41 protein-coding genes and 2 pseudogenes (1 of these 43 running past the window's edge) are annotated in these 57,671 nt (G+C 70.6%); 20 read left to right on the forward strand and 23 right to left on the reverse strand.

Annotated features, from left to right (window positions below; genetic code table 11):
• Positions 1-252 precede the first annotated feature (252 nt).
• Positions 253-1,815 carry a P-loop NTPase family protein gene (locus tag ACX28W_RS35095; protein WP_459004051.1) on the reverse strand — a complete coding sequence of 521 codons (1,563 nt, stop codon included), beginning with the start codon at positions 1,813-1,815 and terminating at the stop codon, positions 253-255.
• A gap of 37 nt (positions 1,816-1,852) precedes the next feature.
• Positions 1,853-2,047 (reverse strand): hypothetical protein, encoded by a 195-nt coding sequence (locus tag ACX28W_RS35100; protein ID WP_362080017.1) that lies wholly within the window; start codon positions 2,045-2,047, stop codon positions 1,853-1,855.
• Positions 2,048-2,393: 346 nt separating this feature from the next.
• Between ACX28W_RS35100 and ACX28W_RS35105 the strand changes: the two genes are divergently transcribed.
• From ACX28W_RS35105 to ACX28W_RS35125, 5 genes are all read left to right on the forward strand, one after another.
• Entirely contained in the window at positions 2,394-2,786 is a 393-nt protein-coding gene (locus ACX28W_RS35105; RefSeq protein ID WP_459004052.1) for an ankyrin repeat domain-containing protein, read from the forward strand.
• A gap of 300 nt (positions 2,787-3,086) precedes the next feature.
• Positions 3,087-4,505, forward strand: coding sequence for a HEAT repeat domain-containing protein (locus ACX28W_RS35110; RefSeq protein ID WP_459004053.1), 1,419 nt, complete (start codon positions 3,087-3,089; stop codon positions 4,503-4,505).
• A 139-nt stretch (positions 4,506-4,644) separates the two neighbouring features.
• The gene (locus tag ACX28W_RS35115) at positions 4,645-5,769 is read left to right on the forward strand and encodes a glycosyltransferase family 4 protein (protein ID WP_459004054.1); all 1,125 of its coding nucleotides are present in this window, start codon (positions 4,645-4,647) and stop codon (positions 5,767-5,769) included.
• Positions 5,766-6,920, forward strand: coding sequence for a glycosyltransferase (locus ACX28W_RS35120; RefSeq protein WP_459004055.1), 1,155 nt, complete (start codon positions 5,766-5,768; stop codon positions 6,918-6,920). The genes ACX28W_RS35115 and ACX28W_RS35120 overlap by 4 nt, the downstream gene beginning before the upstream one ends.
• On the forward strand, positions 6,917-7,762 hold the full coding sequence (locus tag ACX28W_RS35125) for an SGNH/GDSL hydrolase family protein (RefSeq protein WP_459004056.1): 846 nt from the start codon (positions 6,917-6,919) through the stop codon (positions 7,760-7,762). The genes ACX28W_RS35120 and ACX28W_RS35125 overlap by 4 nt, the downstream gene beginning before the upstream one ends.
• A gap of 31 nt (positions 7,763-7,793) precedes the next feature.
• On the opposite strand, the gene ACX28W_RS35130 is transcribed toward ACX28W_RS35125, so the two are convergent.
• The 5 genes and pseudogenes from ACX28W_RS35130 to ACX28W_RS35150 all read right to left on the reverse strand — a co-directional run bounded on the left by ACX28W_RS35130 (position 7,794) and on the right by ACX28W_RS35150 (position 12,141).
• The gene (locus ACX28W_RS35130; protein ID WP_459004057.1) at positions 7,794-8,663 is read right to left on the reverse strand and encodes a 5-oxoprolinase subunit C family protein; all 870 of its coding nucleotides are present in this window, start codon (positions 8,661-8,663) and stop codon (positions 7,794-7,796) included.
• A complete protein-coding gene (gene pxpB, locus ACX28W_RS35135) occupies positions 8,660-9,277 on the reverse strand; it encodes a 5-oxoprolinase subunit PxpB (protein WP_459004058.1) in 618 nt (205 codons plus the stop codon). The genes ACX28W_RS35130 and pxpB overlap by 4 nt, the downstream gene beginning before the upstream one ends.
• On the reverse strand, positions 9,274-10,035 hold the full coding sequence (locus ACX28W_RS35140; protein WP_459004059.1) for a LamB/YcsF family protein: 762 nt from the start codon (positions 10,033-10,035) through the stop codon (positions 9,274-9,276). Before ACX28W_RS35140 ends, pxpB begins: the two co-directional genes overlap by 4 nt.
• Before the next feature lie 29 nt (positions 10,036-10,064).
• Entirely contained in the window at positions 10,065-10,892 is an 828-nt protein-coding gene (locus ACX28W_RS35145) for a putative hydro-lyase (protein WP_459004060.1), read from the reverse strand.
• A pseudogene (locus ACX28W_RS35150) lies at positions 10,889-12,141 on the reverse strand (MFS transporter). Before ACX28W_RS35150 ends, ACX28W_RS35145 begins: the two are co-directional and overlap by 4 nt.
• A gap of 184 nt (positions 12,142-12,325) precedes the next feature.
• Between ACX28W_RS35150 and ACX28W_RS35155 the strand changes: the two are divergent.
• The 4 genes from ACX28W_RS35155 to ACX28W_RS35170 all read left to right on the forward strand — a co-directional run bounded on the left by ACX28W_RS35155 (position 12,326) and on the right by ACX28W_RS35170 (position 20,572).
• Complete coding sequence (locus ACX28W_RS35155; protein ID WP_459004061.1) at positions 12,326-13,030, forward strand: GntR family transcriptional regulator; 705 nt, start codon at positions 12,326-12,328, stop codon at positions 13,028-13,030.
• Between the two features lie 124 nt (positions 13,031-13,154).
• Positions 13,155-14,672 carry a hypothetical protein gene (locus tag ACX28W_RS35160; protein ID WP_459004062.1) on the forward strand — a complete coding sequence of 506 codons (1,518 nt, stop codon included), beginning with the start codon at positions 13,155-13,157 and terminating at the stop codon, positions 14,670-14,672.
• A 160-nt stretch (positions 14,673-14,832) separates the two neighbouring features.
• Positions 14,833-15,711 carry a hypothetical protein gene (locus ACX28W_RS35165; protein WP_459004063.1) on the forward strand — a complete coding sequence of 293 codons (879 nt, stop codon included), beginning with the start codon at positions 14,833-14,835 and terminating at the stop codon, positions 15,709-15,711.
• 70 nt (positions 15,712-15,781) lie between these two features.
• Positions 15,782-20,572: a hypothetical protein gene (locus tag ACX28W_RS35170; RefSeq protein ID WP_459004064.1), complete on the forward strand. Its 4,791-nt coding sequence runs from the start codon at positions 15,782-15,784 to the stop codon at positions 20,570-20,572.
• A gap of 100 nt (positions 20,573-20,672) precedes the next feature.
• Here the strand turns inward: ACX28W_RS35170 and ACX28W_RS35175 are convergent, their stop codons facing one another.
• The 9 genes from ACX28W_RS35175 to ACX28W_RS35215 all read right to left on the reverse strand — a co-directional run bounded on the left by ACX28W_RS35175 (position 20,673) and on the right by ACX28W_RS35215 (position 32,695).
• On the reverse strand, positions 20,673-22,223 hold the full coding sequence (locus tag ACX28W_RS35175) for a GMC family oxidoreductase (RefSeq protein WP_459004065.1): 1,551 nt from the start codon (positions 22,221-22,223) through the stop codon (positions 20,673-20,675).
• Between the two features lie 49 nt (positions 22,224-22,272).
• Positions 22,273-23,835 carry an APC family permease gene (locus ACX28W_RS35180; RefSeq protein ID WP_459004066.1) on the reverse strand — a complete coding sequence of 521 codons (1,563 nt, stop codon included), beginning with the start codon at positions 23,833-23,835 and terminating at the stop codon, positions 22,273-22,275.
• A 101-nt stretch (positions 23,836-23,936) separates the two neighbouring features.
• A complete protein-coding gene (locus ACX28W_RS35185) occupies positions 23,937-25,397 on the reverse strand; it encodes an aldehyde dehydrogenase family protein (RefSeq protein WP_459004067.1) in 1,461 nt (486 codons plus the stop codon).
• Entirely contained in the window at positions 25,390-26,535 is a 1,146-nt protein-coding gene (locus tag ACX28W_RS35190) for an aromatic ring-hydroxylating oxygenase subunit alpha (protein WP_459004068.1), read from the reverse strand. The genes ACX28W_RS35185 and ACX28W_RS35190 overlap by 8 nt, the downstream gene beginning before the upstream one ends.
• Positions 26,536-26,546: 11 nt before the next feature.
• Positions 26,547-27,701: an N-methyl-L-tryptophan oxidase gene (solA, locus tag ACX28W_RS35195; protein WP_459004069.1), complete on the reverse strand. Its 1,155-nt coding sequence runs from the start codon at positions 27,699-27,701 to the stop codon at positions 26,547-26,549.
• Positions 27,702-27,748: 47 nt separating this feature from the next.
• Positions 27,749-30,202 carry a GcvT family protein gene (locus ACX28W_RS35200; RefSeq protein ID WP_459004070.1) on the reverse strand — a complete coding sequence of 818 codons (2,454 nt, stop codon included), beginning with the start codon at positions 30,200-30,202 and terminating at the stop codon, positions 27,749-27,751.
• Positions 30,203-30,235: 33 nt separating this feature from the next.
• Positions 30,236-30,409 (reverse strand): hypothetical protein, encoded by a 174-nt coding sequence (locus tag ACX28W_RS35205; protein ID WP_459004071.1) that lies wholly within the window; start codon positions 30,407-30,409, stop codon positions 30,236-30,238.
• A 106-nt stretch (positions 30,410-30,515) separates the two neighbouring features.
• Positions 30,516-31,601: an S-(hydroxymethyl)mycothiol dehydrogenase gene (locus ACX28W_RS35210; protein WP_459004072.1), complete on the reverse strand. Its 1,086-nt coding sequence runs from the start codon at positions 31,599-31,601 to the stop codon at positions 30,516-30,518.
• Between the two features lie 272 nt (positions 31,602-31,873).
• Positions 31,874-32,695 carry an IclR family transcriptional regulator gene (locus tag ACX28W_RS35215; RefSeq protein WP_459004073.1) on the reverse strand — a complete coding sequence of 274 codons (822 nt, stop codon included), beginning with the start codon at positions 32,693-32,695 and terminating at the stop codon, positions 31,874-31,876.
• Between the two features lie 214 nt (positions 32,696-32,909).
• Here ACX28W_RS35215 and ACX28W_RS35220 point away from each other — a divergent pair, with 214 nt between their 5' ends.
• Together ACX28W_RS35220 and ACX28W_RS35225 are read left to right on the forward strand one after the other, a co-directional pair.
• Positions 32,910-33,230, forward strand: coding sequence for a bifunctional 3-phenylpropionate/cinnamic acid dioxygenase ferredoxin subunit (locus ACX28W_RS35220; protein WP_362079948.1), 321 nt, complete (start codon positions 32,910-32,912; stop codon positions 33,228-33,230).
• 334 nt (positions 33,231-33,564) lie between these two features.
• Positions 33,565-34,875: an NAD(P)/FAD-dependent oxidoreductase gene (locus ACX28W_RS35225; protein WP_459004074.1), complete on the forward strand. Its 1,311-nt coding sequence runs from the start codon at positions 33,565-33,567 to the stop codon at positions 34,873-34,875.
• 131 nt (positions 34,876-35,006) lie between these two features.
• Here ACX28W_RS35225 and ACX28W_RS35230 read toward each other — a convergent pair whose 3' ends face one another.
• On the reverse strand, positions 35,007-35,741 hold the full coding sequence (locus tag ACX28W_RS35230; protein ID WP_459004090.1) for a hypothetical protein: 735 nt from the start codon (positions 35,739-35,741) through the stop codon (positions 35,007-35,009).
• Between the two features lie 428 nt (positions 35,742-36,169).
• Here ACX28W_RS35230 and ACX28W_RS35235 point away from each other — a divergent pair, with 428 nt between their 5' ends.
• From ACX28W_RS35235 to ACX28W_RS35255, 5 genes are read left to right on the forward strand one after another with little or no spacing between them, the layout of a single operon-like run.
• The gene (locus ACX28W_RS35235) at positions 36,170-39,088 is read left to right on the forward strand and encodes a sensor histidine kinase (protein WP_459004075.1); all 2,919 of its coding nucleotides are present in this window, start codon (positions 36,170-36,172) and stop codon (positions 39,086-39,088) included.
• The gene (locus ACX28W_RS35240) at positions 39,085-39,525 is read left to right on the forward strand and encodes a roadblock/LC7 domain-containing protein (RefSeq protein WP_459004076.1); all 441 of its coding nucleotides are present in this window, start codon (positions 39,085-39,087) and stop codon (positions 39,523-39,525) included. Before ACX28W_RS35235 ends, ACX28W_RS35240 begins: the two co-directional genes overlap by 4 nt.
• 9 nt (positions 39,526-39,534) lie before the next feature.
• Positions 39,535-39,930: a DUF742 domain-containing protein gene (locus ACX28W_RS35245; RefSeq protein ID WP_459004077.1), complete on the forward strand. Its 396-nt coding sequence runs from the start codon at positions 39,535-39,537 to the stop codon at positions 39,928-39,930.
• Between the two features lie 24 nt (positions 39,931-39,954).
• Entirely contained in the window at positions 39,955-43,602 is a 3,648-nt protein-coding gene (locus ACX28W_RS35250; protein WP_459004078.1) for a hydantoinase B/oxoprolinase family protein, read from the forward strand.
• Positions 43,583-44,188, forward strand: a complete 606-nt coding sequence (locus ACX28W_RS35255; protein WP_459004079.1) for a GTP-binding protein — start codon at positions 43,583-43,585, stop codon at positions 44,186-44,188. The genes ACX28W_RS35250 and ACX28W_RS35255 overlap by 20 nt, the downstream gene beginning before the upstream one ends.
• A gap of 124 nt (positions 44,189-44,312) precedes the next feature.
• Here ACX28W_RS35255 and glpK read toward each other — a convergent pair whose 3' ends face one another.
• The 5 genes and pseudogenes from glpK to ACX28W_RS35280 all read right to left on the reverse strand — a co-directional run bounded on the left by glpK (position 44,313) and on the right by ACX28W_RS35280 (position 50,366).
• Positions 44,313-45,833 carry a glycerol kinase GlpK gene (glpK, locus tag ACX28W_RS35260; protein WP_459004080.1) on the reverse strand — a complete coding sequence of 507 codons (1,521 nt, stop codon included), beginning with the start codon at positions 45,831-45,833 and terminating at the stop codon, positions 44,313-44,315.
• Between the two features lie 13 nt (positions 45,834-45,846).
• Positions 45,847-46,383: pseudogene (locus ACX28W_RS35265) on the reverse strand (MIP/aquaporin family protein).
• A 529-nt stretch (positions 46,384-46,912) separates the two neighbouring features.
• Positions 46,913-48,538, reverse strand: a complete 1,626-nt coding sequence (locus tag ACX28W_RS35270; protein ID WP_459004081.1) for an EAL domain-containing protein — start codon at positions 48,536-48,538, stop codon at positions 46,913-46,915.
• Positions 48,539-48,718: 180 nt separating this feature from the next.
• Positions 48,719-49,909: a lipid-transfer protein gene (locus ACX28W_RS35275; protein WP_459004082.1), complete on the reverse strand. Its 1,191-nt coding sequence runs from the start codon at positions 49,907-49,909 to the stop codon at positions 48,719-48,721.
• A 28-nt stretch (positions 49,910-49,937) separates the two neighbouring features.
• The gene (locus ACX28W_RS35280) at positions 49,938-50,366 is read right to left on the reverse strand and encodes a Zn-ribbon domain-containing OB-fold protein (protein ID WP_459004091.1); all 429 of its coding nucleotides are present in this window, start codon (positions 50,364-50,366) and stop codon (positions 49,938-49,940) included.
• A gap of 258 nt (positions 50,367-50,624) precedes the next feature.
• On the opposite strand from ACX28W_RS35280, the gene ACX28W_RS35285 reads away from it, so the two are divergent.
• Together ACX28W_RS35285 and ACX28W_RS35290 are read left to right on the forward strand one after the other, a co-directional pair.
• Positions 50,625-51,434: a M15 family metallopeptidase gene (locus ACX28W_RS35285; RefSeq protein ID WP_459004083.1), complete on the forward strand. Its 810-nt coding sequence runs from the start codon at positions 50,625-50,627 to the stop codon at positions 51,432-51,434.
• 100 nt (positions 51,435-51,534) lie between these two features.
• Positions 51,535-52,071 (forward strand): NUDIX domain-containing protein, encoded by a 537-nt coding sequence (locus tag ACX28W_RS35290; RefSeq protein ID WP_459004084.1) that lies wholly within the window; start codon positions 51,535-51,537, stop codon positions 52,069-52,071.
• A gap of 19 nt (positions 52,072-52,090) precedes the next feature.
• Here the strand turns inward: ACX28W_RS35290 and ACX28W_RS35295 are convergent, their stop codons facing one another.
• Positions 52,091-54,469, reverse strand: coding sequence for a glycoside hydrolase family 31 protein (locus tag ACX28W_RS35295; RefSeq protein WP_459004085.1), 2,379 nt, complete (start codon positions 54,467-54,469; stop codon positions 52,091-52,093).
• Positions 54,470-54,673: 204 nt separating this feature from the next.
• Between ACX28W_RS35295 and ACX28W_RS35300 the strand changes: the two genes are divergently transcribed.
• Both ACX28W_RS35300 and ACX28W_RS35305 read left to right on the forward strand, forming a co-directional pair.
• Positions 54,674-56,641 carry an acetoacetate--CoA ligase gene (locus ACX28W_RS35300; RefSeq protein ID WP_459004086.1) on the forward strand — a complete coding sequence of 656 codons (1,968 nt, stop codon included), beginning with the start codon at positions 54,674-54,676 and terminating at the stop codon, positions 56,639-56,641.
• A gap of 264 nt (positions 56,642-56,905) precedes the next feature.
• A protein-coding gene (locus ACX28W_RS35305) for a hypothetical protein (RefSeq protein ID WP_459004087.1) crosses the window boundary here: on the forward strand, positions 56,906-57,671 show its 5' portion. It continues 128 nt past the right edge of the window; 766 of the gene's 894 nt are visible here — the first part of the coding sequence; the start codon lies at positions 56,906-56,908; the stop codon falls past the right edge of the window.

A 57,671-nucleotide genomic window follows, 5' to 3' on the forward strand; every position in this document is an offset into this window, starting at 1 on the left:
CGACCACTTCCTCGCCTTCACCAGCATCGCCTGCACCCTCATCTGCTATCGCAGACTCACCAAATGAGATGACGTCTTAGCGGGTGGGTTCTCGCCATCCGTTCCTGGGGGGCTCCGCCCCCAGACCCCCGCCAGGGGCGCTGCGCCCCTGGACCCAGGCCAGGTATCCCAGCCTGTCCGGCGTTTGAGGACGAGGCCGTTCAGGCCGAACGGGTGTCTGGGGGCGGAGCCCCGGGGACGAACACGACCGGCTCAGCTCTCCGCAGGGACCGCCGCCTCCGCGGCCGGTGGCTGCGCGTCCGCCGGAGTCGTCCGCTCCGGCAGGAGTTCCAGCACCGCCCGCCGATGCGTCTCGCTCGTCGCGTCGTCGTACGGGTCCGGCGTGGCCGGGACCTGGAGGCGCAGGACGGGCCCCGTGCCCAGGTGTGCGTACCCGCGTCCGGGCGGCATGTCCCGGATGGGGGTGGTGTGCGGCGGCGCGCCGAGGACGGCCTCCAGCTGGCTGGTGGACGCCGGACCGAGGACCACACGCGCGCGAGTGTGCCGACGCACGGCGTCGCTGAGGCAGTCCAGGCCGTCGAACTGCTCGGCGATGACGACCGTGACGCCCGCCGCGCGCCCGTGGCGGAGCGGGACCTCGAGGAGGGCCTGAGGTTCCTTGCGGCCGTCGGCGGAGACGAAAAGGCCCAGCGCGCTGGGCCGGTCCAGCAGGATCCACAAGGGGTTCTTGGTGTCGTCCGGGGCAGGGTTGCCCGCCTGACGCGCGCGGTTGGCGGCGACCAGCCGCCGTTCCGTCTCGTGCGCGGCCCACTCCAGACTCGCCAGCGCCCCGGCCGGACCGCACTCGACGGCGAGGACACCGGCGCGGCCGGTCAGGCACGCGTACTCGCCGGTGCCGCCGCCGTCGATGATGACCACATCGCCGTACTGGAGGGCCTGCAGGGCGATCGAGCGGACGAGGGTGGTCGTACCACTGCCCGGTTCGCCCGCGACGAGCAGATGCGGCTCGGTGGAGCGGATGCCGGTGCGCCAGACGACCGGGGGAACGTCGCGCTGTTCCTCACCGTAGGTGAGGGGGAGGGTGCGCTGGACGTCGGCGGGATCGGTGAAGCCGAGGACCGTTTCGCCGGGCGCGGTGACGAAGCGCTGGGCGGCGATGTCGGTGGGGAGAGGCGGGAGGACGGTGACGGTGAGTTCGTTGCCCTCCTCGTCCCAGTCGAAGTGGTACTCGCGGCCGCGGCCGGACTTGGCGTGCAGGAGCTGCTCGATCCGGGCACGGGACTCCGCCTCGCCGTCCGTGAAGTACGCCGGGTAGCGGATGAGGAGTCGGGACACGCGTCCGTCGCCGTCGAAGCCGAACGTGGGGAAGGTCTTCTCCCAGTCGCCGCCATGGGCGTAGAGGGGGTCCGGGTCCTCGGCCGTCGAGAAGTACGGGACCAGGGCGTCGTGGAGCGACTGGAGGCGCTGGATCTGCGACTCGTCGGGGCCGGTGGGTTCCGAGGGGGCGTTGTCACGGCCCGCCCACGCTGCTGCCGCCATCAGGGTGATGGCGGCGAGCAGCGGTCCGTAGGGCACCAGTGCCAGGACCAGGATCATCGAGGCCACCATGAACAGCAGCGGCCCGCGCCCGTCCTTGGGAGTGTCGGCCCACTTGCGCCGTCCGACACCTGCCAGTCGGCGCAGTCCACGAGTGATCGTGATCAGTGGGTGGAGGACATCGGTGGCGCTGTCGGCTGCCGTCCGGGCCAGCTCCCGGCTTCGGGCGATCTGTGCACTGCCGTAGCTGAGGATGCGGGGGAGAGGGCGCCGAGCCACTGCTGTCTCCTGAAGGTGCGTGCGATGGGCAGGGACGTCAGAACTTGATCCCGCCGAGGAGGCTCGCCAGGCTCTCCCCGCCGGCCTTGATGCTCGGCGCGATGGCCGTGCTGGCGAGGTAGAAGCCGAAGAGAGCGGACACCACGGCGTGCGACGCCTTGAGTCCGTCCTTGCGGAAGAAGAGGAAGACGATGATGCCGAGGAGGATGACGCCTGAGATGGACAGAATCATTTGTGCTCTCCTGGTTCGTGGGGACGGTCACCATGAGTTGTTCCAGGATCACAGGATGTATCCATACGATAAAAGGTGCAACTAGGTGAAATTCGGCTGATTTCACTCGGTCGGTGGAGTTGTCCTGGGCCGCCTGAACAGTTCTGTTGCTTGCGTGGGGCCCGCGGTGATCTTTGCCTCCGTCGGGGCCGGTCATGTGCCGCCGAAGCCAGTACGCTGGCGATTCACCCGTACGGCCGTGCATCTCGCCGTCGTACGAGCCTGTGCATGACAGCCTGCCCGGCTGTCGTAGGCTCCCGCAGTCCCCGTTGAACTCGATGATGTCCCTGTGAGAGGTGGTCCGCCGATGAGTGAAGCCCCCGACCCCGAAGTCGTGGAGCTGGCGACCAAGATCTTCGATCTGGCGCGCCGTGGCGAGACCGAGGCGCTCGTGGCGTACGTCGACGCGGGCGTTCCGGCCAACCTCACCAACGACCGCGGCGACTCGCTCGTGATGCTCGCCGCGTACCACGGCCACGCCGAGGCGGTCCGCGCCCTGCTGGAGCGCGGCGCCGAGGCGGACCGCGTCAACGACCGAGGGCAGACTCCGCTCGCCGGGGCTGTCTTCAAGGGCGAGGAGACGGTCATCCGCGCGCTCCTGGACGGCGGCGCCGACCCGGCCGTGGGCACCCCCTCGGCCGTGGACACGGCCCGCATGTTCGGCAAGACGGAACTGCTCGAATTGTTCGGCGCACTCTGATCCGAACACGCTGACCAGGCACAACACGGAAAACGGGGGAGGCGGAACGGGGCCGCCGGAAATACGGTCGCGGCAAGAAGAACTGCCGAGTCATCATGACGTCGTGATTCATGGACGCGATGGCTGGGCAGGTGTTGCCGCACCGCGCGGGCCGTGATGCGGCCCGCCTGGGCCACCGACGAGAGGCAGAGGAAGATGGTCTACAGCAAGCAAGAAACGGCGGGCGCTCCGACGTGTTGTCACGCGGCCAGGTAATGCAGGATCCCGGTTGCGTCGACGCTTGATGTGAGGCTGTTTCCCATGTTCGATCCGGTCATAGCGCCCAGCGGTACGCTGCTCGGCCTGCTCCAGAGGGGCCGCGGTGACGGCACGCTGCACGCGCTCACCGCACCGCGCGCCGAAGCGCTCGCGGCGCTGAACCACTGTGTGCTGCGCGACCCCCGCCACGACTGGCAGGTGGAGAACCGCTCCCTGTACTACGCCCGTCTCTACCTCGATCTGAGCGGTGAGCTCGACGAGATCGAGCGGCATCTCTTCGACGTCGAGGACGTCCTCGACGACTGCGAGTCACGCACGGGGCTCGCCCTCGCGGTCCTCGGGCACCTCGCCTCGTACGGCAGGCGGGACGCCCTGGAACTGCTGCGCGGGTACGCGGCCTCCGGCAGCAATTGGGCCTGGGCCCTGGACGAGCTGGCCCTGCGCGACGACGACGCGGGCCTGCGCGCCCTCGCCGCGCCCGTGCTCGCCCGCTTCCCGGCCGACCCGGAGGGCGAGGCCGCCCTCGCCGCCGCCGTGCGCGACGCCTTCGAGCCCCGGCCCTGGCGGCTGTGGGCCGACGATCCCCGCGAATCCATCGGTACGCGCGTGCGTGCCGCCCAGGAACAGGGGTCCTTCGACCGCTGGCAACGACAACTGCGCCCCACCGGGCCACGCCCGGGCTGGAGCGTGCGAGCCGTGTTCGAGTGGGCCCAGCAGGGCCTCGACCGCGGAGCCGCACTCCATGTGCCGGCCGCCCGTTGCCTCACCGCCGTCGCGGGCCCCGAGGACCGGCCGGAAATCGTCGAGGCCGCCCGCGGCGGGGGCGACGGAGCCCGTTGTACGGCCTTGCGCTATCTCGCCGACAGCAACGATCCGGAGGCCCTCGACCTGATAGAGGGCGCCGTGGCCGGCGGCACGGCGGCAGTCGCGGAGGCTGCTGCTGACGCCTTCGAACGGATGCGCAGTGTCGCCGCCGTCGACCGGGCGCGACGTTGGGCACACCGGCCCGACGCCCTGGGCGCCGCCGCGGGACGGATGCTCGCCTGCCGGGGCGGCACGAAGGACCGCGATCTGGTCCTGGGCGCGCTCCGCGAAGCCGTACGTGGCGAAGGCCCCGACGCGCCGACGCTGTGGACCCTCGTGGACGGCGCCGGACGGCTCGGCATCGTCTGTGCCGCACCTGTACTGCGCCATGTCTACCGCGAAACCGCCTCGTCCCATCTGCGCGGGCGAGCCGCCCGTGCCCTCGCCGCCACCGATCCCTCCTTCCCCGCCGGCTTCGCCGTGGAGTGCCTGTGGGACTGCGAGGAGTCGACCCGGGAGGTGGCCGCACGGCACGCCGAGACCGGTGACGCGCGCGTCGTCGAACAGCTACGGCGGCTCGCGGCGGACCCGGCCGAGGAGGCGGAAGTCCAGACAGCCGTGCGCAGCCGCATCGGGCCCGACGCGCCCGCTGTATGAACGCGAAGTGACCCGGGGGGCAGGAGGGCATGGCCGCGGGCTGACCTGGACAGGCGTGCAGCCCAACGCTCACAAGGCGTTCCCCGTACGGAAAGATCCACGTTGACGTGGCCACGTCCAGCACGGCGACAACACGGGTATGCGTGTCGTCATCGTGACCGAATCCTTTCCCCCCGATGTGAACGGCGTGGCCCACTGCGCGCTCCAGACCGCCCGGCACCTCGTCGATCGCGGTCACGTTCCCCTCGTCGTCGCCCCGGCCACTGCGGCCGGAAACGGGCCCGACGCTCTCGCGCCGTGCCCCGTCGTCCGTGTCCCCTCCCTTCCGCTCCCCGGCTACCCCCAGGTCCGCGTCGCCCTCCCCAGCCGACGCGTCGCCGCGGCGATCACCGAACACCGCGCGGACATCGTTCACCTGGCCAGTCCCTTCATCCTCGGCGTCCGCGGGATGGCCGCCGCCGCCCGGCTCGGCATCCCCGCCGTCGCCGTCTACCAGACCGACCTCGCCGGATACGCCCGTACGTACGTGGGTGCGGGCGAAGCCACGGCGTGGCGGCGCATCCGCTCGGTGCACGCCGCCGCCGACCGGACGCTCGCTCCGTCCAGCGTGGCCCTGCACGACCTGGAGGCACACGGTGTGCCGCGGGTGCGGCTGTGGGCGCGTGGCGTGGACACCGTTCGCTTCCGCCCCGACCGCCGGGACGAGGCACTGCGCCGTGAACTGGCCCCGAACGGAGAGCTGATCGTCGGCTACGTCGGCCGGCTCGCTCCCGAGAAGCAGGTCGAACTGCTCGCCGGGGCCTGCGGCCTGGACGGAGTGCGCGTCGTGGTGGTGGGCGACGGGCCCAGCGAATCGACCTTGCACGAGGCTCTTCCCGGCGCCGTCTTCCTCGGGCGTCGCACCGGCGACGAGCTCGCCCGGATTTTCGCCTCACTGGACGTCTTCGTGCACACCGGCCCTTTCGAGACCTTCTGCCAGACCGTGCAGGAGGCCATGGCCAGCGGAGTGCCCGTCGTCGCGCCCGCCGCGGGCGGACCGCTCGACCTGGTGGCGCACGGCCGTACGGGGCTGCTGGTGCCGCCGCGCGACGCGGACGCCGTACGTGACGCGGTCTCGGCCCTGGCCGCAGATCCGGCCCTCCGGGCCGCCTACGGGGCCGCCGGGCACGCCATGGTCGAGGGCCGCACCTGGGCCGCCGTGGGCGATCAGCTCATCGGGCACTACTCCGATGTGCTCTCCGCGCGGAAGCTGGTGGCGGCATGAGCCTGCGCATCGTACGGCTGGCCAACTTCGTCGCCCCCGCGTCGGGCGGACTGCGTACCGCGCTGCGGGAGCTGGGCGCGGGCTACCGGGCCGCCGGACACCAGCCGGTGCTCATCGTCCCCGGGGAGCGCGCCACCGACCGCGAGACCGAGCAGGGGCGGGTGATCACGCTGCCCGGGCCGCTGCTGCCCGGAACCGGCGGCTATCGCGTGCTCACGGACAAGCGGAGCGTCGCCCGCCTCCTGGAGTCACTCGAGCCGGACCGGCTCGAGGTCTCCGACCGGACCACGTTGCGCTGGACCGGGGTGTGGGCACGGCGGGCCCGGGTGCCCGCGGTCATGGTCTCCCACGAGACCGCCGACGGCGTGCTGCGGACCTGGGGGCTCCCCGAGGGGATGGCCCGACGGACCGCCGACGCCCTCAACATCCGTACGGCACACACCTACGCGCGCGTTGTGTGCACCACGGAGTTCGCGGAGCGCGAGTTCGTCCGCATCGGGGCCCGCAATGTCGTCCGGGCCCCGCTGGGCGTCGACCTGGTGGGACGGCACCCCACGCTGCGGGATCCGGCGGTGCGCGACCGGTACGCGCGCGTGGACGAGTCGCTGCTCGTGATGTGCTCCAGGCTGTCCGTCGAGAAGCGGCCGGGCACGGCGCTCGACGCGCTGGAGGCGTTGCTGCGGCGCGGCGAGCGCGCCGTGCTCGTGGTCGCCGGGGACGGACCGCTGCGGGCCCGGCTCGAGCAGCGGGCCCGGGAGCGGAGGCTGCCGGTCACCTTCCTCGGGCATGTCGCCGACCGTGCCCTGCTCGGTGCGTTGCAGGCCTCCGCCGACGTGTGCCTGGCACCCGGGCCGGCCGAGACGTTCGGGCTGGCCGCGCTGGAGGCGATGGCCTGCGGTACGCCGGTGGTGGCGAGCGCGGTGTCCGCTCTGCCGGAGGTCGTCGGGTCCGCCGGGGCCACCGCCGCCGACAGCGGGGACTCCTTCGCGGACGCGGTGCGGCTGCTTCTGGGACGCCCCGAGGGCGAGCGCCGCGAAGCCGCACGCGCGCGTGCGGAGTGTTTCGGCTGGGACACCGCGGTGAAGGCGTTCCTCGCCGCGCACGACGCGGTGGTCGAGGAGCGGCCCCGCCTGCAGGAGGGCGTCGGATGAGACCCGTTCGGTTCGTGGCCCTCGGGGATTCGCTGACGGAAGGCGTCGGCGATCCCATGGGCGAGGCCTGGCGGGGCTGGGCCGCGCTGCTCGCGGGCGGTCTTGACGCCTCTGTGGAGTTCACCAACCTCGCGGTGAGCGGGGCCCAGACACGAGACGTCCTGGAGCGGCAGACACCGGCGGCGCTGGCCCTGCGGCCGGACGTGGTGTCCGTGGTGATAGGCGTGAACGACACCCTGCGGTGCACCTTCGACATCCACGCCGTGGCCGCGCGGCTCGACCAGGTGTATGCGGCGTTCCGGGCTCAGGGCGCGGTGGTGATGACGGCCTGTCTGCCGGATCCCGGCTCCATGCTCGGGCTGCCGGGGGCGCTGGCGCGGCCGTTGGCCCGGCGGCAGCGGGGCGTCAACGCGGTCGTGCACGCGCTGTCCGAGCGGCACGGAGCGGTGCATCTGCACGCCGCGGAGGAGGAGTGGCTCACCGACCGCGCGATGTGGAGCGCGGACCGGCTGCACCCGGGGGAGCGGGGACACCGGCAACTCGCCCTTCGCTTCCACGCATTGCTCGCGCAGGAGGGCCTGGCCACCGGGGCCGCGCCCGCGGCCGAGCCCGATTTCCCCGCGCCCACACGGTCGGCGAGCCTGTGGTGGCTGGCCACCGCGGGGACGGGCTGGGTGGCCCGGCGGTGCACGGACCTGTTGCCGCAGCTGCTCACCCTGGCCGCCGCCGAGGTACGCCATCGGGCACGCGGCACCAGCGCCCGGCTCGACCTCAGCGCCTCGCACGCCGTGGCGTCCGCGCTGGCCGCACTGTCGGTGGCCGAACAGCCGGATGCGGCATGACGGTCGCGCCGATCGCGCCCGTTGTGCGGGATCAGCGGCGGCGTACGACCATGAAGCGGACCGGCGTGCCCGGGACCGCCTGAGCGGCCGCCGGGAGGTCGGCCGCACGGACCACCGCGACCACCGGGTACCCCCCGGTGGTCGGATGGTCGGCGAGGAAGACGACCGGTCTTCCGTCGGGCGGTACCTGCACCGCGCCCAGGACCATGCCCTCGCTGGGGAGTTCGCCGGAAACGGTCCTCTCCAGCGAGGGCCCTTCCGTACGCAGCCCGATGCGGTTGCTCGCGGAGGACACCCGGTAGGTGCCGGTCGTCAGGGTGCGCAGGGCCGAGGCAGTGAACCAGTCGTCGCGCGGGCCCGGTGCCACGCGCAGGACCAGCTCGGAGGGTGGCCCGGGGTGCGGAACCACGTCCACGCGCGCGTGGACGCCGTCGGGGTGCCCCAGGGGCAGCACCATGCCGTTCGCGAGGGGCGGTGGGCCCAGGCCCGAAAGGAGATCCGTGGAGCGGCTGCCGAGGACCGGCTCCACGGCCACTCCTCCGGCGACGGCCACGTAGCTGCGTACCCCAGCGCGGGCGGGGCCGATGTCCAGCAGTGCTCCGGCGGGGACGCGTACGGGCGCTCCCCAGGGGGTCGGACGCCTGTCGACCGTGACCGGGCAGGGCGCGCCCGTGACCGCCACGGTGACCGCCGAGCGAGGGCGCAGGGCACAGCCGTTGAGCGTCGTCTCCAGGACGGCCGCCTCCGCGGGGTTGCCGACGAGACGGTTGGCCAGCGCCGCCGCGGGCGCGTCGAGGGCGCCGGAGCGCGGTACGCCGAGGTGGGCGTGACCGGGGCGGCCCTGGTCCTGCACGGTGGTGAGGGCCCCGGCTCGTGCGATGGACAGGGCCCGGTCCGTCATGAGCACCTCGCCGGTACGAACCGGACCCGCGTCCCCGGGGCCAGCAGCGCGGCCGGCACGCGCGCGTGGTCCCACAACACCGCGTCCGTCGTGCCGATCAGCTGCCAGCCACCCGGCGACGAGCGCGGGTACACGCCCGTGTACGGGCCCGCGAGCGCCACGGAGCCTGCCGGAACCGCCGTCCGCGGAGTCGCCCGGCGAGGGACGTCGTACCGCGACGGCAGCCCCGTCAGGTAGCCGAAACCGGGCGCGAACCCGCAGAAGGCGACCCGGAACTCGGCCGCCGCATGGATCTCGGGCACCTCCTCCTCGGGCACACCCCACAGGGCGGCGACATCGGCCAGGTCCGGACCGTCGTACCGCACGGGGATCTCGAGCACCTCCTCCGCGCGCGCGGGCAGTGGCGGGATCTCCCACGTGGGGAGCCGGGTCGCCAGGCGCACCGGGTCGTCCAGGCCGTCCAGGAGCACCGTGCGGGCCGCGGGGACGATTTCACGCACGGACAGGGAGCCCTCCGCGCGGCGGCGTACCAACTCGGCGTGCAGGGCCTGGGCCGCCTCGCCGGAGGAGACCTCGACCAGCAGGGCGCGGTCACCGACCGGCAGGGCCCTCATACGAACGCCTCCACGCGGACACCCGCGGACTCCAGCCGCTCGCGTACCCGGCGCGCCAGGTCCACCGCGCCCGGGGTGTCCCCGTGCAGGCACAAGGAGCGGGCGCGGACCGGAATGCGCTCCCCGGAGTGCGAGGTCACCGAGCCGGAGCGGGCCAGGCCCAGCGAGCGTTCGACGACCGTGTCCGCGTCCGTGATCACCGCGCCGTCCTGACCGCGCGGCACCAAGGTGCCTTCCTCGGTGTACGCGCGATCCGCGAACGCCTCGGTGGCGGTGGGCAGTCCGGCCCGCTCGGCCAGCTTCAGGAAGCGGGAGGACGGGAGACCGAGGACGGGCAGAGCGGCGTCCGCGAGCAGCACGCCGTCGACGACCGCCGCCGCCTGCTCCTCGTCGTGCACGACGCGGTTGTAGAGCGCGCCGTGCGGCTTCACATACGACACGCGCGTGCCCGCCGCGCGCGCGAAAACCTCCAAGGCGCCGATCTGGTAGGCCACTTCGGCCGCCAGCTCGTCGGGCGGCACGTCCATCGCGCGCCGCCCGAAACCCGCCAGGTCGCGGTAGGAGACCTGGGCGCCGATCCGTACGCCCCGCTCGGCCGCCAGTTCGCACACCCGCCGCATGGTGACCGCGTCCCCGGCGTGGAAGCCGCAGGCCACATTGGCGCTGGTGACGACGGACAGCAGCTGTTCGTCGTCGGTCAGCCGCCAGCGGCCGAAGCCTTCGCCGAGATCGGCGTTGAGATCGATCGGTGTCGTCATGAGGTTCCGTTCTGCTTCCGTTCCGCTGGTCAGGCCACGCGGTACTGCTCGTCGCGGGCGTCGGTGAGGAACATCCGGCCCGGTGCGTGGGTGATCGCGAAGGGCGGGCGGGACGCCATCACGGCCGCCTGGGGTGTCACTCCGCAGGCCCAGAACACCGGGATGTCGTCCTGCTCGGCCTCCACCGGATCGCCGAAGTCGGGGCGCGAGAGATCCTCGATCCCCAGACCGGACGGTTCCCCGCAGTGCACCGGGCTGCCGTGCACGGCGGGCATGAGGCTGCTCTCCCTGATCGCCGCGGCGAGGTGCTCGGGCGGGACCGGGCGCATCGACACCACCATGGGGCCGTGCAGCCGCCCCGCGGGACGGCACTGGCGACCGGTCACGTACATGGAGACATTGCGGCCCTGTTCGATGTGGCGCATCGGGACGCCCGCCTCGGCCAGCGCCCACTCGAAGGTGAAGCTGCATCCAATGAGGAACGAGACCAGATCGCCGCGCCAGCGATCGACCACGTCCGTGGGCTCGTCGACCAACTCGCCGTGTTCCCAGACCCGATAGCGGGGCAGGTCGGTGCGCAGGTCCGCGGCCTCCGCCAGCGGCGTGGTCCAGGAGCCGGCGTCGGTGACATCGAGGACCGGGCAGGGCTGCGGGTTGCGCTGGCAGAACAGCAGCATGTCGTACGCCCAGTCGGCGGGCACCGAGATCAAGTTGGCCTGGGTGTGGCCGGCGGCGACTCCGGCGGTGGGGCCCGACACGCCCGAACGGAACTGGGCACGCGCCTTCTTGGGGGTCCACGCGTGCGCGTGGTCGTCGAGAAGCAGGTTGAGCGGGCGGTCCTGGACGGTGTCGTTCACAGGAGCTCCTTCCCCCGGGTCTCGGGGAGTCCGATCAGGGCGAGCGCGGCGAGGGGGTGGGGAAAACGGCGCCCACGGCACGCCCGGTGTTGTACGTGAAGCCCTGCCCGGTGCCGCGCACCGCCGCCGGGTACAGCTCGCTGAGGAACGAGCCGAAGCCGCTGAAGATCGCCGACATACAGAAGCCGAGCGGGAAACCGAGCACAAGGAGAAGGGTGTTGGCGCCGCTCGGGATGTTGGCGTACATGAGGATGCAGGCGGCGGAGAGGATCGCGAAGAGCAGGATGTTCCGCTTGCGGCCCAGCTTGTCGGTGAGGTAGCCGCCGGTGAGGTAGCCGATGAAGGCGCCGGAGATCAGGAAGGTGAGATAGCTGCCGGTGCCGACGACGGACAGACCGCGCTCCGTCTTCAGGTAGGTGGGCACCCAAGTGGCCAGCGTGTAGTAGCCGCCCTGGACACCGGTGGAGAGCAGGACCGCGAAGAACGTGGTGCGCAGGAGGCCGGGGCCGTCGGCCGTGGCCGGCTTGAAGATCGCCGCGAACGAGCCCTTGTCGGCGCTCTTCTCACGAACGGCGGCCGCCTCCGGAGCGTCCTGCACCCGGCGTCGCACCCAGACGACGAGCAGCGCGGGCAGCGCGCCGGTCCAGAACATCACGCGCCAGGCCAGATCGTCGCCGAGGAACTCGAAGACCAGCGTGTAGACGATCACGGCCAGTCCCCAGCCGACGGCCCAGGAACTCTGGATCGCGCCGAGTGTGCGGCCGCGGTGCCGGGGGCTCGCGTACTCGGCGACCAGGATCGCGCCGACCGCCCACTCGCCGCCGAAACCGAGTCCCTGGAGGGCGCGGAACACCAGCAGCGTCTCGTAGTTGGGCGCGAAGCCGCAGGCCACGGTGAACACCGCGTACGTGATCACGGTGATCATCAGCGCTTTGACGCGGCCGATCCGGTCCGCGACCACACCCGCGATCGCGCCGCCGACCGCCGAGACGACCAGCGTGACGGTGGTGAACAGGCCGGTCTGGCCACTGTCCAGGCCGAAGTACGCCGCCAGCGCGACCATGCTCAGCGGCAGCGTGAAGTAGTCGTACGAGTCGAGGCCATACCCGCCGAACGCGCCGGCGAAGGCGCGGCGGCCCCGCGGGCCGAGCGCGTGCAGCCAGGCGAACGTGCCTTCCTGGACGGGGAGTTCATCCGTGCCGGATTGGGTTTCGGCGGTCAGGGCCTGGGATGGAGGGGTCGTGCTCATGGGCACCTCGCAGTGAGGGACGGAGGGTGCTTGAGGACTGAGCCGTGCCATGCCGTGCGGGAAGCGCTGGGCGCCGTGGTCCGCAGTGGTGCGGTCGGCGCCTGACCGCCAAGGTAGAGGATCGTTGAACGATCCCTCAATACCTATGTTGTTTCGTTCTTGTATCTGCGATTGAATTCCGGGCATGGCAGAGCTGACGGGACTGGCCGACGATCGCGCCCTGCTGGGCCGCACCAGCACCGCCGAGCGGGTCTCGGACATCCTCAGGAGCCGTATCGCCGAGGGGTACTTCCCGCCCGGGACACGGCTGTCCGAGGACAGCATCGGCGGAGCACTCGGCGTTTCCCGCAACACGCTGCGCGAGGCGTTCCGGCTGCTCACGCACGAGCGGCTGCTGGTGCACGAGCTCAACCGCGGGGTCTTCGTGCGGGTGCTGACCGTCGAGGACGTCGAGGACATCTACCGCACCCGCACCCTCGTCGAGTGCGCGGTGGTCCGCGGCCTCGGCAAGCCGCCGTACGCCGTGGACGGCCTCGCCAAGGCCGTCGCCGACGGGCAGCGGGCGGCGCGCGAAGGTGACTGGAAAGGCGTCTCCACGGCCAACATCCACTTCCATCGGGAGCTGGTGGCGCTCGCCGGGAGCGCCCGCACCGACGAGCTGATGCGCAGCGTCTTCGCCGAACTGCGGCTCGCCTTCCACGTGGTGGACGACCCGCGGCGGCTGCACGAGCCGTATCTCGCGCGCAACCGTGAGATCCTCGGGACGCTCCAGGAGGGCGACCGCGACGGGGCAGAGCGGCTGCTCGCGGTCTATCTCGACGACTCGCTCGCGGGGCTCGTGGACGTGTACGGGCGGCGGGTGGCCGACGGTGGGCAGGGGATCGGCTGAGGCGGCAGCGACCGGCGTGAGCGTGGGACCGGTGTGAGGTTCGGGACTGGCATGGGGTCCGGGGTGGCCGGTCGCATCTGCGTCGTTTCGACCGTTGTCAGACCGAGGACCTAGTCTGTGCACCGTGACTTCGCCTGCATCGACGGACCGTGTTCCGCCCCAGCTCAGCGCGGGGCCGCGCCCCGCTCCGGGCCCGGCCGCCGACGAGGGCCTGGCGCGACGGCTGCGCGCGCTCGCCTGCACCGCGCCGCTGCACGACCTCGACGTACGCAAGGCGAATCTCGCGGGCGAGTACACGGTGTACGGGATGGCGGAGGTGGCCCTCGCCGCCATCGACCTGGTCACACTCAACATGGACTTCGACACCGGCGCCGACCACGACCAGATAGTGGCCCGCCTTATCCCGCGCATCGCCGCCCAGGCCCCGCAGCGGCCCGTCGCCGAGCACGAGCGCGTGGCCCGCTGGGTCCTGGAAAACCTGATCAACGTCGGCACCGTCGACCGCGGCTTCCGGGCCGTATACGGCACGTTCGCACCCGACGGCTCCTATGTGCGCCGTGACTACGACTTCAAGCTGATCGAGGAGGTCCCCGGGTACGGGGGGACGGTCTATCTCCGTACCACGGACGAGGCGGTCAACGTCCTCGTCGGCGCCCTCGACACCGACGTCACCAGTGCGCAGATCGCCGCGGAGGTCAAGCTGGAAGTGCTGATCAGCCGCGGCCGGCTCGCCGACGCGCAGCTCGCCGCCGAACAGGCCCGGTACCGGACCGTGCAGTACTCGGAGACGCTCCGCAAGGCACTCGACGCGACCCGGCGCAATGTACGGGCCGTCGACTGGCTCCAGGCCGTACCCGACATGATCGCCGAGGCCCTCGACCACGTCGCCGACCGCTATCGGCACGAGAACGCGATCCTCACCAACATCCGCAAGGCCCGGGACGAGTCCGAGGACCCCGAGCAGAAGCGCCGCGCCGCCGAGCTCGTCGACATCGTCAAGGACTGCATCCGCAGGCATACGCAGCTGCAGTCCCGGCTCCTGGAGGCCGGACCGCTGTTCCGCGCCGAGCAGGACCGGCAGGCGTTCGCCACCCCCATGACCACCTCGGGAATCGACCTCTACGGCCATCTCGTCGCGCCCGTGCTGCCGCTGCCCGTCGAGCGGGCGCGACGCGTGACGGACGCGTTCTTCGCCCGCGGGACCGGGCTGCGCACGCCCGTGGCCGTGCGCGTGGGCGATCTCGTCGACATACTGCTGACGCCGCCCATGGAGCGGGAGCACCTCGGCGCGGAGATGCCGGAGCCGGACCTGATCGCCACGCCGGACGACAGCCGGTTCAGCGAGGAGCAACTGGCGTCCGCCATGGAGCTGCTCGAGCTGCCGGCCGATGCCCCACGGCGGCTGTCCGGGCTCCTTACGGATGCGCGCCGCCGCGATCCCGAACTGCCTTACCTGGTCGCTCTGTTGGCCGTTCACGCGGCCAGTCCGCCGGTCGGTACCGCCTATCGGCAGGGCGAGGAGAAGCTGTTGTTCGCCGTGGACGACGGGGTCGAGCTGGATGATCCGGAGTTCGGCGGGGCGGATCTCATCGTGGGGATGGCTTCGCTGGACGCGGCGGGGATGGCGGCGGATCGCAAGTGAATGCCTCGTCGGAAGAGCCGGGGGACCGCGGGCTGGTTTTGACCTGCGGGCCGGTTGTGGCTCGTCACGCCGACGCGGCGGAGCCGCACATGCCACAACCCCGCAAGCTTGTCGGGGCGATCGTCCGCCCCCTCGTTTCACCGAACAAGGAGTCTCAACCGTGACCGAGCACGTCGAGTGGAGTGAGCCGGATGCCGTCGCCGCGCCGGCGAACGCGCCCGTCACCCCCGCCGACGCCGCCGACGCGGCGCGGCTCGTCTCCTTCGGGCTGCAGCCCAAGCTGCAGCCCGCGCGCGACCAGGAGTACGCGGAGCTGCTGCGGCGCTACCGCGAGGACCCGCCCTTCGCACGGCTCGCCGACGCCGTGGCCGCCGGGCTCGGACTGGTCGTCCTGGAGGTGTCCTCGCGCGCGGGGATGGCGGTGACGGCCGCCGAGGACTCACTCTTCGCCGTCCGTATGGGCGACTACGCCCGTCGTACGTCCGCCGACTCCGTGGACCGCTTCCTGCACGGCCTCGCCCACCTTGCCGTCGCCGCCATGGCCTTCCCGCGCCCGGAGGATCTCGCGGACGACGGCTACATCGGGCGCGTCTCGGTCAACGGCGTCGACGCGTTCGTACGACAGGCCTGCCGTCGCCTGGAGGAGCGTGCCGAGGAGCAGGGCGAGAACACCGACCCGGCGACCGAGGCGCCCGGCCTGGAAGCGGCCTGGCGGACCTGGGCGCGGCGCAGCTCCACCGGCGCCACCAAGGACGCGCGCAGACTCGCCGGTTCGACCACCGGCATCGTCGGCAAGGCCGCCGCGTTCCTCACCGACTCCGGGTTCCTGCAGCGGACCGGGGACGACGCGGGCGGGACATACCGGACCACGGCCCGCTATCAGCTCCAGGTCCGCGACATGGCGGGCAGTGCCGCGCTGGCCGAGCTCCTCGAGCTGGGCATCGTGCCGGTGACCGACGGCACCGCGACGCTGCTGCCCGCCGAGGAGACCGACGATCTGGAGCTGGCGGCCGGCGCCGGGCTGCCGTTCCACTCCTGAAGCCTCTCGAGCTTCTGAACCCCACCGACCTTTCCCGACCTTCCCAGACTTACGACGAGAGTCCGCCGCCATGTACGAGCTGTCCCGGGTCCGCCTCTACTCCATCGGTCCCGCCGGTGCGCGCTACGCCGACACCGTGCTGGACCTTCGGGGTGTCGGCGAGCCCGTGCCCGACCCCGCGCCCACCCAGGCGGAGTTCTTCGAGGAGGAGCCGGTCGGCCCACCGCGCCGGCCCGCGCCCGCGGGCGTGCTCTTCCTGGAGAACGGCGGCGGTAAGTCGGTGCTGCTCAAGCTGATCTTCTCGGTGATGCTGCCGGGCCACCGGAACACACTGGGCGGCGCCAGCTCCGGTGTACTGCGCAAGTTCCTGCTCGCCGACGACTGCGGTCATGTCGCGCTGGAGTGGCAGCACACGCTCACCGGTGAGTGCGTCGTCGTCGGCAAGGCGAGCGAGTGGCGGGGGCGCCAAGTCTCCAATGACCCGAGGAAGTTCGCGGAGGCTTGGTACTCCTTCCGGCCCGGACCCGGACTGAGCCTGGACAACCTGCCCGTAGCCGAGGCCACCACCGTCCGGCCCCCCGTCGAGGGCGCGTCCGGCGCGCACGGGCGGCGCCGCACCATGAAGGGCTTCCGGGACGCGATCACCGATGCGGGCAAGGCGTACCCGCACCTCGAAGTGCACTGGGAGGAGATCCACGACCGTTGGAACGAACACCTCGGCGACCTGGGCCTCGACCCCGAACTCTTCCGCTACCAGCGGGAGATGAACGCCGACGAGGGCGAGGCCGCCGGTCTCTTCGCGGTCAAGAAGGACTCCGACTTCACGGACCTGCTGCTGCGGGCGGTCACCGACACGCGGGACACGGACGGGCTCGCCGACCTGGTCGGCGGCTTCGGCAACAAGCTGGGGCGGCGCGCCGAGCTCATCGCCGAGCGGGACTTCACGGCGGGCTCCGTGGACCTGCTCGGCCGGATCGTGGAGGCCGCCGAGGCACGGGCACGCGCGCGTGACATCCACGCGGGCGCCGAGCGGCGTACTCGGACGCTGGCCCGGCGGCTGTCCGCGCGGGCCGTGCAGGAGCGCGTACGCGCCGGTGAACTCGCGCAGCGCGTGACCGCCGCCGCATACGCCGTCACCCATGCCGAGGGCGCCCGCGAGCGCGGCGCACTGATCGCCGCCGAGCTGGCCTACCGGCATGCCTCGCTGGCCCTCGCCAAGGCCGAGAAGTCGGCGGCCGCGCAGAAGCGCGAGCTGGCCGACGCGCGCACCCTGCACTCGGCCTGGCAGGCCGCCGAGTCCGTGCTGCGGCACCGCGCCGCGGCCGACCGCTCCGCACGCGTGGCGGACGCGATCCGCGAGGCCGAGCGGGACGCCGCTCCCGCCCTCGCCGCCCGGGCCAAGGCCGCCGTCGACCTCGTACGCGCCCTGCACCGCGCCGCCGAAGGCGCCGAGGCGCTCGCCAACGAGGAGGAGGAGCGGTCCGCCGGGCTCCAGGAGGTCGGTGAGTCGGCGTACGCCGACTCCACCGCCGCGGCCACCGCCGCACAGCGCGCCCGCAGCGAGATCGGGCATCTGCGCCAGCGACTGAGCGAGGTCGAGCAGGAGACCGCCGAGGCGGTGCGCGCCGGCTGGCTCGACGACAGTGCCCCCGACGCCGATCCGGCCCGCGCCGCACTCGCCGCCAGCGACGCCGAGAAGACGGCCGTCGCGGCGTGGGACACCGCGCGGGAGGCGTCCCGGCGCGCCTCGGAGCACGCTCGGGAGGCGGCGTCCGCCGAGTCCCGCGCGGAGCTGACGGCGGCCCGCGCGGCGGACGCGGCGACGGCGGCGGAGCGGGCGTACGACGGGGAGCGGCGCACCGCGGAGGCGTTGGCGGGGGAGGAGCGGCTGGCGGAGCTGCTGAGCCTGCCGGGTGCCTACGGCGCGGGGCGCGGCGGGGTACCGCTGCCCCGAGCGGGAACCGACGGCTCCGCCGCGGTAGGCGGTGCGGTGCCGCGGCCGGGGAGCGGGGCGGCCGACGACGCCACCGGGCTCCCTGGTCAGGGAGCCGCTGCCGGCCCGGGCAAGGCCCCCGGTACGGCCATCGCACGGGCGCGACGCGGGACGGCCGGCGCCCACGCCGATGTGTGGTCCCCCGCAGACGGCCCCCTCACCCCCGAACAGCTGGATCACTACGCCGACGAGTTGCGCGAGCTCCTCGACGACGGTGTCGCCTCCGCCGAGCGGCAGCTCTTCGAGCTGCGGACCGCGGCCGCCGACGACGCACGCATCCTCGGGGCACTCGGCGACGGCGGGTTGCTGCCGCCAGGCCCGGACGTACTGGCCACTGTCGAGTACCTCGGCGAGCACGGCATCCCCGCGCTGCCCGGCTGGCGCTATCTCGCGCAGGCCGTCGATCCCGCCGACCACGCGCGCGTGCTGGCCGCCCGGCCGGAGCTCGTCGACGGCGTGATCATCACCGACCCGGACACCCACGCGCGCGCCCGCGAGGCGCTCGGTGAAGCGGCACTGCTGCCGCGTTCCGCCGTCGCCGTCGGTACGGCCGCCGCGCTGCTCGCGCCGACCCCGGCCCCCGACGCGGGCGACAGCGACGTGTTCCTCGTACCGCCGAACCCGGCCATGCACGACGAGCACGCCGCCGACGAGGAGCGGCAGGCGCTGCGCACGCGCGCGACCCAGCGGGACGAGGAGATCCGCGCGCTGGCCGGTCGGCTCGCCAAGGACCGCGAGCTGGCCGCGCGGCTCGCGTCCTGGCGCACCGGCTGCCCGGCGGGGCGGCTCCTCGAGCTGGCCTCGGCCGCCGGGGACGCGCGGGCGTTCGCCGAGGAGGCCGAGGCGGAGCTGGCCGAGGCGCGGACCGTACGGGCCGAGGCCGACGAGTCGGCGGCCGAGGCTGCCCTGGTACGCGATGAGAGGCAGGAAGCCGCCCAGCGGGCCCGGCGTGCCGCCGACGCGCTCGCCGGACTCGCCTTCCGGCTGCGGGAGCGCGCCGGCTGGCAGGTCAAGCTGCGTGAACTCGCCGACGAGGCAGCGGAGTCGGAGGCCCGCGCCCAGGTCTGCCTGGAGCGTGCCCGCGCCGCCGACGAGGACCGCCGTGCCGCCCAGCGCGCCGCCGATGACGCCCGCCGCACGGCCCGCGCACTACGCGCCGAGCGCGCGGAGATCGCGGGCGCCCCCGACGACGTACCGGAGGATGGGACAAGCGCGGCGAAGTCGTCGCTTCCCGCCCTGCGCGAGGCCTACCGGGCCGCGTCCCAGCTCTACGAGAAGGTCGGCGTCGGCGCCGATCTGCGGGCCGAGCAGGCGCGCGCCGAGAGCGACGAGAGTGCGGCGCTGGCCGAGCTGGACCGGCTCAGCAACAAGGTACGCACGCGTGCGGCCCAGTTGCTGGAGTCGCCGGACGGTTCCGACGGGCCCTCCCGGCAGGCCGCCGCCGCCCGCGCCGAGGAGCTCGTGCAGCTTCTGGAGACCCGGGTGTCGACCGCGAGCGAGCAGCTCGGGCGGCTGCGCGGCGAGGCCGAGCGGCACGCGCCCGAGGACGGCGAGACCCACACCGAGCTGGCGGAGGAACTGGTCCCGCGCGACGCCGAGCACGCACAGGCGCTGCTGCGCACGGCCACCGGTGAACTCGCCGCCCGCACCGAGGCGTTGAACCAGGCGCGCGAGGCGCACGCCGAACTGCTCGACGCCCACCGCGCCGCCGAGGACGCGGCCGGAGGCTTCGACGAGACGGCCGCCCTCCTCAGGGACCTGCTGCGCGAGCACTCCGACGACGAGCAGGAGGAGCCCGAGCCCTACCCCGGCACCCTGGAAGAGGCACGGCACTCCGCCGCCGAGACCCGCCGCTCCCTGCGCGGCTGCGCCGCCGATCTCTCCGCCGCCGAGGCCGCCGTGCGCGAGGCGAGCGACATCCTCGTACGGCATGCCAACTCCACCCGCTATGAGCAGGTGCGCACTCCGGCCCGTCAGCAGATCCGTGAGCTGCCCGCGTCCGCGCTGCCCGAGCACGCCCAGAAGTGGGCGGACGCGTTCGCGCCCCGACTGCGGGTACTCACCGACGAGTTGGAGCAGCTGGAGCGCAACCGGGACTCGATCGTGGACCGGCTGCGCGGGCTGGTCGAGTCCGCGCTCGCCACCCTGCGGTCCGCGCAGCGGCTGTCCCGGCTGCCGGAGGGGCTCGGCGAGTGGTCCGGGCAGGAGTTCCTGCGCATCCGCTTCGAAGAGCCCGACCAGGCCATGCTCACCGAGCGGCTCGGGGAGGTCGTCGACGAGGCCACGCGCGCCGCCGTCAAGAAGAACTCCGACATGCGCCGCGACGGCATGTCCCTGCTGCTGCGCGGGGTCGCCGCCGCGCTCCAGCCGAAGGGCATCGCCGTAGAGATCCTCAAGCCGGACGCCGTGCTGCGCGCCGAGCGCGTTCCCGTCGGACAGATGGGCGACGTGTTCTCCGGTGGTCAGCTGCTCACCGCCGCCATCGCGCTGTACTGCACGATGGCCGCGCTGCGCAGCAACGACAGGGGCCGCGACAAGCACCGGCACGCGGGCACGCTCTTCCTGGACAACCCCATCGGGCGCGCAAACGCGACGTACCTGTTGGAGTTGCAGAGGGCCGTGTCCGACGCGCTCGGCGTCCAACTCCTCTACACCACCGGCCTGTTCGACACGACCGCGCTCGCCGAGTTCCCGCTCGTCATCCGGCTGCGCAACGACGCCGACCTGCGCGCCGGGCTGAAGTACATCAGCGTCGAAGAACACCTCCGGCCGGGACTGCCACAGCAGGCCCCGGCCGGGGAAGGCGAATCGGTCCACAGCGAGATCACGGCGACGAGGATGTTCAAGCGCCCGGTGAGCGCCCCGTAGGGGCAGCGCCCCCATAGGGGCGCGGGGCTGTGACATGTGCGGCTCCGCCGTGTGGGCGCGACCAGCCACCGGCGGCCCGCAGTCGACCCACCGCAGGGGCTTACACCTCCTCCTTCAAAAGGTCCGCACACTTCTCACCGATCATCATGGTCGTGATGCACGGATTGACGGAGACGAGATCCGGCATCACCGAACCGTCCGCGACCCGCAGACCCTCGACCCCCTTGACCCGCAGCCGCGCGTCGAGCGGGGCCGAGGAGTCGTCGTCCGCGCCCATCTTCACGGTGCAGGACGGGTGGTAGACGGTGTTGTGGGTCTTGTGGATGTAGTCGAGCAACTCGTCGTCGGTCCGGACGTCCGGACCGGGCGCCAACTCCGCCCCGGCCCACCCGCTCAGCGCGGGCTGCTCGGCGATGCGACGGGCCAGCTTCAGCCCGTACGTCATCACGCGCACGTCGTGCTCGTGCGTGAAGTAGCGCGGATCGACCATCGGCTTGTCGCGGTAGTCCCGGGTGCGCAGGCGGACCGTGCCGCGTGACTTCGCACGGGTGACGTTCGGCGTCAGGCAGAACGCGTTCTCGGACGTGGGGTAGCCCCACCGTGCGGTGTTCATGTCGAACGGCACCGAGCCGTAGTGGTACATCAAGTCAGGGCGGTCCAAACCGGGTTCGGTGTCGTAGAAGATGCCCGCCTCCCACCACTGGCTGGACGTGGTGGTCATGGGCTGCTTGGCCTCCCACATGATGACGCCCTCGGGGTGGTCCTGGAGGTTCTCGCCGACGCCCGCCGAGTCCACCACCACCGCGACGCCCACCTCGCGCAGATGCGCGGCGGGCCCGACGCCCGACAGCATCAGCAGTTTGGGCGTGTCGATGGACCCACAGGACACGATCACCTCGCGGCGGGCGCGCACCGTCCGGGTGTGGATCAGATCCGGGTCCAGATACTCGGCGCCCACGCACCTGCGCCCCTCCAGGACGAGCTTCTTGGCCCGAACCCCCGTCCGCACCGAGAGGTTCGGCCGCTTGCCCATGACCGGGTGCAGATACGCGACCGACGAGGACTGGCGGATGTTGTTCTCATCGGAGTTGATCTGGAACCAGTTGGCGCCCCTGACCACGGTCTTGCCCGTGTTGAAACCAACGGTGGGAATGCCCGCCTGCGCACACGCCTCCAACAGGGCGGTGCCACAGGGGTCTTCGCCCTTCAACGTGCGCAGTTTCACCGGTCCGGTGCGGCCGTGATGATCGCCGGGAGCGTCGTTCGACTCCAACCGTTGGTAGAGCGGGAAGAGTTCGGCCGCGCTCCACCCCGTACAGCCCCCGGCGGCCCAGTCGTCCAGGTCCTCCGCGGGTGCCCAGAAGGCGATGCAGGAGTTGTGCGAGGAGCAGCCGCCGAGCACCTTCGCACGGGCATGCCGCATAAAACTGTTGCCGCTGACCTGCGGCTCGACCGGGTAGTCCCAGTCGTAGCCGGACTCGAGGAGTCCCATCCAGCGTTCCAGCTTGAGGACGTCGTCGTCGCCGACGTCGCTGGGTCCCGCCTCCAGGACGCACACGGTGACGGACGGGTCCTCGGAGAGCCGGGCCGCCACCACGTTGCCCGCGGTGCCGCCGCCGACCACGACATAGTCGAACTCGTCGACATTCATGGGGAGTTTACCTCCTTGACTTGCTCTTCAGTCGGTCGTTCTTCGGTGCTCAGTCGGTGGCCGGGGTGCCCAGGGGTGCCGACGCGGTCGACGCGGGCTGGAGTTGGTGCTCGGCGAGCACTCCGGTCCTGTGCCGCTGCACGAACCAGTAGTAGGCGAAGCCGCCGCCCGCGACGATGCCCACGAACAGGACGGCACCCCAGCGCAGGTACCAGTGGTACGGAGCGGTCGCGTTGTAGACCGCCGAGCGCGGCCAGATCAGATTGACGGTCATCGCCGCGCCCCACACCACGGCGACGATGTTGACGAGCAGCCCCCAGCGGCCGAGCGAGAACTTGCCGTCGCCCGCGGGCTGCCACTTGCCACGCAGCCTGGCCACCAGCATCGGCCCGGTGACCATCAGATACGCCAGGTAGATCATGATGATGCCGATGCTGGTGACCACGGTGAAGATCTGCGGCTGGCGGATGTTGACCACCAGGATCGCCAGCGCGAGCAGACCGATGATCACGGTCGGCAGCACCGGGGTCTTGAACCGCGGGTTGACCTTGGCCAGCTTGGACGAGGCGGGCAGATTGTTGTCGCGGGCCATCGCGAAGGCCAGCCGGACCGCCGCCGTGTGCACGGCGAGGGCGCACACCGTGACCGCGATCAGCACGCACCACAGCATCGCCTTGCCGGCCGTCGGGCCGAGCACGTCGAGCACGATGTACTGCAGACCGTCCGTGGACAGCTGTTCGCCCTTCAGGCTGGAGACGCTCATCAGCGCGAGCAGCAGGACCAGGCCACCGAGGATGAACGAGGCGACGATGGCACGGATGATGGCGCGCGGTGCGTTGCGCGACGGGTCGAGGCACTCCTCGCCGAGCGACGAGGCCGTGTCGAATCCGTACATCACATACGCGGACGCCAGCGAGGCCACCAGGAACGCGCTGAGATAGCCGAACGGCTGCCCGGCCCCGTGGCCCTGGGTGTCCATGACCACCTGCGGGCCGCGCGTGATGTGCACCGCGAACAGGATGATGAGCACGACGGTGGCGATCAGCTCGATGAAGACGCCCGCGGTGTTGATGGTCGCCATCAGCTTCACACCGAAGGCGTTCACCAGGGTCGTGAACAGGATCAGCACGGCCGCCAGCAGGACCGCGTTGGTGGCGACGTCGTAGGTGCCGGTCCCGTCGCCGACGAACTGGAAGGTGGACGAGATCTGCGGAAGCGTCAACTGATAGGCAAGCGCCACGGCCGCGATCGACACGATCGAGGCGAGCAGCATCATCCAGCCCGCGAGCCAGCCTATGTGTGGATTGCCCACCTTCTTCGACCAGTTGTAGACGGAGCCGGCCACCGGATAGCGGGCGGCCAGTTCGGCGAAACAGAGCGCGACCATGAACTGGCCGATGAAGACCATCGGCCAGGACCACCAGTAGGCGGGACCACCGGTGCCGTAACCGAAGTAGAAGAGTTGGAAGGTGCCGGTGAGGATGGAGATATAGCTGATGCCGGCGGCGAAGGTGTGGAAGTTGCCAAGGGTGCGCTTGAGCTCGGGCTTGTAGCCGAACTCGGCGAGTTCGGAATCGTCGTTCTGTTCCGTTGTCGGTGGATGGGCTGTCATGAGCGGCCTCCTGGATCGGGGAGAGGGGCGCGGCTCGTGCGGGTGCCGGGACAAAGGGGTGGGGGAGATGGGAGGGGCGGGGCGAAGGGGCGGAAGAGGGATTACGCGAACCAGCCCTGCGGAGCCGGATCGGTGTTGCGCCAGATGTGCTTCGCCTCGCGGTACTCGGCGAGGCCGGACGGCCCGAGTTCGCGCCCGAAACCGGACTGCTTGAAACCGCCCCACTCGGCCTGCGGGACGTAGGGGTGGTAGTCGTTGATCCAGACCGTGCCGATCCTCAGCCGGGCCGCCACACGCTGGGCCTTGGCTTCGTCGGTGCTCCAGACGCCACCCGCGAGGCCGTAGATCGTGTCGTTGGCGAGCCGCACCGCCTCCGTCTCGTCGCTGAAGCGCTCCACGGTCAGCACCGGCCCGAAGGACTCGTCCTGTACCACGGACATACCGGCCGTGCACTCGTCCAGCACGGTGGGCAGGTAGTAGAAGCCCTCGTCGAGCCCCTCGGGACGCTTGCCACCGCACCGCAGCACCGCGCCCTCCGCGATGCCCCGGCCGACATACGCCTCGACCTTGGCGCGATGCGCCGCCGAGACCAGCGGCCCGGTCTGCGCCCGCTCGTCGAACGGGCCGCCGAGGCGGATCTCCGACGCCCGGCGGACCACCTCGTCGACGAACCGGTCGTGCAGCGAGTCCTCGACCAGCAGTCGAGCCCCGGCTGAGCACACCTGCCCGGAGTGCAGGAACACAGCGGTCAGCGCCATGTCGACCGCCGTCTCGAAGTCGGCGTCGGCGAAGACGATGTTGGGGTTCTTGCCGCCGAGTTCCAGGGCGACCTTCTTGACCGTCCCGGCCGCGGCGGCCATCAGCCGGCGGCCCGTGTGCAGTCCACCGGTGAAGGAGACCAGGTCCACGTCCGGATGGTCGCCGAGGGGCGCACCCGCCTCGGGGCCCGCTCCCAGCACCAGGTTGGCCACGCCCGGCGGCAGCCCGGCCTCGTCGAGGAGCCGCATCAGATGGATCGCCGTGTGCGGGGTCAGCTCGCTCGGCTTGAGGATGAAGGTGTTGCCCGCCGCGAGCGCCGGGGCGACCTTCCAGGCCGTCTGCAGGAGCGGATAGTTCCAGGGCGTGATCAGCGCGCAGACCCCGACGGGCTCGTACACGACACGGCTGTCGACGCTCGCCGTGCCCGTGTCGACGACACGGCCCGTCTCGTTGGCGGCCGCCCGTCCGAAGTAGCGGAAGCAGTTCGCGATGTCGTCGATGTCGTACTCGCTCTCGACGAGCCGCTTGCCGGTGTCGAGCGACTCGGCGCGGGCGAGTGCGTCCTTGTCGCGTACGAGGAGGTCGGCGACGCGTATCAGCAGGTCACCGCGGTCCGCCGCCGGAGTCGTCGGCCAGGGGCCCTCGTCGAAGGCGCGGCGCGCGGCGGCGATCGCCTCCGCCGTGTCCTTGCCGCCCGCCTCGTCGACGACGCCCACCAGGGAGCCGTCCGCGGGGCAACGGATCTCTCGGGTGCGCTCGTCGAGTGCGCCCCGCCACGTACCGTCGATGAACAGATCAGGCATGGGAGCCTCCGAGTTGCATGATCAACCACTCATGGAAGATCCCGATGTGGTGCTCGGTCGGAACCAGCACACCACCCTTCCGATACGCCCGCGACGCCATGGCCGGCTGCGTACGCTCGCAGGCCTCGAAATCCTGTTCGTTGACCCGGTGGAAGAGCTCGACCGACTTCGACACGTCGGCGCCGGACTCCACGACCTCGGGCGCGTAGAGCCAGTCGCACTCGACGATCGTGCGGTCCTCTGCGAGCGGGAACATGCGGTGCAGGATGACATGATCCGGGACCAGATTGATGAAGACCGTCGGTTTCACAGTGATCGCGTAGTAGCGACGGTCCTGGTCGTCCGCTATGTCCGGCAGCCGGCCGAAGCCCTCGCTGCCGTCGACCGTGAACCCCTGGATGTCCTCGCCGAACTCGGCGCCGTGCCCGACGTAGTACTGGGCGGCGTAGCCCTCGGCGAACTCCGGGAGGACGTCGGTGAGCTCGGGGTGGATCGTGGCGCAGTGGTAGCACTCCATGAAATTCTCGACGATCAGCTTCCAGTTCGCCTTCACGTCGTACGTGATGCGCTTGCCGAGGGCCAGCTTCTCGGTGCCGTAGTGCTCGATGGCGGCCGTGTCGCCCAGCCGCTCCACCGCCGCGCCCATCACCGTCTCCTCGAAGGAGGGCGGCTCGTCGGCCAGACAGACCCAGGCGTAGCCGAGCCACTCACGCAGCGCGACCTTGACCAGACCGTACGCGACGCGGTCGATGTCCGGCATCTTGATCAGGTTGGGCGCGGCGACCAGCTTGCCGTCGAGGTCGTAGGTCCAGGCGTGGTAGGGGCACTGGAGATTGCGGCGCACCTCGCCGGACTCCTCCGTGCACAGCTGTGCTCCGCGGTGGCGGCAGATGTTCAGGAAGGCGCGGAGCTCACCCGTGCGGGAGCGAGTGATCAGAACGCTCTCGCGGCCGACCTTGACGGTGTGGAAGGCACCGGGCCTGGCGAGATCCGCGGAGCGCACGGCACAGATCCACATCGATTCGAACAGAAATTCCTGCTCCTGCCGGAAGATCTCCGGGTCCGTGTAGTAGTGCCCGGGGAGGGTGGCGATCAGGCTGGGGGAGATGGGGGACGGGGAGACGGGGGTCGTCGTCACGTGCGTACTCCTCAGGCGGGCGCGGCGGCGAGGCGGTGGGGGTCGAACAGGCCGATCGGATGATCGGTGGTGCCCGTCAGGGCGAGATCGGCGACGATCTCGCCGACGACCGGCACGAACTTGAAGCCATGCCCGGAGAAACCGCAGGCCACGGTCACGGACTCCGGGTGCGCGGGGTGGCGGGCGATCACGAAGTGCTCGTCGGGGGTGTTGGAGTACATGCAGGTGGCGGCCTTGAGGAAGGTGCCCGGTAGGTCGGGGATGCACCGGGACATGTGATCCGCCATGGCCTGGATCTCGTCCTCGTGGACCGTCCGGTCGATGGTCTCCGGGGTGGTCACGACCCCCTTGCGGAAGAAGGCGACCTTGGCGCCCAGCTCCGGCCCGTCGATGGACGGGAAGCCGTATACCTGGACTCCGGCCGCGTCCTCCCAGATGTAGATCGGGTGCCTCTCGGGGAGGAAGGGCCGTACTCCGCCCTTCGGCTGGAACCAGTACATGACCTGCCGCTCGATGGTGAACGGCACCCCGAGATCGGTGAGCAGCTGCGGTGCCCACGCGCCCGGGCAGATCACCAACTGGCTCGCGGTGTACGTGTTCTCGGCCGTGTGTACGCGTACACCGTCCCGGTACGGCTCCCAGCGCGTCATCGGCTCTTCGAAGTGCAGGTCGGCGCCCTGCCGGGTGGCGAGCTGGAGGTGTGCGGCGACGGTGTTCTCGGGGCGGACGAGCCCGGCCCGCGCCTCGTACAGCGCGACCTCGTCATCGTTCGGGTTCAGAGTCGGGAAGCGGCGGCGGATCTCCGGAGCGTCCAGCATCTCGTGGGGCAGGTCCCACTGCTCGGCGGAGAGCAGCGAACCGGAGACGGTCCGCGAGTCCGGCCGTCCGACCATCACGCCACCGCAGAGGGTGGCGACCTCGCGGCCCGTCGCCCGCTCCAGCTCGTCGTACAGCTCGTACGAGCGCAGCAGCAGCGGTACGTACGCCGGGTCCTCGAAGTAGGACTGGCGGGTGATGCGCGAACCGCCGTGACTGGAGCCGCGGTTGTGGACCGGGCCGAACTTCTCCAGGCCGAGCACGCGGGCGCCGCGCGCGGACAGATGGTGGGCGGCGGCGCTGCCCATGCCGCCGAGACCGATCACGATCACGTCGTAGGTGGGGGACACAGGGGCCTCCTCTGGCTTTTGGCCGGTCTCTTGACTCTTGATCGGTTTCAGCGGCGGATTCGGTCCATCTTCGGGTCGAAGAGCGGTTCGTCGGCGACGGTCGCGGGGACCTTCTCGCCGAAGTACTCGATGTGCACGCCGGTGGCGATAGGGAGCGCCGGCAGCCAGGCGTACGCGATGCACCGGCCCAGCGTGTAGCCGTACGAGGCGCTGGTGACGTATCCCGCCGGGGCGCCGTCGACGTAGACGGGCTCCTTGCCGAGGACTACGGCGGCGGGGTCGTCGAGGAGGAGCGGGGTGAGCCTTCGCGTGGGTTCGGTTCCGGCGAGGCCCTGGAGGGCCTCCTGGCCGACGAAGCCGTCCTTGTCCATGCGGACCGCGAAGCCGACGCCCGCCTCGAACGGGCTGTGCTCGTCGGTCATGTCGACGCCCCAGGCGCGGTACCCCTTCTCCAGCCGCAGACTGTTGAAGGCCGACCGTCCTGCCGCGATCACGCCGTGCCGCTGTCCCGCCTCCCACAGCGTGTCCCAGAGCCTCAGCCCCAGATCGGCCGAGGTATACAACTCCCAGCCCAGCTCACCGACGTACGACAGGCGCATCGCCGTCACCGGGACGTGCCCGAGGTACGTCTCCTTCGCGCGGAAGTAGCCGAAGCCCTCGTGTGAGAAGTCGTCGCGGGTCAGCGGCTGGACGAGGTCGCGGGCGAGCGGGCCCCAGACTCCGATGCAGCAGGTGCCGGAGGTGATGTCCCTGATCTGCACGTCGTCGGGTGCGTGCCGGATCAGCCAGTCCAGGTCGGTGGGGGAGTTGGCACCCACCTGGAAGCGGTCGGGGGCGAGGCGCGCGACGGTCAGGTCGGAACGGACGCCGCCCGCTTCGTCGAGGAGCAGGGTGTAGGTGACGGCGCCGGGCTTCTTGCGGAGGTTGTTGGTGGTCATGCGCTGGAGGAAGTCGAGGGCGCCGGGGCCGGTGACTTCGAGGCGGCGCAGCGGGGTCATGTCGTACAGCGCGACCTTCTCGCGGGTGACCTTGGCCTCCGCCGCGGCGATCGGCGACCAGTAGCGGGCCGCCCAGGCGTCGCGCTCGGGGAGTTCCAGGCCGTCCACGAGGGGGGCGTTCGCCTCGTACCAGTGCGGGCGCTCCCAGCCGCCGCCCTCCAGGAAGTAGGCGCCGAGTTGCTGCTGCCGGGCGTAGAAGGGGCTGACGCGCAGTGGTCGTGGCTGTTCCATCGGCTGGAGCGGGTGGAGGACGTCGTACACCTCGACGAACTGCTGTGAGCCGCGTTCACGGACGTACGACGGTGAACGCTGCGCGTCCTCGAAACGCGTGAGGTCGCACTCGTGCAGGTCGATCGACGCGCGCCCGTCGACCATCCATTCGGCGACCGCCTTCGCCACCCCCGCGGAATGGGTGACCCAGACGGCCTCGGCGAGCCAGAAGCCACGGATATGTCGTGACTCCCCGAGCACGGGCATGCCGTCCGGGGTGAAGGAGAAGACGCCGTTGAAGCCCTCCTCGATCTCCGTCTCACGCAGGGCGGGCATCAGCCGACGGCAGTCGTCCCAGCTCGGCGCCCAGTCCTCCTCGGTGAACGGGTACGAGGACGGCATCTCCATGTTGTTCGCGCGCGCCTCGTCGTACGGGAGGATCCCGAACGGGTCGACGGGAAGCGGCTTGTGGGCGTAGCTGCCGATGCCGATGCGATCGGTGTGCTCGCGGAAGTAGAGGTCGCGGTCCTGGAAGCGGAGGATGGGCTTTTCCGCTTCCTTTGTGGCGTCGGCGAGTTCGTGGAGCGGCCGCGTTTTCGCGTACTGGTGTGCGAGCGGTTGCAGGGGTACGTCGACTCCGGCCATGCGGCCGATGACGGGGCCCCAGAACCCGGCTGCCGAGACGACATGGTCGGCGGGAAAGGTGCCGCGGTCGGTGACGACGGCGGTGACGCGGCCGTCCTCCTGCTCGATGCCGGTGACCGTGTGGCGGTCGAGGAAGCGGGCGCCCTTTTCCACGGCGCGTTCCCTCTGTGCGCGGGCCGCGAGTACGGCGCGGGCCAGGCCGTCGTCGGGGGTGTGGAAGCCGCCGAGGACGGCCGACTGGTCGATGAGCGGCCAGAGTTCCTTGCAACGGGCCGCGCTGACGATCTCGCCGCGCACGCCCCAGGCGGCGGCGTAACCGGCCTTGCGGCGCAGGTCGGCGAGGCGTTCGGGAGTGGTGGCGAGTTCGAGACCGCCGACCGGATTGAAGCAGGAGACGCCCTCCACCTGGAGGGAGTTGAACTTCTCCACGGTGTACCGCGCGAAGGCCGTGAGCGTCTTGGACGGGCTGGTCTGGAACACCAGGCCAGGTGCGTGCGAGGTGGAGCCGCCCGGGGCGGGCAGCGGGCCCTGTTCGAGAACGGTGACATCGGTCCAGCCGCGGGCGGTCAGCTCGTCGGCGAGGGAGCAACCGACGATGCCGGCGCCGATGACGACGACACGGGGACGGGGTGCGGGGGTGCTGGACATGCCCCTCCTTGCCGGGGTGGGGAGTGAACGCGCTTAGGGAGTAGGGACGTTGGGACATTCGGCGGCGATGGTCGTGTCCGCGCCGTGCTCGGTGCGGACGACCGTGGCGCCGGCGATCGCGGTGACATGACGTCCGGCGACGGCCTGGTGGGTCGTACGGGCGTCGTGGGCGGCGTCGACGATCAGCACCTCTTCTTCGTCCCTCACGAGCCAGACGTCGTGGTCGACGTCGAAGGTCGCGCCGTACTGAAGGTGCCGGAGGTGACGACGCGCTGGACTTTCACCGAGTGACTCTTGGCGCCGGCGTCGACACTCACAGGACGACCACCGACCGCAGCACCTCACCGCGGCGCATCTTGGCGAACGCCTCCTCGACCTGATCGAGGGAGATCGTCTCGCTGACGAAAGCGTTGAGGTCCAGCAGTCCGTACAGGTACTGGTCGATGAGGTACGGGAAGTCGCGGCTCGGCAGACAGTCGCCGTACCAGGACGACTTGAGGGCTCCGCCGCGGGAGAACAGGTCGATCAGGGGCAGGTCGATCTTCATCTCGGGGTCCGGGACGCCGACCTGGACGAGGACGCCCGCGTGGTCGCGCATGTAGAAGGCCTGTTTGTACGTCTCGGGGCGGCCCACCGCGTCGATGGCGATGTCGACCCCGAAGCCGTCGGTGAGCGCGCGGACGGCCTCGACGGGATCTGTGCCGCGCGAGTTCACCGTGTGGGTGGCGCCGAACTTCTCCGCCTGGTCGAGCTTCTTGTCGTCGATGTCCACGGCGATGACCTTCATGGCCCCGTTGAGACAGGCACCCGCGATGGCCGCGTTGCCGACGCCGCCGCAGCCGATGACGGCGACGGTGTCACCGCGGCCGACGTTGCCGGTGTTGACGGCGGCGCCGTAGCCGGCCATCACCCCGCAGCCGATCAGGCCCGCCGCCTCCGGGCGGGCGGCCGGGTCGATCTTCACTGCCTGCCCGGCCGCTACCAGGGTCTTCTCGGCGAAGGCGCCGATGCCGAGGGCGTTGGTGAGCGGGGTGCCGTCGAGGAGCGTCATCGGCTGGGTGGCGTTGCGGGAGTCGAAGCAGTACCAGGGGCGGCCGCGGCGACAGGAGCGACAGGATCCGCAGGGCGCTCGCCAGGCGAGGACCACGTAGTCGCCGGGGGCGAGGTCGGTGACACCCTCGCCGACCGCCTCGATCGTGCCGGCCGCCTCATGCCCGAGCAGGAAGGGGAAGTCATCGGTGATCGCCCCTTCCCGGTAGTGCAGATCCGTGTGGCAGACCCCGCAGGCCTGGACGTTGACGAGGACCTCACCGGGGCCCGGGTCGGGAACGACGATCGTCTGCACCTCGACGGGTGCGCCCTTTTTGACAGCGACTACGGCACGGACCTCGTGTGGCACGACCAAGCTCCTCTGCTGTTGCGCAATACAAGATGGGTTGCGCGATGAGGAACATATTGAGAACGCCGTCATGGAGCCGTCAAGAGGCGGGAGTTAACCCTTGGCAAAAGGAACGGGGCGTCCGAAACCTGGCGGACACACAACCGCGCGGGGCCGGGATTATCCCGGCCCCGCGCGGTGCTGGGCCCGCCCCCCGAAGGGACGCGGGGGGACTGCGCGACCAGCCATCGACGGCCCACAGTTCACGGACTACGGATGGTGCCCCCGGCGTCTCAGAAGCCGTAACCCATACGCCGGGACAATTCGGCCCCGGCCGCCACCGTCCGCTTCGCCAGCTCCGGCAGCCGATCGGAGTTCAGCCGATACACCGGACCCGACACGCTGATGGCCGCGATCACCTTGCCGTCGTGCGCCCGGATCGGCGCGGCCACCGCAGCGAGCCCCAACTCCAGCTCCTCGATGGTCATGCCATAGCCCTGCTCGACCACCGCCCCCAGTTCGGCGCGCAGCGTGGCCGTGCCGGTGATCGTGCGCTCGGTGAACCGAGGCAGCGAGCGCGCCAGGAGACCTTCCCGCAGCGTGGGGGGCATGTGCGCGAGCAGCACCTTGCCGCTGGAGGTGGCGTGCAGCGGGGTGCGTCTGCCCAGCCAGTTCTGCGCTGTGACCGATGCGGTGCCGCGGGCCTGCATGATGTTGACCGCCGCGTCGTCATCGAGGACCGCGATGTTGACCGTCTCGCCCAGCTCGCCGGCGAGTTCGCGGCAGACCGGGACGCCCTCCTGGGAGATGTCGAGGCGCACCGCCGCCGCCCCCGCCAGGCGCAGTACGGCGGCACCCAGGTAGTACTTCCCGCGGTCCTTGGCCTGGGCCACAAGGCCGCGGTTCTCCAGGACACCGAGCAGACGGAAGGCGGTGGACTTGTGCACGTCCAGCTCGTCGGCGATCTCGGTGACGCCCGCTTCGCCGAGCCGGGCGAGGATCTCCAGCACACTCACGGCGCGGTCCACCGACTGGACGGCGCTGACCGCGCCCTTGACGTTCTGCTTCGGGGGGTTCTCCTCGGTGTGCTCAGCCTGCTTCTGCGTGCGGGTCATAGGTCAACTCTCACCACCTGGCGGCCGTGTTTGGGCCGCATCTGCGGGAAGCCCTTGACGTGACGGGACCCCCGCGCGGATTCTGTTGCGCATAGCGCTCCCTCATGCGCCATGCGAAACATCATGTTACCGAAGCGTCCGGAACCGGATAGGTCCCCGGACCACCTGGACCAGGAGGTCCCGGACGAAGAGTCCAGGACCGAGAGGGGGGCCCATGATTCCCGTCTGCCGCCTTGACGACCTCCCCGCGGGCGAATCCGTCCGTGTCGACACCACACCGCCCATCGCCGTGTTCAACGCCGACGGCGAGCTGTATGCCATCGACGACACCTGCACCCACCAGGACGCCTCTCTCTCGGAGGGCTGGCTGGAGGGCTGTCTGGTCGAATGCCCGCTGCACGCCGCCTCATTCGATCTCCGTACGGGCATGCCGACGTGCCTCCCCGCACGCCGCCCCGTCCGCACCCACCGCGTCACCGTCGACGACGGAATCATCCACGTCCACGTGGCCGCGCAGGAGGGCACCGCCGCATGAGGAACGAGACCGATGCCGCCGGCACGGCATTCGCGCGCGAACTGAACGCCGGATCCAGCCGTGCCGCTCACGAGTTGAACACCGCGCCCCGGCGTGTCGCTCGCGCGTCGAACGTCCCGCCTCGGCATGCCGCTCGCGACGGAAGCGCCTGGCTTCGGTGCACTCGCGACGGCAGCGCCGGGCTTTGGCACATCCGCGAGGTGAGTGAGGGGCTTCAGCGCACCCGCGAGGGAAGCGCCTGGCTTCAGCGCACCCGCCAGGACCGCGGCGAGTCCCGGCGGGCCGGCCGTGACGCCTACCTCCCTCGGGTCGCACGGGACCGGAGGCCCGCCTCATGAGGACCGTGACCGTCGTCGGCGCCTCGCTCTCCGGGCTGTACGCTGCCCGCGAGCTGCGCGCCCAGGGGTTCGACGGACGTCTGGTGATCATCGGGGACGAACCCCACCACCCGTACGACCGCCCACCCCTGTCCAAGGACTTCCTCACCGGTCGCACCGACGAGGACCAACTCGCCCTCACCGACCCCGAGGAGAGCGCCGAACTCGGCGCCGAGTGGCTTCTCGGCGTACGCGCACGTGGCCTCGACGCCCGCGGCCGCACCGTCCTCCTCGACGACGGCCGCACCGTCTCCACCGACGGCGTGGTCATCGCCACCGGTGCCTCGGCCCGTCGCCTCCCGGGCGACGACCTCGTCGGCGTGCATACCCTGCGTACCCTCGACGACGCCCGCACCCTGCGCGAGGAACTCACCCAGGGCCCGCGCCGTGTCATCGTCATCGGCGGTGGCTTCATCGGTGCCGAGACCGCATCCTCCTGCGCCGGACTCGGCCACGACGTCACGGTCATCGAAGCCGCGCCGCTGCCCCTCGTACCCCAACTCGGCCTCGATATGGCCGCCGTGTGCGCCGCACTGCACCGCCGTGGCGGCGTCGACCTCGTCACCGGCACGGGTGTAGCCGGTTTGCGCGGAAGCCGCGTCGCTGCCGCGCGCGGGAGCCGCGTCGCGGAGGCCGGCCGCGCCGCTGTCGGCCCGGAGGGCAGTACCGCTTCCGCTCCCGCTGCGGAGCGCAGCCGGGACGGCGTGGCGCGAGCCGCCGTCACCGGCGTGGAACTTTCCGACGGCCGGATCCTGCCCGCCGACGTCGTGATCGTAGGCATCGGCGCCACCCCCAACACCGGCTGGCTCGCCGGTTCGACACTCGCTCTGCACGACGGTGTGCTGTGCGACGACGGCTGTGTGACCGGACTGCCGCAGGTGGTCGCCGTCGGTGACGTCGCCCGTGTCGGAGGTTCCCGAGCCGAGCACTGGACCTCCGCTACGGAACAACCCCGTGTCGCCGTGCGCAATTTGCTCGCCGGACGTGCCGTCGAGACTGTGCGGTCCCTGCCTTACTTCTGGTCCGACCAGTACGGCGCGCGGATCCAGTTCGCGGGGCGCCGGCACCAGGCGGACACCGTCCGTATCGCCGAGGGCGCACTCGATGACGGCGCTCCCGCCGACGGCGGCTTCCTCGCCCTGTACGAACGCGACGGTCTCACGACAGCTGTGCTCTCCATCGACCGGCCGCGCCCGTTCATGAAGGCACGGCGCGAACTGGTCCGCAGCGCCGACCCGGTGGAGCCGACGGGCGCGGCGACGACCTGACCGCTGCGCGGGCGGGCCTACGGGGGAGGGCCCGCCCCACCGACGTGCCGGGTGACGCCCCCGGGTGCTCCCCTTGGCCGTCAGCCGTCAGCCGTCAGCCGTCAGCCGTCAGCCGTCAGCCGTCAGCCGTACTAGGAGTGCGACAACTGGCCCGTCCCGCCCTGCCGCCGTATTCGCTCCTGCGCGCGTTCGGCCGCGCGCGTCTGCCGTCGGGTCCGGCGCCGCTCGCGCCGTAGGGCCCGCGCGGTGCTGCTCGGCTCCGACACCACCCCGTTCCGCTGGTTCCACACCTGGCGCGTCACCCAGACGTCGAGGGCGGCCCATGTGGCTACGACCGTGCTGGCCACGCTGCTCAAGACCATGGGGAAGGCCAGCCAGGATCCCGCCAGCGTGGACAGGAAGGCGACCATCGCCTGAATCAGGGTCACGGAGATGATGAGCACCGCCCGCACGGCCGCCGTCCGCACCGGATCGGGCAGTCGCCGTCGGCGTGCGGGCTCCTCGATCCACAACGGCCGGTAGTACGCCTGCTCCTCATGCTCGTCCGTGTGCCCACCCGCGGCGAGGCCCTGCCCGCCGTCCTGCTCGCGCCCGCTCCTGACGCCGGCCTGCCCGCACCCGTGGTCGCGCTCCCCGGCACTGCCGCGCCCGCTCACCCGACTGCGCCCGCCCGTGGCAACGCCCAGTCCGTTCACTTCGTCGCGCCCGCCCGTCGTGGCCTGCCGCCCGTCCGTCCGGTCGTGCCCGTCCGCCGGAATGTCGCGATCCGGTGCCTGGGTGCCCCATTGCGCCGCCACGGGTGTCGCAGCACCGATCCCGGGTGCCCCGCTCCGCTCCGCCGTGCCCATCAACTTGTCACTCCCCACCGCCCAGCAGACCCCTCGCGCAGGTGTCATGCGACACCGGCTCCCCAGTGGCTGCCCGGCTTGCGCTGTTTTACGCCGCCTATGAGCGGCATGCGACCCCTGTAGCCGATTCCGCCCCCATTTCCCATAGAGAAGGACGAACGGCGTGCCTCGAAGATTCCCAACTAGCGAAGAATTCCGGCCAACTGACCAAGTTCACCGTTCCGGTGCGGTCCGGTCCCCGGTGCCTGATCGGGGGAGGCAATCTCCCCCAATGAACGGACAACTGCCCATCTCCTGTTCCCCCAACTGGCCATGTCTTGTTGCCTTCGCGCCGGGTGAGCGACCGGACGCGCCTTCGAGATACCTATGCGTCGGTAGTAGGCTCACGCCGTTTGTTGACGCACATGTGTACCCCTGGGTCGGAGGGGGTCGAGCTGGGGGAGGCCATGCGCTTTCGCGGGAAGTCCATCCGCCGGAAGATCGTGGCGCTGCTCCTCGTGCCGCTTCTGTCTCTGACAGGGATCTGGGCCTTCGCGACGGTACTCACCGGGCGCGAGGCCAACCAGTTGTTCAATGTGTCGGATGTCGTCGAGAAGATCGGCTACCCCACCGAGGACACCGTCCGTGTCCTCCAGCAGGAACGCCGCCAGACACTCGTCTATCTCGCCGACCCTCGTGCGTCCGACGCGCTCACCGCCCTGAAGCGCAGTCGGACCGCCACCGACCGGGCCGTGTCGAAGGTCCGCAAGAACGCCAAGGAAGAGGACGTACTCGAGGCGATGGGAGGGGGCACCTCGGAGCGTCTCATCTCCATCCTGGACGCCCTCGACGGTATCGATTCGCTGCGCCGCAGCATCGAGGAGGGCACCGTCAACCGGGCCCAGGCCTTCGACCGCTACAACCGTCTGGTCGACCCCTGTTACACGCTGATGTCCAATCTTCACGTGGTCGACAACGTGGAGATGGACAAGCAGGGCCGCGCCCTCGTCAACGTGGCTGTCGCCCGCGAACTGCTCTCCCGCGAGGATGCCCTCCTCGGCTCCGCACTGGTCGCGGGCCGCGTCACCGACGACGAAATCCGCGACATCTCCGACCTCGTCGCCCAGCGCACCCTGCTGTACGGCGTCAACCTGCCGCTGCTGCCCTCCTCGGAACGCGAACGCTTCGAGCACTACTGGAAGAACGCCGACACGGCTCCCCTGCGCGTGGCCGAACAGGCCGTCGCCATCTCTCCCTCCGGCTTGCCCCGCGGCGTCACCGCGAAGAGTTGGGACCGGGCGGCCGGCCATGTGCTCAAGGAACTGGGCGATCTCGACGACAAGGCGGGCGACCGCTATCAGGACCGGGTCCGGCCGGTGGCCATGGGCATCATCGTCAAGGTGGTCATCGCGGGCGTACTGGGCCTCATCGCCCTGCTGGTCTCGCTCATCATGTCCGTGCGCATCGGCAGGGGCCTTATTCGTGATCTGCGCCGACTGCGCCTGGAGGCCCACGAGGCGTCCGGCGTCCGGCTGCCCAGCGTCATGCGCCGCCTCTCCGCGGGCGAACAGGTCGACGTCGAGACCGAAGTGCCGCGCCTGGAGTACGACAAGAACGAGATCGGCGAGGTCGGTCAGGCCCTCAACACCCTGCAGCGTGCCGCCGTCGAGGCCGCCGTCAAGCAGTCTGAACTGCGGGACGGCGTCTCCGAGGTCTTCGTCAACCTCGCCCGTCGCAGCCAGGTCCTGCTGCACAAGCAGCTCACTCTGCTCGACACCATGGAGCGCCGGACCGAGGACACCGATGAACTGGCCGACCTCTTCCGCCTCGACCACCTGACCACGCGCATGCGCCGGCACGCCGAGGGCCTGGTCATCCTCTCCGGCGCCGCCCCGTCCCGCCAGTGGCGCAAGCCCGTCCAGCTCATGGACATCGTCCGCGCCGCGGTCGCCGAAGTCGAGGACTACGAACGCATCGAGGTACGCCGACTGCCCCGCGTCGCCGTCACCGGGCCGGCGGTCGCCGACCTCACCCACCTCGTGGCCGAACTCCTGGAGAACGCCACGGTGTTCTCGCCCCCGCACACCGCCGTGCAGGTCGTCGGCGAGCGCGTCGCCAACGGCTTCACCTTGGAGATCCACGACCGCGGCCTGGGCATGGCGGCCGAAGCTCTCCTCGACGCCAACCTGCGGCTCGCCGAAACCCCCGAGTTCGAGCTGTCCGACACCGACCGGCTCGGCCTCTTCGTGGTCAGCCGACTCGCTCAGCGGCAGAACGTCCGTGTCTCCCTCCAGACATCCCCGTACGGCGGTACCACCGCTGTCGTCTTCATCCCCGACGCGCTGCTCACGGACGACGTCCCGGACACCAACGGCATCGGCTTCCGTCTCGACCGCGCGCTGCCCTCGAAGGAGGGCCAGATCGAGGACGACCGCAATTCGGCGCTCTCCCAGGTACCGGTGCACCTCCCCGGCCTGCCCCCCTCGATCCTGGACGGGCCCGTCGAGTTGGAGGCGCCGGTCGAGCTGGACACCCTCAGCGGATTCCCGGCCGCCCTCGACGACGAGGACGGCGGCCAAGGCGGCTTGTTCCGGCCGCGCCGCTCCATCGCCGGTGTCCCCGTCGAGCAGCACCAGCAGCCCCGCGAGAGCCGCGGCGAGACGGCCCGCTCCGACGACGGCGACCATCCGGGCGCTCCGGTCTCGCTGCCGCGCCGCGGGACCCCCAAGCTCGTCAGCTCGCACGGTCGTCCCGTGACCCGGACGAGACCCCGACGAGGCGAGGCGGACGAGGAGCCCGTGCAGGCTCTCGAACCCGTGCAGGCTCGGGAGCCGGTGGAGGGCCGGGAGCCGGTGGAACTGCTGGGTGTGGCGGAGCGGGAGAGCCTGAAGCCGCCTGCCGTCCTGCATGCCGAGCGCTCCGAGACCTCCATGCGCCGTAACGGCGAGCGCACCGAAACCTCCACGCGTCGTAACGGCGAGCGCGCCGAGACCCCAGGCCTCCGACCTGAGACCTCCGGTCTTCGAGAGGCCCCCGCTCTCCCCCAACGCACTCGTCGCACCACCTCGTCGTCCGGCACGGCCGAGACCACCCCGAGCTCCGACGCCGCGCCGGAAGGGGCAGAATCGGGTGCAAGCCCGCTGCCCCGCCGCGTTCGGCAGGCCAATCTGGCCCCGCAGTTGAAGGACGGACCCCAACGGCTTACGGAGCGCGACAAGGCCCCCAACGGGAACGGGGCGGATCTCGCCGATCGCGACGCCGACGAGGTACGCAGCCGAATGGCTTCGCTGCAGCGGGGCTGGCAGCGCGGCCGCGAGGAGAACGCCGCGGGCGACGACGCCCAGGACGGCACAGCACCACGAACGACAAAGGGAGACGGTCGATGACCGCACCGAAGGCCGCAGGGCCTACCGCGACCACCAAGGCTTCGGGAGAGCTGAACTGGCTTCTCGACGACCTGGTCGACCGCGTCGCCAGCATCCGCAAGGCGATCGTGCTCTCCGGCGACGGCCTCCCCACCGGGGCCTCGAAGGACCTGACCCGGGAGGACAGCGAGCACCTGGCCGCCGTCGCCTCCGGCTTCCACAGTCTCGCCAAGGGCGTCGGCCGCCACTTCGAAGCGGGCGGTGTCCGGCAGACGGTCGTCGAGCTCGAGGACGCCTTTCTGTTCGTCACGGCCGCCGGTGACGGCAGCTGCCTCGCCGTTCTCTCCGACTCCGACTCCGACGTCGGGCAGGTCGCCTACGAAATGACGCTCCTGGTGAAGCGGGTCGGCACACATCTGGCCGCCACTCCGCGCACCGATCTGCCCTCGGGTGGGTAGTGGGATGACATGAGCGGAGACGGTCAGGGAACACGCCACTGGTTCGACGACGACGCCGGACCGGTGGTCCGCCCCTATGCCATGACACGAGGCCGCACCACCAGTCCGGCCCAGCACCGCCTCGATCTGATCGCGGTGGTCGTGACGGAGTCCCACGCGGACGACCCCGGAGCGGACCACTCGCTGTCCCCGGAACACCTGGACATCGTCAAACTGTGCCGCGACGCCCCCCAGTCGGTCGCCGAGCTCGCCGCCGAACTCGATCTTCCCATCGGAGTGGTGCGCGTTCTCATCGGTGACCTCGTGACCGAGGAAATGGTCCATGTGACACGTCCCGTACCCCCCGCCGAACTGCCGGACGAGAGTATTCTGCGCGACGTGATCAACGGCCTCCGGGCACTCTGAGCTGGGCGGAAGCAGGGGACAGACGTGACAGGCTGGCAGTTCTGGGTCGACCGAGGCGGCACCTTCACCGACATCGTCGCGCGGCGCCCGGACGGCCGTCTGCTCACCCACAAACTGCTGTCCGACAACCCCGCCCGATACAGGGACGCGGCGGTCGCGGGCGTCCGCGACCTCCTGGCAGAGGGCGGTCGCGGAGCCGGTAGGGCAGACGGCGAAAGGGGGCGGATCGAGGCTGTCCGCATGGGCACCACCGTCGCCACCAACGCCCTGCTGGAACGCAAGGGTGAGCGCACCCTCCTTGTCGTCACCCGAGGCTTTCGCGACGCCCTGCGCATTGCTTATCAGAACCGGCCCCGCATCTTCGCGCGCGCGATCGAAATGCCCGAGCTGCTGTACGAGCGTGTCGTCGAGGTGGACGAGCGGATCGCCGCCGACGGCACCGTCCTGCGCGCCCCCGATCTGGACGCCCTCTCCGGGCCCCTCCAGGAGGCGTACGACGCCGGGATCCGCGCCGTCGCTGTCGTCTGCGTGCACAGCCACCTCCACCCCGCCCACGAACAGGCCGTCGGTGATCTGGCCGCCGCTGTCGGATTCCCGCAGATCTCGCTCTCCAGCGAGGTCAGCCCGCTGATGAAGCTGGTCCCGCGTGGCGACACGGCCGTCGTCGACGCCTACCTGTCGCCCGTGCTGCGCCGCTACGTCCGGCACGTCGCCGATGAGCTCCAGGGCGTGCGGCTGATGTTCATGCAGTCCAATGGAGGCCTCGCCGAAGCCGGCCAGTTCCGCGGCAAGGACGCCATCCTGTCGGGCCCCGCTGGCGGCATCGTCGGCATGGCCCGGATGTCGCAGCTCGCCGGCTTCGACCGCGTCATCGGCTTCGACATGGGTGGCACATCCACGGATGTCTCGCACTTCGCGGGGGAGTACGAGCGGGTCTTCACCACGCGGATCGCCGGGGTCCGGCTGCGGGCGCCCATGCTGGACATCCACACGGTCGCCGCGGGCGGCGGCTCGGTACTCCACTTCGACGGCTCCCGCTACCGGGTGGGCCCTGACTCGGCCGGCGCCGCCCCCGGTCCGGCCTGCTACCGGGGCGGCGGTCCGCTCACCGTGACGGACGCCAATGTCGTACTCGGCCGCATCCAACCCACACATTTCCCAAGGGTGTTCGGACCCGAGGGCGATCAGCCCCTCGACGACGCACTGGTCCGTGACCGGTTCACCGCCCTCGCCCGCGAGATCCACGAGAAGACCGGCGACGACCGCACGCCGCAGCAGGTCGCGGAGGGCTACCTGCAGATCGCTGTGGCCAATATCGCCAACGCCGTGAAGCGGATCTCGGTCCAGAAGGGCCACGACATCACCCGGTACGCGCTGACCACCTTCGGCGGCGCGGGCGGTCAGCACGCGTGCATGGTCGCCGACTCGCTCGGCATCCGTACCGTCCTGGTCCCACCCATGGCCGGTGTCCTCTCCGCCCTCGGCATCGGACTCGCCGACACGACGGCCATGCGCGAGCAGTCCGTCGAAGCGCCCCTGGAAGCCTCCGCGATGCCCGGCATCCTCAAGACCGCCGACGACTTGGAGGGCGTCGCTCGCGCCGAACTCCTTGCCGAGGACGTGCCCGAGGACCGCATCCGCATCACTCGTCGTGCTCAGCTCCGGTATGACGGCACGGACACGGCACTCACCGTCGAGCTCACCGAGCCCGACGCCATGAGTCAGGCCTTCGAAGAACGCCATCGCGCCACCTACTCCTTCACCCTCGAACGCCCAGTCGTCGTGGAAGCACTCTCCGTAGAAGCCACTGGTCTCACCGAACCCCCCGATCTCTCCGCCCTGGTCGCTTATGAAGGCCGCTCCGCCACCCCGGAGACGGCCAGCCTCCACACAGGCGGCGCCTGGCGAGACGTGCCCCTGCACCGCCGCGAGGAATTGCCCCCCGGTGAAACGGTCCCCGGCCCGGCGATCATCACCGAGTCCGGTGCGACGACCGTCGTCGACGACGGCTGGCGGGCCGCGACGACCCACGACGGGCATCTGGTCATGGAACGCGCGGCGGTTACGCAGAGTTCCGATCTTGACACGGAATCGGACCCGGTTCTCCTTGAGGTCTTCAACAACCTCTTCATGTCCATCGCCGAACAGATGGGCGCCCGCCTGGAATCCACGGCCCAGTCGGTCAACATCAAGGAGCGCCTGGACTTCTCCTGCGCCCTCTTCGACCCCGACGGCAGCCTTGTCGCCAACGCCCCCCACATCCCTGTCCACTTGGGCTCGATGGGTACGAGCGTGCAGGAGGTCATCCGACGGCGCGGAGGCAGCATGCGGCCGGGGGACACGTACGCGGTCAACGACCCGTACCACGGCGGCACGCACCTCCCCGACGTCACCGTGATCACCCCGGTGTTCGACACGGAGGGTGAGCGAATCCTGTTCTACGTCGCCTCGCGCGGCCACCATGCGGAGATCGGCGGTATCGCACCGGGTTCCATGCCCGCGAACAGCCGCGTCATCGAGGAGGAGGGCATCCTCTTCGACAACTGGCTGCTCGCCGAGAACGGCCGCTTCCGCGAAGCCGAGACGCTCCGTCTGCTCACCGAGGCGCCCTACCCCTCACGCAACCCGAAGACCAACCTTGCCGATCTACGTGCCCAGATCGCCGCCAACCAGAAGGGCGTCGACGAAGTCGCACGCATGATCGAGGACTTCGGGCTCGATGTCGTCCAGGCCTATATGCGCCACGTCCAGGACAACGCCGAGGAAGCCGTACGCCGAGTCATCGACGCCCTCGAAGACGGTGAGTTCGCCTACGAGACCGACTCCGGGGCCGTCATCCGTGTCAGCGTCCGCGTGGACCGCGAAGAACGCTCCGCAACCGTCGACTTCACCGGTACGTCCGCGCAACTGACCACCAACTTCAACGCGCCCTTCTCGGTGGTCAACGCCGCCGTCCTGTACGTCTTCCGCACCCTGGTCGCCGACGACATCCCGCTCAACGACGGCTGTCTGCGCCCCCTCGCCATTGTGGTGCCACGCGGTTCGATGCTCGCCCCCGAGCCCCCGGCAGCCGTGGTTGCGGGCAACGTGGAGACGTCCCAGGCGATCACCGGCGCACTGTACGGAGCCCTGAGAGTGCAGGCCGAGGGGTCCGGGACGATGAACAACGTCACGTTCGGCAATGAGCGGTACCAGTACTACGAGACCGTGGCCTCCGGATCGGGCGCCGGTGACGGCTTCCCGGGCGCGTCCGTCGTACAGACCCATATGACCAACTCGCGGCTCACCGATCCCGAGGTCCTGGAGTGGCGACTGCCGGTCCAGCTCGACGAATTCGCGGTCCGGCGCGGCAGCGGCGGCGCGGGGCGCTGGAGCGGAGGGGACGGTGCCGTGCGCCGTATCCGGTTCCACGAGCCCATGACCGTCTCCACGCTCTCCCAGCACCGCAGGATCCCGCCCTACGGCATGGCCGGCGGTGAGCCCGGAGCGCTCGGCGCGGGCCGGGTGGAGCGCGCGGACGGCACAGTCGTCGAACTTGGCGGAAGTGATACGGCGGACGTCGGCCCCGGCGACGTACTCGTCATCGAAACCCCTGGCGGCGGGGGCTACGGCCCACCGTCACGCGACCCCCATCAAGCAGGAGAAGAGATCGATGATCTTCGGGCGTTCTGAGCGCGGCAAGCCCCTGGTCGAGCCCGTCACGCTCAAGATCCTGGTGGCCGGCGGCTTCGGCGTGGGCAAGACGACCCTCGTCGGCGCGGTCAGCGAGATCAAACCGCTGCGCACCGAGGAGGTGCTCACCGAGGCGGGCCGCCCGGTCGACGACACCAGCGGTGTGGAGGCCAAGCACACCACCACCGTCGCCATGGACTTCGGCCGTATCACGCTCCGCGAGGACCTGGTGCTCTACCTCTTCGGGACGCCCGGACAGGACCGCTTCTGGTTCCTGTGGGACGAGCTGGCCACCGGCTCGCTGGGCGCCGTCGTGCTCGCTGACACCCGTCGCCTGGAGGACTGCTTCGCCGCCGTCGACTACTTCGAGCGGCGCTCCATACCGTTCGTGATGGGTGTCAACTGCTTCGAAGGAGCTGCCCGTTACCCGGCCGAAGTCGTCCGGCAGGCCCTCGACCTCGATGACGACGTGCCGGTCGTCCTCTGCGACGCACGCGATCGGGAGTCGGCCAAGGAAGTCCTCATCGAGGTCGTCCAGCATGCGATGGCGAATGCGGCCGATCGACGTGAGTCGGTCACGACCTGACCACGCGGCCCGTACGCGCGCCGAAACGGCCCGTACCCCCGCCGACCGGGGTACGGGCCGCGGTCCTGCACGCGCGCGTGGCTCACCCGGGACGCACGCGCGCGTAGACCCCCATCGGGCTTCGTCAGCTCAGGCCCTCCTCGTGCCAGCCGAAGCTCTTCTCCACCGCCTTGCGCCAGTTCTGGTACTCGCGGTCGCGCACGGCGGCCTCCATGGACGGCGTCCACTCGACGTCCTTCTGCCAATGCGACTTCAGCTCGTCGAGATCGTTCCACACGCCGGTCGCGAGCCCGGCCGCGTAGGCCGCGCCCAGGCACGTGGTCTCGGAGACCTTGGGGCGGATCACCGGCACTCCGAGGACATCCGCCTGGTGCTGCATCAGCAAATTATTCTTGGTCATGCCGCCGTCCACCTTCAGCGTGGTGATCTGCACCCCGGAGTCCTGGAACATGGCGTCCACGACCTCACGGGTCTGCCAGCTCGTCGCCTCGAGGACCGCGCGGGCGAGGTGTGCCTTCGTGACGTACCGCGTGAGTCCGGTGACGACCCCCCGCGCGTCGGAGCGCCAGTACGGCGCGAACAGGCCGGAGAAAGCGGGCACGATGTACGCTCCGCCGTTGTCCTCGACACTGGCGGCCAGTGTCTCGATCTCATCGGCGGTGCGGATGATGCCGAGCTGGTCGCGGAACCACTGCACGAGGGCACCCGTGATCGCGATCGACCCCTCGAGACAGTAGACGGGCGCCTCACCGCCGATCTTGTAGCCCATGGTCGTGAGCAGCCCGTTCTTCGAGGGGACGGGGCGGTTGCCGGTGTTGAGCAGCAGGAAGCTACCGGTGCCGTACGTGTTCTTCGCTGTACCCACGTCGTAGCAGGCCTGCCCGAAGACCGCCGCCTGCTGGTCGCCGAGCGCAGACGCGACGGGGACGCCCGCGAGCTGGCCGACCGCGGTGCCGTACACCTCGGCGGAGGACCTGATCTCGGGCAGTACCGCTTCGGGGACGTTCATCGCGGAGAGGATGGACTGGTCCCATTGGAGGGTCTCCAGGTTCATCAGCATGGTGCGCCCGGCATTGGTGACGTCGGTCACGTGCTGCCCGCCGTCCGTGCCGCCAGTCAGATTCCAGATCAACCAGGAGTCGATGGTCCCGAAGGCGATCTCGCCGCGCTCGGCGCGTGCGCGAAGGCCCGGCACGTTGTCGAGCAGCCAGGTCGCCTTGGGCCCGGAGAAGTAGCTGGCCAGTGGCAGTCCGGTCTGCTCGCGGAAGCGGTCCTGGCCGTCCGGGCCGCCCAGTTCATTGCAGAGCGCGGAGGTCCTGGTGTCCTGCCAGACGATCGCGTTGTGCACGGGTTTGCCGGTGGCGCGGTCCCACAGGACCGTTGTCTCGCGCTGGTTGGTGATGCCGAGCGCGCTGAGCTGTTCGGCGCGCAGCCCGGCTTTGGCGATCGCTCCCGCGACCACCGCCTGCACCTTGGACCAGATCTCGGTGGCGTCGTGTTCCACCCAGCCCGGCTTGGGGAAGATCTGGCGATGCTCGCGCTGGTCGACGGCGACGATCGCGCCGCCCCGGTCGAAGATGATGCAGCGGCTTGAGGTGGTGCCCTGGTCGATTGCGGCGACGTACTTCTCGGCGTTGTCCGTCATGACGTCCCCTTCGTCAGAATGCTGCGTGGTAGATCGCGGGCCCCGATGGCGGCACCCGCGATCGGGCCGACCACCGGGATCCATGAATAACTCCATTCCGAGGTGCCCTTGTTGGGAATCGGCAGCAAAGCATGGGTGAGGCGCGGTCCAAGGTCGCGGGCCGGGTCGAGAAGATGCCCAGTGTCTCGATGGCGTTGTCGTCGTCGGCGTTGAGGTTGAACTGGCCCAGGTAGAGCAGCCAACAGAGCGTGGCTCCGATGATGGCGCCGACGAACTGCCCCAGGATGTAGAAGAGCACGTCCTCCCATTTGGTCGAACCCTCGATCGCGAAGCCGATCGTCACGGCGGGGTTGATCTGACCTCCGGACAGCGGAGCCGAGGTGTAGGCGCCGACGAGCACGCCGAATCCCCATCCGAAGGCGATGACGACCCAACCTGCGCCCTGCGCCTTGGACTTGTTGAGGGTGACCGCGGCGCAGATGCCCGCGCCGAGCAGAATCAGAATCGCGGTGCCGATCAACTCGCCGACAAATATGTCTCCGTTGCTCATGGCGGCTCCTAGACCTCGCCCGGAGCGATCCGCCCCGGGCCACCGTGCAGGGTGCGTTTCCCCTGGCTACTTCAGCCGAGGGCAGGGAGGTCCCGCGCCCCGCCCGGCGTCCGTGACGAGCGTGCCGTCGCAGCGGAATCGCCCGTGGGGACGGCCCTTGGTGCAGGTCGGAATCCCGAGCGGCGCGGTGCCTGAAGGTGCCCGAATGCGGCGATGCCGATTGACACCCGGAAGTGTTCACCGGCACCCAGGGGGCGTCAAGGTCGGCGACGGCAACGGTTGAAGGCCATGAACGAGGCAAGATCCGGGCCCGGTAAGGGCCTCACCGGCAGTCTGGGCGCAGGCCGACCGACCCACGCGCCACCCCCGTCCCACAGTTGTCCAGCATCGCCCGTCGCAGGCCCGAGACCCGGGGTGTTGAGGGCTAGGACCTGTCATCGGGGCAACCCTGGGGAGGGCCCCGTATCGGGCGGACGGCGCATGTCGGTGTGATCCGCGGTCAGGCGTCGTCCCGCGCCACCCCCGCCGCTCAGCCCGCCTGAGCCTGTGCCGCCCCTGAACCGCGGCGGACCTCATGGCCCGGCAGGCCCGCCCTCCCCAGCACCCAACTCGCCCCGCTCAGAGCCTTCGCGGCCTGCTTGAGCGGCGCCAGACAGGCCGCCGCCTGCCGATGGTCGGTCACGCTCCCCGGCGCGCACAGGACCGTGGCCAGCGACAGCGTGACGGTCAGGCCGCCCGCCGACCAGGGCGTATCGAGCACCGAGCCGGCCAGCGGATCGAGGGTGTCCGGGTCCGCGAGCACCAGGAAGTCGTCGCCACCGATGTGGCCCACCCGCGTCGCCCCGGACGCAGCGTGCTGCAGAGCCCGCCCGACCGCCCGGATCAGCTCGTCGCCCGCCGCGAACCCCGCTCCGTCGTTGACCTGCTTGAAGTGGTCGACGTCGAGCCAGCTCAGCGTGAACGTCCGGCCGTCCGCGATCCGCCGGTCCACCTCTCCGGTGATCGCGTCCGAACCGGGCAACCGCGTCAGAGGGTTGAGCCCCGCCGCCTCCTCGACCCGGCTCTCGGAGAGCGCTCGTACGAGATCGGCCAGGCGTACGACCCCCACGCATCGCCCGAAGTGGTCGACGACCGCGACGTCGTCGGACGTACGGTCCCGCTCCCCGTCCGCCACCACGTCGAGCACCTCCCACGCGGTGGCGTCGACGCCGACGGTACGTGGCGGATCGCCGAGTTTGGCGGCCGGTCGGTCGGCGTACAGCGCATGCCCGTACGGCCCCGACATCGACAACAGGAACCGCGACCTGTGCACCGACCGGACAGGGACCCCGGAGGAATCCACGAGCAGCACCCCGGACACGTCGGGCGATCCGGTGAGCAGCGCCCGCACCTGCCCCGCGGATGCCGTCGCGGGCAGCAGCGCCGCCGGTCGCACGAACTGCCGTACCGACGGCCCCGACCGGGGTGCCGCCGTGACGCCGGTGGAGAGGGCCGGAACGTATACGTCCGCCGCGGGCAGTCGGGCGGGCGGCGCGAAGAGCTCGCCTTGCGCCAGCTGCGCGCCCGCTGACACCGCGGCCGCGCACTGAAGCTCCGTCTCGACTCCCTCGACCGACAGCAGTGCGCCCAACTGCTCGCACAGCGTCCGCATCGCCCGCACCGCCGCCGGCCGCGCCAGCAGGGACACGTCGAGCTTCACCAGCTCGGGCGCGAGATCCGTGAGCAGCCGCAGCGGTACGTCGCCGTCGCCCACCCCGTCCGCGCAGAGCCGGAAGCCCTCGGCCCGCAACGCAGCAACCGCCTCCAACAGGGCGCGCTGCGGCACGTGCGTGTACGGCGGACAGACGTCGACCGTCACTTCCCAAGGCTGCCGGCCGGCTTCGCGCACCGCGTCGCGCAGCGCCGCCAGTCTGCCGAGATCGGCCAGGGTCCCGGCGAACACGTTGACATGCAGCGGCAGCAGCGTCTCCTTACGGGCCGCCGCCCGGATCGCCAAAGCGGCCAGCCGACCGTCGAGCTCGGGGTCCCGGCGGGCCTGCGCCAAGATGTCACCGGCCTCCGGACGGGCGAGTATCTCCAGCGCCGCAACTCCTCCGGTCGTCAGATTGACGACCGGCTGGAAGGCGAAGCGGACCGTATCCGTCCAGGAGGGCACGGGAGCATAATGACGCCGCCCGCGCACGCCCGGGCGCGATTCATAAGCTGTTCACGCAGCATTCCGAGGTCGTCACACCGGGTGCGGAGGCTTGCCGGGCGTTTGCGCACGGACGGCCACCGAGATGGGCATATGTTGCGGTCACCGAGAGGGCGTACGGGCGTACGCGCGCCTGCCGACTCAATGCACGGCGATGACCGACGAACCGTGTCCGAACAACCCCTGGTTCGCGGTGATGCCCACTCGCGCGCCCGCGACCTGGCGGTCGCCCGCATCGCCCCGCAGCTGCCATGTCAGCTCGCACACCTGGGCGATGGCCTGTGCCGGAACCGCCTCCCCGAAGGACGCCAGCCCACCGCTGACGTTCACTGGTATGCGCCCGCCGAGCGTCGTGGCACCTTCCCGCAGCAGCTTTGCCGCCCCGCCCTCACCGCACAGCCCCAGATCCTCATACCACTGCAACTCCAGCGCCGTGGACAGGTCGTACACCTCGGCGAGTGAGAGATCCTCGGGAGCGATGCCCGCCTCCTCGTACGCGGCCCGCGCGATCGACGCCCGGAAGCTGTCGGCCGGGGGCTCCACCGCGATCGCGGAGTCCGTGGCGATGTCCGGGAGGTCCAGCACGGTGTTGGGGTAGCGCGGCGTCACCGTCGACACGGCGCGGATCCGCACGGGGTCAGCCGCCCCGTGCCGTCGCGCGAACCCCATGCTCGACAGCACGAGAGCCGCGCCTCCGTCGGAGGTCGCGCAGATGTCGAGCAGCCGCAGCGGATCGGAGACGACCGCGGAGCCCGCCACCTCCTCGGCGGTGATCCTCGTCCGATACCGCGCGTTCGGATTCAGTGCCCCTTGGGCGGCGTTTTTCACCTTGACGTGCGCGAAATCCTCGAGAGTGTCCCCGTGCACGGCCATCCGCCGCCGTGCGTAGAGCCCGAAGTACGTGGGATTCGTCGCCCCGAGAACCCGGAACCGCAACCAATCGGGATCGTCCGGCCTGTCCCCGCCCGCCGGACGGAAGAACCCCTTGGGTGCCGCGTCCGCGCCCACCACGAGCACCACGTCTGCGAGGCCCGAAAGGATCTGCGCCCGCGCCGCGTTGAGGGCCTGCGCTCCGGAGGCGCACGCCGCGTAGACACTCGTGACCCGCGCGCCCTGCCAGCCCAGCGCCTTCGCGAACGTCGCCCCCGCCACATATCCGGGATAGCCGCCGCGCACGGTGGCCGCGCCCACGACCGAGCCGACGTCCCGCCAGTCGATACCCGCGTCGGCCAGCGCCGCGCGCGCCGCCACGATCCCGTACTCGACGAAGCTGCGCCCCCCCTTGCCCCACGGGTGCATGCCCGCGCCGAGCACCGCCACGTCGCTGCTCATGCCGTCACCCCCGTAGGCCTCATGCCCCTCATGCCGTCCCCTTTGTCGGCCGCCAGTGCCATGTCGTCCAAGTCGTCTCCTCGTCCTCGTTCAGCACGCCGGGGACGACCTCCACCTCCATGCCCACCGCCAGGTCGGCGACGGCGATTCCGGGAACCGCCTGACCGAGTACGACGATCCGCTCGGATTCCAGCTCCACAGCGATCAACGCGTAGGGCTCCCACGAGAGTTCCGGATCGGTCACATACGGTGACGGCGGCCGGTACCTGCTGTCCGTGTACGACCAGACGCGACCACGTCGGGACAGCGATACCTCGGTCAGCTCTCCGCCTCGGCAGCCCGGATTGCGGCAGAAGGCGTCCTCGCGGGGGAAGAAGACAGAAGTGCACACCGAGCAGCGCGTGCCGAGCAGACGGAAGTCGTCCCAGCTCTCGCCGGTGAACCATCCGGTGACCACGGGTGAGCGTGTACGTGACAAGATCCCTCCATGGCGCCGGATCTGATGGATCGTCAGAAGTCTTCAGAAGTCTGCCATGGGTACCGGAAAATCGGCAGGGTGATGTGGAGAACCATGCAGGCCCCCCGGGCGTCGGAGTATCGGGAGGGGCGGCCGGGGCCCACGGGGGTGGTTCCGGCCGCCCCTCATCGCCGCATGGGTGCCGGCCGTATGCGATCCCTTCCTGCGCGGAACCCGCGTCTGATAGATGGAGGGGACATGACACGACTTACGACCGCCGTGCGCGGCCTGGTGACCACACTCACCGCTCTGCTGGCCGTGACTTCGGCCTCCGCCACCGCCCGGGCGACGCCCGAACCGAAGGCCCCCGAGGACTTCGTAGCCCTGAGATCCGTAGACCCGACGATCATCCAGGAGATGCGCTACTTCACGCCGCACAATTTCGTGGGCGAGCGCATCGACGGCTACCTTCAGCCGATCTGCATCCTGACCCGGCCCGCCGCCGACGCCCTTCACCAGGCCCAAGTGGCGCTGCTGCGCAAGGGCTACACCCTCAAGGTGTACGACTGCTACCGGCCGCAGCGCGCTGTCGACCACTTCGTCCGCTGGGCCGAGGACCTCGACGCCGAGTCGATGAAGCCGGAGTTCTATCCGCAGGTCGACAAGACCCGTCTGTTCGAGGACGGTTACATCGCCGAGAAGTCCGGACACAGCCGCGGCTCGACGATGGACCTCACCATCGTCAGGTTGCCGGCGAAGCCGACCAGGCCGTACATCCCCGGAGAGCCCCTTGTACCCTGCTACGCGCCCCAGGACGAGCGGTTCCCCGACAACTCCGTGGACATGGGCACCGGCTTCGACTGCTTCGACACCCTCTCCCATACCCTGGACCCGCGCATCCAGGGTGCGCAGCGCGCCAACAGACTGCTCCTGAAGAGCACCCTGGAGGACCTCGGATTCGTCAACCTCGCCGAGGAATGGTGGCACTACACGTACAGGCCTGAGTCGTATCCGGACACCTACTTCGACTTCCCGGTGTCCAAGGCGTCCCTGACTTCGTCCGACTGAGCCATGCCGGCCCGCCCTGTGGCGACGGGGCGGGCGACATCCGAGGACGCACCGAGGACGCCCCGAAGAGGATCCGCAGTGATCGGATACAGTCCGCGGCGTGCCCGCACCCCTGCACCCATCCGCCGACTTCGCGCCGGACTCGCACTGTTCGAGTTGCGGAACACCCTACGGAGAGGGTGTCTCCGGCTGGCCCCGCACCTGCGCCGCCTGTGACACCGTGGCCTACCGCAATCCACTGCCGGTCGCGGTAGCCCTGCAACCTGTGTACGACGCCGGCGGCACCGCCCTGGTCGTCATCACCCGGACCATCGCTCCCGCGCGCGGAGGCATCGCGCTGCCCGGAGGATTCATCGACCACCGGGAGGACTGGCGGCACGCCGTCGTCCGGGAACTCAAGGAGGAGACGGGTATCGACGCGGCGAGCCACGAGGTGCGGCTCGCCGACGCGATGAGCTCTCCCGCCGGTCACCTGCTGCTCTTCGGGCTCCTCCCGACGCGCCCGGCCGCCGAACTGCCGGCGTCCGCCGCCACGGACGAGACCGAGGGCTGGCACCTGCTGCGCAGGCCGACCGAACTCGCCTTCCCGCTGCACACCTTGGCGGTTCACGCGTGGTTCGAGGGACGCTACGCCTGAAAGGACCCCGTGGAGCCCCTCAGGGCCTCGTCACGGCGCCTCCGAGGCCCCGCACCCGGACCGGGTACCCCGGCTCGCTCGGGCCGCCCTCCCCGTCCCGCCGGACGACCACGTGCTGCCCCTCCCAACGCGTCACATAGCGTTCGACCTCCGGCTCGTCCCACCCGTCGCCCGTGTCCGGCACCACGAGCCCGCCGCCGACACGCCCTTGCGCGGGAGCCCACACCTCCAGCTCCAGACCGCCGTCGACGCCCCGAACGGGCACGACGGCACCCGCGCGCGCCAGCACCGGAATCCGCGAAAGGGGGGCGTCGACCAGCACCTGGGCCGGCCCTTCGTACGCCTTCTCGGTGACCGTGTCGTACCAACGCCCCCGCGGAAGTTGCACCGCGCGCCGATCCGCCCCGTGGTCCAGCACCGGTGCCACGAGGAGACAGTCACCGAGCAGGAACGCGTCCTCGCAGTCGCGCAGTGCCCGGTCCTCGGGCGCGCCCCACCACACGGGCCGCACATACGGTGCACCAGTGCGGCGTGCCAGATGCGCAAGCGTCATGAAGTACGGAAGCAGCCGCCGCCGCTCGACGAGCGCCACGCGCGCGTGCGCCAGGACCTCGTCACCGAACTCCCAGGGCTCTCTGCGCCCCGCTCGCAGACTCGCGTGCGTGCGGAACAGTGGGAGGTACGCGCCGAGCTGGAGCCACCGCAGGTACAGCTCGGGCGACGGGCTTCCGTCGAAGCCGCCCACATCGGGCCCCGAGTACGGCACCCCGCACAACCCGAGCCCCATCACCAGCGACAGCGACGCTCGCAATCCGGGCCACCCCGTGGCCACGTCTCCGGACCAGGTCCCTCCGTAGCGCTGCATTCCTGCCCACCCGGAGCGCGAGAAGAGGAAGGGCCGCACCTGGGGAGTCAGTTCGCGCAGGCCCTCGTACGCGGCCCGGGCCATGCCCAGGGCGTACACGTTGTGCGCCTCTCGATGGTCGCCGTCGTGTCCCTCCAGGGAGTGTCGCGCCGAACGAGGCAGGGTCGATTCCCCGAACGCCGTGAACGACGTCGGCTCGTTCATGTCGTGCCAGAACCCCGCGAACCCCTGCGCCAGCCGCTCCTCGTAGAGCCCGCCCCACCACCGCCGCACGCGCGCGTGCGTGAAGTCCGGATAGACCGACTCCCCGGGCCATACGACACCCCGCACGAGCCGTCCCGAGGCATCCCGTACGAAAGCGTCCTCGGTGAGGCCGCTGTCATACACGGCGTTGCCAGGCTCGGCCTTGACCGCCGGGTCGACGATCGACACCAGCCGGATGCCGTCGCGGCGCAGCTCCCTGGCGAGCTCCGGCAGTTTGGGAAAGCGCTCCCGGTCGACCGTGAACACCTGGTGCGCGTCGTAGTGGTCGATGTCCAGGTGGACCGCGTCGAGAGGCAGACCGCGTTCGTGATAACCCGCCACGATCCGTCGCACCTCCTGCTCGTTGCCGAAACCCCACCGGGCGTGATGGTGCCCCAGCGCCCATGCGGGCGGCAGCGCGGGCGCCCCGGTGAGTGAGGCCCAGGCATGCAGCACGCGTGCGGGGGTACCCACCATCACCCAGCAGCGCAGTGGGCCGCCGTCCATCCGCAACTCGCACGTCCCTGACCGGTCGTGCCCGGAGCCCGCGCCCTCCTCGCCCTCGCGCAAGGTCACGGTGCCGTCCCACGAAGTGTCGTGGAACACCAAGTGCGTGCCCGCGTCGGCGACCACCATCTGCACGGGCATCGTGATGTACAACGGGTCCTCGCCCGGCGCGAACGCGTGGCCGGGATCCGTGTTCCACAGCCGGTACGTCCCCTCGCGCAACGTGGGTCCCGCTGCCCGCCCGCCCAGACCGAAGAACCGTGCGTCGGCGGCCACTTCGGAGCGTTGCATCCAGCGTGCTCCGCCCCCGTCGACGGGCTCCCACCAACGAGGCGGCAGATCGCGGCGCAGGATCACACCACCGGGGGTGCGCACCTCGACGGCGCCGTGCCGCGAGACGACGACCGTCACCCGTTCGGCCACCACCCGCCAGCCACCGTCCTTGTCGGGCTCCAGGACGGCCCTCGGGTCCGGCTCCGGGCAGCGGCCCGCGAGCGCGTACGACGGCTCGGGACGGGCCCCGTCCCAGCCCCAGAACACCGCTCCGCCCACCGCGACCGTGATCCGCAGCTCGGACCGACTGAACCGGACGACACCGCCCCCGGGCCCGGTCTCCACACCCTGCACCGGGCCCGGCACCCGCGCCCGCTCGGCACCCCGCCGCGGCAGCCCGGCGGCGTCGGCACGCTTCCTTCGCCATGCCGCACGCACAGTACGCAACCTCTGGGCCGCCCCCGTGGAACCGACCACCTTCACCGAACGCACCAGGTCACGACCGTCCATGCTGCTCACCCTGCCATTGCCTGCCCCATATGGGTGAGTCGTTCAACTGCCGTTCACCCGAGGTGGGGGCACATCTTCACGCCGCTGGCCATGCGGGGCGCACCCTGGTGCGGAAGTCGATCACATGGCATCGTCCGTGTCAGCCGCGTGACGCGCACACCCCAGCTCGTGCGCGACCGACGCACACAGTCCGGGAGCCGCCCCATGTCCACCGCGAACGCCTCACCGCTCTGGCAGCCCGAACCAGAACGTATCGCCCAGGCGCAGATCACCAAGTTCCAGGCCTGGGCCGCCGAGAACCACGGAGCCCCGTCCGGTGGCGGCTATACGGCGCTGCACCGCTGGTCCGTGGATGAACTGGACACGTTCTGGAAAGCCGTCACCGAGTGGTTCGACGTACGGTTTTCGACCCCCTACGCGCGCGTACTCGGCGACCGCTCCATGCCCGGTGCCGAGTGGTTCCCCGGGGCAACGCTCAATTACGCCGAGCACGCCCTGCGCACGGCCGAGACCCGCATGGACGAACCAGCACTCCTGTACGTCGACGAAGGCCACGTACCGACCCCGGTCAGCTGGACAGAGCTGCGCCGCCAGGTCGGCTCCCTGGCCGCAGAACTGCGCGCCCTCGGCGTACGCCCCGGAGACCGTGTCAGCGGCTATCTCCCGAACATCCCGCAGGCCGTCGTCGCCCTCCTCGCCACGGCCGCCGTCGGAGGCGTGTGGACCTCCTGCGCCCCCGACTTCGGCGCCCGCAGTGTCCTCGACCGCTTCCAGCAGGTCGAACCCGTTGTGCTCTTCACGGTCGACGGCTACCGGTACGGCGGCAAGGAGCACGACCGCCGCGACGTAGTCGCCGAGCTGCGCCGCGAACTGCCGACCCTGCGCGCCGTCGTCCACATCCCGCTGCTCGGCACCGAGGCGCCCGAAGGCGCTCTGGACTGGTACGCCCTGACCTCCGCCGACGTCGAGCCCGACTTCGAAAAGGTTCCCTTCGACCACCCCTTGTGGGTGCTCTACTCCTCCGGCACAACCGGCCTTCCCAAGGCCATCGTCCAGTCTCAGGGTGGCATTCTCGTCGAGCACCTCAAGCAGCTGGGCCTGCACTGCGACCTCGGCCCCGAGGACCGTTTCTTCTGGTACACGTCCACCGGCTGGATGATGTGGAACTTCCTCGTCTCCGGCCTGCTCACGGGCACCACGATCGTCCTGTACGACGGAAGCCCCGGCTATCCGGACACGGGTGCCCAGTGGCGCATCGCCGAACGTACGGGAGCGACCCTCTTCGGCACGTCCGCCGCCTACGTCATGGCGTGCCGCAAGGCGGGCGTCCACCCCTCCCGTGACTTCGACCTCACGCGCGTGCGGTGCGTGGCGACCACCGGCTCGCCCCTGCCGCCCGACGGCTTCCGCTGGCTGCACGACGAGGTCCGCGAGGACCTGTGGATCGCCTCCGTCAGCGGAGGCACGGACGTCTGCTCCTGCTTCGCAGGAGCCGTACCCACACTGCCGGTGTACATCGGCGAACTCCAGGCACCCGGCCTCGGCACCGACCTCCAGTCCTGGGACCCCAGCGGCAAACCCCTCACCGACGAAGTCGGTGAACTCGTGGTCACCAACCCGATGCCGTCCATGCCCATCCGCTTCTGGAACGACCCCGACGGCAGCCGATACCACGACAGCTACTTCGACATGTACCCCGGAGTGTGGCGCCACGGCGACTGGATCACCGTCACCTCCCGCGGCTCCGTCGTCATCCACGGTCGCTCCGACTCGACGCTCAACCGCCAAGGCGTGCGCATGGGATCGGCCGACATCTACGAGGCGGTCGAACGCCTCCCCGAGATCAAGGAGTCGCTCGTCATCGGCATCGAACAGCCCGACGGCGGCTACTGGATGCCCCTGTTCGTCCACCTCGCTGCCGGAGCCGAACTCGACGAGGCCCTCCTGAACCGCATCAAGCAGACCATCCGCGAACAGCTCTCACCGCGCCACGTTCCCGACGAGGTCATCGAAGTACCCGGAGTCCCGCACACCCTCACGGGCAAGCGCATCGAGGTCCCCGTCAAACGCCTCCTCCAAGGCGCGCCTTTGGAGAAGGCGGTCAACTTGGGCTCTGTGGACAACGTCGAACTGCTGCGCTTCTACGAAGACCTGGCCCGCGAGCGCGGTTGAACTGTCCGTATCCCTCGCGCCCGGCACGGCCGAGGGCGTCTTCGGGGCTCAGGAGCCGTGCCGGGCGCCAGCGCAGTATCGGATCACTCGCCGTCACCACGGCCATGGCGACCGGCCCCATCGGCAGGACCACCTTGGCACGACCATCGCTGTGACCTGCCTGTTTCCAGCATCGCCTGGTGCGCGATCACCTCGTCCGCCCTGCGTTGTCAGTGCCGCCAGTTACTGTGAGTGAACATTGATCGACTGCGCACAGGGGGAAACATGGCGCACACTGAGCACCGGACCATGCGACACGTCCTGCGCCGCGAAATCGCCGGCACCATCGGTCTGCTGACGGACGAGCACGACTTCACGGCGATGCGGCGCTACCGCACCTTCACCTTCGACGACCACACGACCTACCTACAGCAGGTGGAGTCCCTGCTCAGGACCCTCGCGGCCCAGGGCAGCCACACCGCGGTGGCACTCTTCGACCCCGAGGAGTATGCGGAGTTCTGCGCCGACAGCGGCCTGGAACCTGACGCCGCCGCCAGCCGCACACGCTTCACCGCCGAACTGGCCGCCACGGGCCCCACCGTTCTCTACCAGGGGCAGCCCCTCGCCGAACTCGTCCCGGACCTTGTCGACGAAGCCGTCCGCAAAGCGACCTGGGAGTACGCGACCACACTTCTGGCCCGCATCGGCAGCTGCGCGTCCTGCGGAGAGGACATCGGACGCGCGTCCTTCGCCCGAGCCTCCCATCTACTCTCCCGCGTCCTCGACACCGCGAGCCCAGGCGAACGTCACCTCGTGTGCAGCGTCTCCGCGGCACCCGAAACACTGGTCGCCGTACTCCGAGCCGACGACGACGCAGACGGCACCACCCGCCTCGACGAGGCAGAGGCCCTCGAATTCACCACTGTCCTGGCCCTTGGCATCGCCACCCGGTGCGCCGGAGGACTCGTCATGCGCACCATCGCCCCCGACACGACCGACCGCGTCTACGGATGGCGGCTGCGTGGCGAAGGCCTTGAGCCCCTCACCGCCG

Source organism: Streptomyces sp. SD15, from assembly GCF_054462255.1.

Excerpts from the sequence above, each read along its gene's own strand:
- ACX28W_RS35225 (WP_459004074.1), top strand. The coding sequence starts at position 33,565 with ATGAGGACCGTGACCGTCGTCGGCGCCTCGCTCTCCGGGCTGTACGCT.
- ACX28W_RS35235 (WP_459004075.1), top strand. The coding sequence starts at position 36,170 with ATGCGCTTTCGCGGGAAGTCCATCCGCCGGAAGATCGTGGCGCTGCTC.
- ACX28W_RS35100 (WP_362080017.1), bottom strand. The coding sequence starts at position 2,047 with ATGATTCTGTCCATCTCAGGCGTCATCCTCCTCGGCATCATCGTCTTC.
- ACX28W_RS35185 (WP_459004067.1), bottom strand. The coding sequence starts at position 25,397 with ATGCCTGATCTGTTCATCGACGGTACGTGGCGGGGCGCACTCGACGAG.
- ACX28W_RS35295 (WP_459004085.1), bottom strand. The coding sequence starts at position 54,469 with ATGGACGGTCGTGACCTGGTGCGTTCGGTGAAGGTGGTCGGTTCCACG.
- ACX28W_RS35300 (WP_459004086.1), top strand. The coding sequence starts at position 54,674 with ATGTCCACCGCGAACGCCTCACCGCTCTGGCAGCCCGAACCAGAACGT.
- ACX28W_RS35175 (WP_459004065.1), bottom strand. The coding sequence starts at position 22,223 with ATGAATGTCGACGAGTTCGACTATGTCGTGGTCGGCGGCGGCACCGCG.
- ACX28W_RS35275 (WP_459004082.1), bottom strand. The coding sequence starts at position 49,909 with ATGAGCAGCGACGTGGCGGTGCTCGGCGCGGGCATGCACCCGTGGGGC.
- ACX28W_RS35215 (WP_459004073.1), bottom strand. The coding sequence starts at position 32,695 with ATGACCCGCACGCAGAAGCAGGCTGAGCACACCGAGGAGAACCCCCCG.
- ACX28W_RS35180 (WP_459004066.1), bottom strand. The coding sequence starts at position 23,835 with ATGACAGCCCATCCACCGACAACGGAACAGAACGACGATTCCGAACTC.
- ACX28W_RS35240 (WP_459004076.1), top strand. The coding sequence starts at position 39,085 with ATGACCGCACCGAAGGCCGCAGGGCCTACCGCGACCACCAAGGCTTCG.
- ACX28W_RS35130 (WP_459004057.1), bottom strand. The coding sequence starts at position 8,663 with ATGACGGACCGGGCCCTGTCCATCGCACGAGCCGGGGCCCTCACCACC.
- ACX28W_RS35200 (WP_459004070.1), bottom strand. The coding sequence starts at position 30,202 with ATGTCCAGCACCCCCGCACCCCGTCCCCGTGTCGTCGTCATCGGCGCC.
- ACX28W_RS35170 (WP_459004064.1), top strand. The coding sequence starts at position 15,782 with ATGTACGAGCTGTCCCGGGTCCGCCTCTACTCCATCGGTCCCGCCGGT.
- ACX28W_RS35285 (WP_459004083.1), top strand. The coding sequence starts at position 50,625 with ATGACACGACTTACGACCGCCGTGCGCGGCCTGGTGACCACACTCACC.
- ACX28W_RS35140 (WP_459004059.1), bottom strand. The coding sequence starts at position 10,035 with ATGACGACACCGATCGATCTCAACGCCGATCTCGGCGAAGGCTTCGGC.
- ACX28W_RS35220 (WP_362079948.1), top strand. The coding sequence starts at position 32,910 with ATGATTCCCGTCTGCCGCCTTGACGACCTCCCCGCGGGCGAATCCGTC.
- ACX28W_RS35255 (WP_459004079.1), top strand. The coding sequence starts at position 43,583 with ATGATCTTCGGGCGTTCTGAGCGCGGCAAGCCCCTGGTCGAGCCCGTC.
- ACX28W_RS35125 (WP_459004056.1), top strand. The coding sequence starts at position 6,917 with ATGAGACCCGTTCGGTTCGTGGCCCTCGGGGATTCGCTGACGGAAGGC.
- ACX28W_RS35245 (WP_459004077.1), top strand. The coding sequence starts at position 39,535 with ATGAGCGGAGACGGTCAGGGAACACGCCACTGGTTCGACGACGACGCC.
- ACX28W_RS35115 (WP_459004054.1), top strand. The coding sequence starts at position 4,645 with ATGCGTGTCGTCATCGTGACCGAATCCTTTCCCCCCGATGTGAACGGC.
- glpK (WP_459004080.1), bottom strand. The coding sequence starts at position 45,833 with ATGACGGACAACGCCGAGAAGTACGTCGCCGCAATCGACCAGGGCACC.
- pxpB (WP_459004058.1), bottom strand. The coding sequence starts at position 9,277 with ATGAGGGCCCTGCCGGTCGGTGACCGCGCCCTGCTGGTCGAGGTCTCC.
- ACX28W_RS35155 (WP_459004061.1), top strand. The coding sequence starts at position 12,326 with ATGGCAGAGCTGACGGGACTGGCCGACGATCGCGCCCTGCTGGGCCGC.
- ACX28W_RS35110 (WP_459004053.1), top strand. The coding sequence starts at position 3,087 with ATGTTCGATCCGGTCATAGCGCCCAGCGGTACGCTGCTCGGCCTGCTC.
- ACX28W_RS35105 (WP_459004052.1), top strand. The coding sequence starts at position 2,394 with ATGAGTGAAGCCCCCGACCCCGAAGTCGTGGAGCTGGCGACCAAGATC.
- ACX28W_RS35120 (WP_459004055.1), top strand. The coding sequence starts at position 5,766 with ATGAGCCTGCGCATCGTACGGCTGGCCAACTTCGTCGCCCCCGCGTCG.